A 56468-nucleotide genomic window follows, 5' to 3' on the forward strand; every position below is an offset into this window, starting at 1 on the left:
CGGCCGCGGGGGTGGTGCTGGACGACACCCCGCGCTCCCTGGAGGAGCTCGACCAGCTCCCCCCGAGCTGGCGCGACGATCCGGAGGAGCTGCCCTGGCTCGGGAACGACGCGGGGCTCTACCTCGGCACCGTCATCGTCCGGAACGTGCCGGGTGCCCGCTGGCAGGTGTGGCCGAGCGGCGGGCCGGTGGTGCAGCTGGCCTCCGGCCGGGAGATCCAGGTCGTCGAGGCCGGTCTCGACTGGGCGGTGACGGGCTCGCCGGAGCTCTCCCAGGTGTACGCCGAGGCCGCCGAGTACTGACTCCGCGGTCCGCCCGCCGGCCGGAAGCAGCGGCGGAGCACCACCCTTCCGCAGTAAATACTGCTTTTCCCGTTTCATGCGTGTCGGGCGTGAAGTCCCTTTTCCGGTGGATAGTTTGCGCTGACTCGACCGCTGAGAAATGGGGCAGGGCAGCGTATGGCCGTCGTCGATCCGCTGATCGAACTGCGTGGCGTCAACAAGCACTACGGCACGTTGCACGTCCTCCAGTCCATCGATCTCACCGTCGGCCGCGGGGAGGTGGTCGTCGTCATCGGCCCGTCCGGATCCGGCAAGTCCACCCTCGGCCGGGCGATGAACCGCCTGGAGCGCGTCGAGTCGGGCGAGATCGTCATCGACGGACAGCCCCTCCCCGACGAGGGCAGGGCGCTCGCCCGGCTGCGCGCCGAAGTCGGCATGGTCTTCCAGTCGTTCAACCTCTTCGCGCACAAGACCGTCCTCGCGAACGTCTCCCTCGCCCAGACCAAGGTCCGCAAGCGCGGGAAGGACGAGGCCGACCGGCGTTCGCGCGAACTCCTCGACCGGGTCGGACTCGCCGCGCACGCCGACAAGTACCCGGCCCAGCTCTCCGGCGGCCAGCAGCAGCGCGTGGCCATCGCCCGCGCCCTCGCCATGGACCCCAAGGCGCTCCTCTTCGACGAGCCGACCTCGGCCCTCGACCCCGAGATGATCAACGAGGTCCTGGAGGTCATGCGGCAACTCGCCCAGGAGGGGATGACGATGGTGGTCGTCACTCACGAGATGGGCTTCGCCCGCTCCGCCGCCAACCGGGTCGTCTTCATGGCCGACGGGAGGATCGTCGAGGACCGCGCGCCCGAGGACTTCTTCACCGACCCGCGCAGCGAGCGTGCCAGGGACTTCCTCTCCAAGATCCTCAAGCACTGAGCGGGGTGGAACCATGCAGCGTACGCACCGGACCCCGGCCGTGCTCGCCCTGCTGCTCGCCGTGACGGCCGCGCTCGCCGGCTGCGGCAGGGACGGCAGCCCGCCCGTCAAGGGCCCGCGGCCCGACCGGCTCCCCGTCTACCAGGTGCGGTCGGACTTCACCCTGCCCGACTCCAGCACCTGGAACCGGGCGAAGAAGCGCGGCCGGCTCGTCGTCGGTGCCAAGGAGGACCAGCCCTACATGGGCGAGAAGGACCCGGCCACCGGCCGCTACTCGGGCTTCGACATCGAGATCGCCAGGATGATGGCCGCCTCCCTGGGCTTCGACCCCGCCGGCGTCGAGTTCCGGACGATCGCCTCCGCCAACCGCGAGACCGCTCTGCAGAACGGCCAGATCGACTACTACGTCGGCACCTACACCATCAACGACAACCGCAAGAAGCTCGTCGGCTTCGCCGGGCCCTACTACCAGGCCGGCCAGTCCCTCCTGGTCCGCACCGACGAGAAGGACATCACCGGTCCACAGGACCTCGCGGGCGAACGGGTCTGCTCGGCCGCCGGGTCCACCCCGTACCAGCGGATCGAGAAGGACCACCCGAAGGCCGAACTCGTCGCCTACGACACCTACTCCGCCTGCGTGGACAACCTGCTGACCTACCAGGTCGACGCCGTCACCACCGACGACACGATCCTCATGGGCTACGCCGCCAAGGTCCCCGACGAGCTCAAGGTCGTCGGCAGGCCGTTCTCGAAGGAGCCGTACGGCATCGGCGTCCCGCGCGGCGACGACGCGCTGCGGTTCGCCCTCGACGACGCGCTCGCCGTCCACGAGAAGAACGGCGACTGGAAGAAGGCGTACGACGCCACTCTCGGCCTCTCCGGAGTGCCCGCCCCGAAGCCGCCCGCCATCGACCGCTACCCGGCGAGCTGACCGGAGGAGCCCCCGACATGGACGTCCTGACCGACAACTTCTCGCTCTACGCCAAGGGATTCCTCGGCACCGTCGAACTCGCCGTCTACGCCTCGGCGCTCGCCCTCGTCCTGGGCTTCCTCATGGCCTCGTTCCGCGTCGCGCCCGTCGGCTCCTTCCGGGTCTTCGGCACGGTCTGGGTCGCCGTCCTGCGCAACACCCCGCTGACCCTGCTCTTCTTCGCCGTCATGCTGGGCCTGCCCCGCTTCGGCCTCGTGCTGCCCTTCCAGCTGTTCGCGGTCCTCGCGCTCGGCTGCTACACCTCGGCCTTCGTCTGCGAGGTGCTCCGCTCCGGCATCAACACCGTGCCGCGCGGCCAGGGCGAGGCCGCCCGAAGCCTCGGCATGTCCTTCGCGCAGACCCTCGGCACGGTCGTCCTGCCCCAGGCCTTCCGCACGGTCATCCCGCCGATCGGCTCCACCCTGATCGCCCTCGCCAAGAACTCGGCCATCGCCGGAGCGTTCAGCGTCACCGAACTCCTCGGCACCTACAAGACGTTGAGCGAGCTCGGCTACAGCATCATCTGGACCTTCGTCTGGATCGCCGCCGGATACCTGATCATCACCCTCACCATCAGCGCCCTCTTCCACGTCCTGGAGAAGCGCTGGGGAGTCGCCCGATGACCGAGTCCACCGCCCTCTACGACATCCCGGGACCGCAGGCCAGGCGGCGCCATCTGCTCTACGGCCTCGCGTCCACGGTGGCGATCCTCGCCCTGGCCGGCTGGATCCTGTACCTCCTGTTCGCGAACGACCAGTTCACCTCCACCAAGTGGTCGCCGTTCCTCTACGAGGGCATCCAGGAGCTGCTGCTCGAAGGACTCGCCAACACCCTCAAGGCCTTCGCGTACGCCTCGGTGCTCTCGCTCGCCCTCGGCGCGGTCCTCGCCACCGGCCGGCTCTCCGAGCACCGGGTCCTGCGCTGGATCTCGACCCTTCTCGTCGAGTTCTTCCGCGCCATGCCCGTCCTCGTGATGATCTTCTTCATCTTCGTGGCGCTCAAGGTGCAGGCGCTGCCCGCGCTGGTCGCAGGACTGACCCTCTACAACGGCTCCGTGCTCGCGGAGGTCTTCCGCACCGGCATCCACGCCGTCGCACGCGGGCAGGGCGAGGCCGCGTACGCGCTCGGCATGCGCAAGACACAGGTCATGACGTACGTCCTGGTGCCCCAGGCCGTGCGCGCCATGCTCCCGGCCATCATCAGCCAGCTGGTGGTGGCGCTCAAGGACACCTCGCTCGGATTCCTCATCACCTACGAGGAGTTCCTGCACGCCGGCAAACTGATCGCCTCGAACCTGGACTACGACCTGCCGTTCATCCCGGTCGTCCTGGTCATCTCACCGATCTACATCGGGATGTGCATGCTGCTCTCCTGGTTCGCCACCTGGGTGGCCCGCAGGGAGCGCCGCAACCCGAAGACGAAGGCCGTGGACGTCGCCCCGGCCGACCCCCAGACGCTGCTGCCGGGACCGCAGTAGCGGGCGAGGAGCCGCACCCGCCCGGCAGCAGCCGGTGATCACTCCTTCCGCAGCGGTACCGACACGTACGACGGGTCGGCCGGAGGGGAGGAGAAGGTCAGCTGCGCGCCGGTCGGGTTGTGCTCGATGTAGAGCGGGTCGACGGTGTCGACGACCAGGGCGAGCCGGTGCCCGGCCGGCACGTCGTACGCCGTGGAGAACAGCTCCAGGTCGACGGCGAACGGCTTCCCCGGCGTCCGGCCGTGGAAGGTGTACGGGGCGTTGCTGACCAGTTTGCCGACGCCGAGCGGGCCCACGTCGTAGAGGTAGGCGACGAGGGTGCCGCTCTCCTCGGTGGAGGCGACCGTGGTGTGCACCTTCACCGTGCCGCGCACCCGCTGCGGGGTGTCGTACCGCTCCGACTGCCAGACGCCGGCGAAGGCGCGGGGGAGCAGGGGGACGGAGACGACGGGCGGGGTGCGGAGGAACTGGTCGAGGGCGTTGGTCAGCAGGGTGATGCCGCCGTTGGCCCCGGAGTCCACGTTCGCCCGGACCCGCTGCGTACCGCCGAGGTCGAACTTCCGCTGGTTCGCGTGGAGGGACTTCCAGTCGGCGTAGCCCTCGTAGCCGCCGGTGGAGCGGGACTTGAGCTGGACGGGCTGCTCGCGGTCTATGCCGTTGTCGACGCCCTTGAGGTGGCGGTCGAACCAGCGGTGGGCGCTGGCCCAGGTGTCGTTGGGGAGCCCGAACAGGCCGGTGGCCTCGGCGGTCGCGTGGTCGCCGGGGCGGAACTCCAGCCGCTTGGGGCCGGTGAGCTTCTCGAAGAAGCTCGCGTACTGGTTGGGCGGGAAGATGGTGTCGCCCCAGGCGTTGCCCAGCATGATCGCGGCGCCGTTGGCGTTGATCCGGTCCAGGTGGGTGGCGGGGGACCGGGTGCGGCCCCAGGCGATCATCTCGTCCTCCTTGTCGAGGTTCGACGAGAGGAAGTCGCCCAGGATCTCCTGGAGTTCGGGTCCCGGGCGGCCCGTGAGGTATCCGGCGCCGCCGAGCAGGGCGGCGGCCTGGAGGTGCTGGGTGCGGCCGCTGTAGATGGACTCGATGAGGTCGGCCCAGCCGCTGAGCGCGGCGACGGCCTTGATCCGGGGGTCGTGGGCGGCGGCGAGGAGGCTGATCCCGGCGCCGTACGAGACACCCGCCATACCCACGTGCTCAGGGTCGGCGGGGGTGTTCGCGAGGGCCCAGTCGACCACCTTCGAGGCGTCGGCGACGTCCTTGGGTCCCGCCGTCTCGATCTCGCCGCCGGACTGCCAGAACCCGCGTGAGTTGTAACTCACGACGACGTAACCGGAGTCGGCGAGCTTCTTGGCCTGGGCGAGGTATTCGATCTGGGGCATGGCCCAGCTGGTGGGAAGCACGATCAGGGGATGACGGCCGGAGCCGGCGGGGGCGATGACGTTCGCCTTGAGGACGGTGCCGCCCTCTCCGGCTATGTCGACGAAGCGGATGCCGATGTCGGTGCTCGCTCCGGACTCTCCGGCCTGGGCGGCGGGCGCGAGCCCGAGGGCCGTCCCGGCCACGAGGGCGGCCGAGGCGGCGAGGGCCAGGGATGTGCGCACGGGTCACTCCTCACTGGGGCACTGCGGGGACAGTGCGGGGGTGGTGCGAGCCCCGGCGGTGGGGTGCACCGCTGGGGCGGGGGATGGGGGGCAGTGAAAGTGACCCGACGGTAACCGGAACGGCTTACCCGTGGTAACCGGTCGGTAAGTTACGTGCGGGTAACGATTGCGGAGGTGCTCGGCGGGGCGACGGGGTCCAGGAGCTCCACGGTGCCGCCGCCGCCCTGACATGATGGAGCCGACCGCACCCCTGGACGGCATGGCGGGAGGCACGGTGGGGGACGCGAGCGAGATACCCGACGTGTTCGACCCGCGGATCTACGCGGCCGGCATCCCGCACGACCGCTTCCGCGCCCTGCGCGACCTGGCACCCGTCGCGTGGCAGGAGGAGCCGGAGATCCTCGGCTGGCCCGCCGGGCCCGGGTTCTGGGCCGTCACACGACACGCCGACGTCACCCGGGTGCTCAAGGACGCGGGGACGTACTCCTCGTGCCTCGGCGCCACCCAGATCCGCGACCCCGACCCCGCCGACCTGCCCTTCATCCGGCGCATGATGCTCAACCAGGACCCTCCTGACCACGGACGCCTGCGGCGGCTCGTCAGCAGGGCCTTCACCCCGGGGCGGATCGAACGCTTCGCGGTCACCGCGCGCGAGCGGGCCAGGAGCCTGCTCGACGCGGCCCGCGCGGACGGCGACCGGACGGACCTCGTCCGGACCGTCACCGACGACTACGCGCTGCTCAACCTGACCGACCTGCTCGGCGTGCCCGCCGCCGACCGCGGACTGCTCCACGCCTGGACCGAGCGGGTCATCGCCTACCAGGACCCCGACCAGCCTCCGGTCCTCGACGCCCGGGGCCGACCGGTCAACCCCCGCTCACCCGCCATGCTCGCCGAGATGTTCGCCTACGCCCAGGAACTCGCCGCGCACAAGCGGGCGCATCCCGCCGACGACATCATGACCTCGCTCGCCACCACGGAACTCGCCGACGCCGAAAGGGAGATGTTCTTCTTCCTGCTGACCGTCGCCGGCAACGACACGGTCCGCGCCGCCGCCCCCGGAGGGCTCCTCGCCCTCACCCGGCACCCCGACGAGCAGCGGAGATGGTGGGACGGGGAGGTCGGCGCGGACACGACGGTGGACGAGCTCCTCCGCGTGCACCCGCCCGTGCTCTCCTTCCGGCGCACCGCGACCCGTGACACCGTGCTCGCGGGCCGGGCGATCCGGCGCGGCGACAAGGTCGTCGTCTTCCACGCCTCCGCCAACCATGACGAGCGCGTCTTCCCCGACCCCCGGCGTCTCGACCTGGCGCGCGCCCCGAACGCGCACGTCTCCTTCGGTGACGGCCCGCACGTCTGCCTGGGAGCCCATTTCGCCCGGCTCCAACTCCGCGTGCTCTACGAGGAGGTACGCGCTTCCTGCGCCGGGCTGGAGCTCACCGGACCGCCCCGCCGCCTCGTCTCCAACTTCATCAACGGCGTCACGTCACTGCCGGTGCGACTGCGGGAACCGTCCGGGCCTCACGCGTGACGTCGGCCACCAGCTCCACCACATCGGGGCCGTACGCCTGCGAGTTGACCACCTTCAGGAGCAGCACGAACGAGCCCGAACGGTGGCGGCGCGCCAATTCGACGTGATGGCGGGCGAGATAGCGCGTGGCCGCCTGGTTGGTGATGGCCCGCTGCCCGCAGAAGAGGAACACCGGCCGCCCGCCCTCCCCGGCGGTGAGCCGGGCGAGGATCACGTACTCGCAGACGCCCGCCTCCGAGCGGTAGGACTCCGTGCCGATGGTGAACGCGCCCCGGTCCGGGCTCGGTTCCACCTCGACGTTCACCGTGACGCCCGGCAGCAGGGTCGCCAGATGGGCCGCCATCCGCCGATTGCTGTACGGCCCGCCGACGCAGAACTCCGTACGGTCGCCGAAGCCCTGGTGCGTCTGGTCGTGCGAGAGGATCCGTGCCTGCGCTCCGCAGTCCTTTATCAGCGCGGACAGTTCGAGCAGCGCGAACACGTCGAAGCGGTGCACCGACCTGTCGCCGCCCGATTCCCGGTTCACGACGAGCAGGCACTCGGCGTTCCCGGGGAGGCCGAAGAACGCCTGCTTCCGGCGGAGCCCGCGCCGCCAGAGGTACGTGCGGGTCAGCCAGCCGAGGGAGGCGCTGACACCCGTCGCGAGCACCCCGAGCACGATGTTGCGCAGGTCTTCGTCCATGGGCGCGCATGGTAGCGGGGAAGCGGCATCTTGTTCGAGGCGGTCCTGACGGATCGTGGCGGGGGGCGTTACGCTGCGCGGACGGTCATCGACTGGAGGTAGGGAATGCGTCGCTCCGCCGCTGGGAAGGTCTCCGTTCTCGCCGTCGCGGCGACGGTGCTCTCGATCGGCGCCGCCCCGCCCACGGCCCCGCCGGCCACCCCGCCGCCACCCGTCAAGGAGCCCGTCGCCGTCGGCTACGGCGGCGCCGTCGCCAGTGTCGACGCCGACGCGTCCGCCGCCGGGATCGAGGTGCTCCGCGAGGGCGGCAACGCCGTGGACGCCGCCGTCGCCGTCGCGGCCGCCCTCGGCGTCACCGAGCCCTACTCCGCGGGCATCGGAGGCGGCGGCTACTTCGTCTACTACGACGCGAAGAAGCGCACCGTGCACACCGTCGACGGGCGCGAGACCGCGCCCCGCTCCGCTCGGGCCGACCTCTTCCTGGAGGACGGCAGGCCCATCCCCTTCGACGAGGGCATGACCAGCGGCCTCGGCGTCGGCACCCCCGGCACCCCGGCGACCTGGAAGACCGCCCTCGACGCCTGGGGCAGCAAACGGCTCGACACCCTGCTCGAACCCGCCGAGCGCCTCGCCCGCGAGGGCTTCACCGTCGACCCGACCTTCCGTGCGCAGACCGCCGCGAACGAGGCACGGTTCCGCGACTTCCCCGCCACCTCCGCCCTCTTCCTGCCCGGCGGGCAGCTGCCGGTGGTCGGCTCCGTCCTCAAGAACCCGGACCTGGCCCGTACGTACGACACGCTCGGCCGCCAGGGCGTCGGCGCCCTCTACCGGGGCCCGATCGCCCGGGACATCGTGAACACCGTCCGTACGCCCCCGGTCCGCGAAGGCGCCACCCGGAACGTCCGCGCCGGAGACCTGACGATCCGTGACCTCGGCTCGTACCGTACGGAGTCCCGCCGCCCCACGAAGGTCTCGTACCGGGGGCTCGACGTCTACGGCATGGCCCCCTCCTCCTCCGGCGGGACGAGCGTCGGCGAGGCGCTCAACATCCTGGAGGGCACCGACCTCGCGCGCGCCCCGCAGGCCCGCTACCTCCACCGGTTCATCGAGGCCAGCCGCATCGCCTTCGCCGACCGGGGCCGCTGGGTCGGCGACCCGGCCTTCGAGCGGGTGCCGACGCGCGGGCTGCTCTCCCAGCGGTACGCCGACTCGCGCGCCTGCCTGATCCGCGACGACGCCGTCCTGACCAGCCCCCTGGCGCCCGGCGACCCCCACCACCCGGCGCCGTGCGCGAGCGGCGGTACGGCGGCCCCCACCACGTACGAGGGGGAGAACACCACGCACCTCACGGTGGCCGACACGTGGGGCAACGTCGTCGCGTACACCCTCACCATCGAGTCCACCGGCGGCAGCGGCATCACCGTGCCGGGCCGGGGCTTCCTGCTCAACAACGAGCTGACCGACTTCTCCTTCGCCCCGGCGAACCCGGCCGTGCACGACCCGAACCTGCCCGGCCCCGGCAAGCGGCCGCGCTCCTCGATGTCCCCGACGATCGTCCTCGACCGGAACGACCGGCCCGTCCTCGCCCTCGGCTCCCCCGGCGGCGCGACGATCATCACGACGGTCCTGCAGACCCTCACCGGGGTCGTCGACCGGGGCCTGCCGCTCGTCGAGGCGATCGCCGCGCCGCGTGCCAGCCAGCGCAACCAGACGACCACCGAACTCGAACCCGGCCTGTGGAACAGCCCGGTCAGGGCCGAACTCGAGGCGATCGGGCACGGCTTCCGGCAGAACCCCGAGATCGGCGCGGCGACCGGCGTCCAGCGCCTGCCGGACGGCCGCTGGGTGGCCGCCGCGGAGAAGGTCCGCAGGGGTGGCGGATCGGCGATGGTGATCCGCCCGGCGGGGAGGTAGCCCCGAGGGCCCCCGGCCTCCTGGCGCTGCTCGTCGATCGGCGAGCGGCCCGCTGATCGGCGGCGGCCGGATGCTCGGTGACGGGCCCTAGAGTGCCGTCAGGATGCGCGGGCCCTCGTCCGTGATCGCCACCGTGTGCTCCGCGTGCGCGGCGCGCGAGCCGTCGAGGGTGCGGATCGTCCAGCCGTCGCCCGCCGTGTAGTGGTCGTCCGTACCGCCCCCGATGAGCATCGGCTCGATCGCCAGCACCATTCCGTGGCGCAGTTTCATGCCCCGGCCCGGGCGTCCCTCGTTGGGGACGCCCGGGTCCTCGTGCATCGTGCGGCCGATCCCGTGGCCGCCGAAGCCGTCCGGGACGCCGTATCCGGCGGCGCGGCAGACCCGGCCGATCGCGTGCGCGATGTCGCCGACGCGGTTGCCGACGACGGCCGCCGCGATGCCCGCCGCCAGTGCCTCCTCCGCCGCGGCGATCAGCCGGGTGTCCTCCGGCCGGGCCGGTCCCACCGTGAAACTGATCGCCGAGTCGCCCGCCCAGCCGCCGAGGAGCGCCCCGCAGTCCGCGGAGACCAGATCGCCGGGAGCGAGCCGGGTGTCGTCCGGGACGCCGTGGACGATGGCGTCGTTCACGGAGACGCAGACGACGGCGGGGAACGGCACCGGCGCCCACTCCGGGCGGTAGCCGAGGAAGGGCGAGCCCGCGCCGGCCGCGGCCAGCACCTCCCGGGCGGCGCGGTCCAGTTCGGTCAGCGCGACACCGGGCGCCGCCTTCTCCCGTACGGCCGCGAGGGCGCGCGCCACCACCCGCCCCGACTCGCGCATGGCCGCCAGGTTCTCGTTCGTCTTGATCTCCACCATGCCAATTATTATACCGGTATTAGAATGCGGTCATGGTGCGCACACCCCTGACCCCAGAAGAGCGCGAGCGCGGCGAACGCCTCGGCCTGTTCCTGCGCGAAGCGCGCGGCGACCGGTCCATGGTCGAGATCGCCGCCGCGGCCGGCCTGTCCGCCGAGACCCTCCGCAAGATCGAGACCGGCCGGGCCCCGACCCCGGCGTTCTTCACCGTCGCGGCCCTCGCGAGGGTCCTCGGCCTCTCCATGGACGAACTGGTCGCACGGTGCGCCCTCGCGCCCGCGTGAGCGCGCCGATCGACCCCGGCATAGGCTCCCGGGCATGATGCCCGAAGAGCTGCGACGCGGCCGTTACGTCAGCCTGACCACCTACCGGAAGAACGGCACGGGGGTCGCCACGCCCGTCTGGTACGCGGTGGACGGCGCCGAGCTGTACGTGTGGACCCGCTCCGACTCCTGGAAGGTCAAGCGCCTGCGCAACGACGCGCGCGTGGTGGCCGCCGTCTGCGACGTGCGTGGCAACGTCGCCGAGGGCGCCGAGCGCGTCGAGGGGGAGGGCCGGCTGGTGGACGGCGAGGAGCTGCGCCGGATCCGGGGGCTGCTCTCGCGCAAGTACACCTGGCGGTTCTGGCTCATCGACGTGCCGGCCATGCTCGCCCGGTTCGGGAAGCGCCCGCACACCGGGATCGTCGTGCGCTTCGGGTGATGTGCGCGCCGAAGTACCCGGAGGAAAACGGCCCGTAGTCGTCCCGTAACACGACTGCGGTCCAATGCCCGCGGACCGGTAGGTTCCAGTCGACCGCGGGGCAGGTGCGTGACGCATGACGGCATATCACATTCCGTCCGAACAGGAAGCGTTCGCGCGCTGGCTTGCGGAACTCGCCGACCGCATCCCGCCCGGCGGAGGCTGGTACGCGGTCTTCGCCGACCGCGACCCCGAGGGCCTGCGCGCCTGCTTCGACGGGACGGAGATCCTGCCCTGGGACGTCGTCGAGTCCCTGCTCCAGGACGCGGGCGAACCGACCGACGGGCCGCTCGCCGTCCGGGGCAGGACGCTGTACGTGGCAGCCACCGGCGCCCATGACCGGCGCCCCGGCGCGGCGGCTGCCCTCACCGAGCGCCGGGAGCTCATGGACCGTGAACGCCGGCACGCCGAGTCCCGCGCCCTCGAACTGGACGGGCGGCTCCGGGCGACCCCGGCCCCGCCCCCGGAGGAAGCCGCCCGCCTGGAACACGACCTCGCCTGGACCCGGGACGACCACGCGCGGGCGACGGCCCGCTTCGAGGACCTGACGACCCGCCTGGAACGCCTGGGGGAGCGGGGGCCGACGGGACAGACGCCCTGGGCCCCGCCACCGGCCGCCCCGGCCCCCGCGCGGGCCGGGGCGGTGGGAGCGGCTGGGCCCCGGGACCCGGTGCGAGCCCCGGGTCCCGCACCCGCGTGGCCAGGGGTGGCGGGAGCGGCTGGGCACCGGGGCGCGGAGCCGACCGCGGCCCCCGCGCGCGCGTGGGCCGGGGCGGCCGGAGCGGTTGGACCCCGAGGTCCGGAGCCGACCCCGGCCCCCACACCCGCACCTGGCTCGGTTGCCACGTCAGCCCCAGCGGCCTGGGCCCCGGCCCCCGCGCCTGCCCTGTCCCCCGGGCCTGCCTCAGCCCCGACACCTGCCCCAGCGGCCTGGGCCCCGGCCCCCGCGCCTGCCCTGTCCCACGGGCCTGCCTCAGCCCCGACACCTGCCCCGGCGGCCCCGGCCCCGGCCTCGGCGCCCGCCCCGTCCCCCGGGCCTGCCCCCGCACCCGCACCCGTCCCAGCGGCCTGGATCCCGGTCCCCGCCCCCGCCCCCGCCCCTCGGTCCCCCGCCGCGGCGCCCGCCCCCGGCCCCCCGTCCCGGCCCGCGAAAGTCAAGCGGCGGCCGCGGGGTGCGCGGTACGCGTGGCTGGAGAGCGAGGCCGAGGAGCAGGGGCCGGTGACCGCGCCCGTCCCCGGGTCCGTGCCGCCGGCCGGGGGAGCGGCCCCCCGGGGGGGCGCGGTTCGGCGGTGGTGCCTCGTCCGGCCGGGAGGCCGACGTGGTGCGAGCCCCGGCAGCCCCACCCGCCGATGCCGTCCGCGCCGCGGTCAACGCGGTCTACGCCCTGCAGCGGCTCCGCGCCCAGGGCCGTAGCGGAGAGGCGCACGTCCTGCTCTGCGAGGCGGTCGACGGCCCGCCCGCTCTGCTGCCGGCCCTCGCCGGAGAGCTCCACCGGGCGGGACTCGGCGCCGACTGGTCGATCCTGCTCTGGGAGGCCGCCTCGCTGCCGCCGGACCGTCTCGCGGCGGTCGCCGGAGTGCTCGCCGACGCGGGCAGGGCGGCCGACTGCGAAGAGCTGCTGCGCCAGGGCGTGGCGCGGCCGGTCGAGGAACTGGCGGGCGCGTGCGACGCCCTGCGGGCCGAGGGGCACCACCGCGAGGCCCACGCGCTGCTCACCGCCTTCGTCCGGGTCCGCGCGCCGGAGGACGCGGCCCGGCTGGCGGGCGAGGACCCGCGCGTGCTCGTCCCCCTGCTGCTCGAAGCCGCCCGCGCGGTGTCGGCGGCCCGCGAGCGGGACCTGTCGCACGCGCTGCGCGTGGCGGGGCTCATCGGCACCTGAAGAGGAGCGGCGGCGGGGGCGGTGGAAGCGGGACGCGCACGTGTCGGTCCTTGCCCGTATGTGTCAGTACGTGTCCGACGTGGACCACTCGGGTATGAAACATGATCGACCCGGCCGCTTCGCGGCGGCGGTCTTGCTCCGCGGTGTGACGGGGCTTACGTTCTCCTCCTACGCACCGCGTCTACGTGCGTAGAGGCTCTCTGACGCCGTGCCGAAGGAGCAGCTCATGACCGACGTCGTACGCGCCGCGCTCGTCCAGGCGACCTGGACCGGCGACACCGAATCCATGATCGCCAAACACGAGGAGCACGCCCGGGAGGCGGCCCGGCAGGGCGCCAAGGTGATCGGCTTCCAGGAGGTGTTCAACGCCCCCTACTTCTGCCAGGTCCAGGAGCCCGAGCACTACCGCTGGGCCGAGCCCGTCCCCGACGGCCCGACCGTGCGCCGGATGCGGGACCTCGCCCGGGAGACGGGCATGGTGATCGTGGTGCCCGTCTTCGAGATCGAGGGCGAGGGCTTCTACTACAACACCGCCGCGGTGATCGACGCCGACGGCACGTACCTCGGCAAGTACCGCAAGCACCACATCCCCCAGGTCAAGGGCTTCTGGGAAAAGTACTACTTCCGCCCGGGCAACGCCGGCTGGCCGGTCTTCGACACCGCCGTCGGCAGGGTCGGCGTCTACATCTGCTACGACCGGCACTTCCCCGAGGGCTGGCGCCAACTCGGCCTCAACGGAGCCCAGCTGGTCTACAACCCCTCCGCCACCCACCGCGGCCTCTCCTCCCACCTCTGGCAGCTGGAGCAGCCCGCCGCGGCCGTCGCCAACGAGTACTTCGTCGCGGCCATCAACCGCGTCGGCGTCGAGGAGTACGGCGACAACGACTTCTACGGCACCAGCTACTTCGTCGACCCGCGCGGCCGGTTCGTCGGTGACGTGGCCTCCGACAAGAACGAGGAACTCGTCGTCCGCGACCTGGACTTCGGGCTCATCGAGCAGGTGCGCCGGCAGTGGGCGTTCTACCGGGACCGCCGGCCCGACGCGTACGACGGGCTGGTGCAGCCGTGAGCAGCCTCCACGACCGCCACCGTGCCGTCGCCCCCGAATGGCTCGCCCTCTACTACCGGGACCCCGTCGAGATCACCCACGGCGAAGGCCGCCACGTCTGGGACGCCGACGGACGCCGGTACCTCGACTTCTTCGGCGGCATCCTCACCACGATGACCGCCCACGCCCTGCCCGAGGTCACCAAGGCGGTCTCCGAGCAGGCCGGACGGATCATCCACTCCTCCACCCTCTACCTCAACCGCCCGATGGTGGAACTCGCCGAGCGGGTCGCCGCCCTCTCCGGCATCCCCGACGCCCGCGTCTTCTTCACCACCTCCGGCACCGAGGCCAACGACACGGCGCTCCTCCTCGCCACCGCCTACCGCCGCTCGAACCAGATCCTGGCCATGCGGAACAGCTACCACGGCCGCTCCTTCTCCACCGTCGGCATCACCGGCAACCGCGCCTGGTCGCCGAGCGGCCTCTCCCCGCTGCAGACCCTGTACGTGCACGGCGGCGTCCGCACCCGCGGCCCCTACGCGCAGTACACCGACGAGCGGTTCACCGAGGCGTGCGTCGCCGACCTCGAAGACCTCCTCGGCCACACCCGGGACGTCGCCGCCCTCATCGCCGAACCCGTCCAGGGAGTCGGCGGCTTCACCTCGCCGCCCGACGGTCTGTACGCCGCCTTCCGCCGCGTCCTCGACCGGCACGGCATCCTGTGGATCTCCGACGAGGTGCAGACCGGCTGGGGCCGTACCGGCGACCACTTCTGGGGCTGGCAGGCGCACGGGCAGGCCGGACCGCCCGACATCCTCACCTTCGCCAAGGGCATCGGCAACGGCATGTCCGTCGGAGGGGTCGTCGCCCGCGCCGAGATCATGAACTGTCTCGACGCCAACTCCATCTCCACCTTCGGCGGTTCCCCCGTCACCATGGCCGCCGGACTCGCCAACCTCTCCTACCTCCTGGAGCACGACCTCCAGGGCAACGCGCGCCGGGTCGGTGGTCTGCTCATCGAGCGGGTCAGGGCCGCCTGCGCCGGAGTCCCGACGGTACGGGAGGTCCGCGGCCGAGGTCTCATGATCGGCATCGAACTCACCGAACCGGGCACCGACCGAGCCGCTCCGGACGCGGCCGCCGCCGTCCTGGAGTCCGCCCGCGAGAACGGCCTGCTGATCGGCAAGGGCGGCGGCCACAACACCAGCACCCTGCGCATCGCCCCACCGCTCTCGCTCACCGTGGCGGAGGCCGAGGAAGGCGCGGCGATCCTCGAACAGGCCGTCAGGGCCCGCTAGTTCCCGCCCCTCAAGCTGGGAGAGTCCCGTGAGCACCCGTACCCTCGTCCGGGGCGGCCTCGTCGTCACGGCCGCCGACGAACTCCACGCCGACGTGCTCATCGAGGACGGCCGTGTGGTCGCCCTCGCGGCGCACGGCTCGGACGCGGCGGCCGGCTGGACCGCCGACCGGACCCTCGACGCCACCGACCGCTACGTGCTGCCCGGCGGCGTCGACGCCCACACCCACATGGAACTGCCCTTCGGCGGCACCTCCGCCTCCGACACCTTCGAGACCGGTACCCGCGCCGCCGCCTGGGGCGGCACCACCACCATCGTCGACTTCGCCGTCCAGACCGTGGGCCAGGCGCTGCGCGAAGGACTCGACGCCTGGTACGCCAAGGCCGACGGCGTCTGCGCGATCGACTACGCCTTCCACATGATCCTCTCCGACGTCAACGAGCACACGCTCAAGGAGATGGACCGGCTCGTCCAGGAGGGCATCACCTCCTTCAAGCTCTTCATGGCCTACCCGGGCGTCTTCTACAGCGACGACGGCCGGATCCTGCGCGCCATGCAACGCTCCGCCGAGAACGGCGGGCTGATCATGATGCACGCCGAGAACGGCATCGCCATCGACGTCCTCGTCGAACAGGCCCTGGCGCGCGGTCAGACCGACCCCCGCTACCACGGGGAGGTCCGCAAGGCGCTCCTGGAGGCCGAGGCCACCCACCGGGCGATCCAGCTCGCCCGGGTCGCAGGCGCGCCGCTGTACGTCGTGCACGTGTCGGCGGAGGAGGCCGTCGCCGAGATCACGACCGCCCGTGACAAGGGGCTGCCCGTCTTCGGCGAGACCTGCCCCCAGTACCTCTTCCTCTCCACCGACAACCTCGCGGAGCCCGGTTTCGAGGGCGCGAAGTACGTGTGCAGCACCCCCCTGCGGCCCAGGGAGCACCAGGCGGCGCTCTGGCGCGGGCTGCGCGGCAACGACCTCCAGGTGGTCTCCACCGACCACTGCCCGTTCTGCTTCACGGGCCAGAAGGACCTCGGCCGCGGCGACTTCTCCAAGATCCCCAACGGGCTCCCGGGCGTCGAGAACCGCATGGACCTCCTCCACCAGGCGGTCGTGGACGGGCACATCTCCCGGCGCCGCTGGATCGAGATCGCCTGCGCGACCCCGGCGCGCATGTTCGGGCTGTACCCGAAGAAGGGCACGATCGCCCCCGGCGCGGACGCCGACATCGTCGTCTACGACCCGCACGCCCGCCAGACCCTCTCGGCGTCGACCCACCACATGAACGTGGACTACTCCGCGTACGAGGGGAGGACGGTCACCGGCCGGGTCGAGACGGTCCTCTCGCGCGGCGAACTCGTCATCGACCGGCGGGAGTACGTGGGTCACGGCGGCCACGGCACGTTCGTCCCGCGCTCCACCTGCCAGTACCTCGACTGAACCAGCTGACCGTACCGAACGAACCAGGAGGTCCCGCGTGGACTTCGGACTCGTCCTGCAGACCGACCCTCCGGCCTCGCAGGTCGTCGGCCTGATGCGCCGGGCGGAGCGCAACGGCTTCCGCTACGGCTGGACCTTCGACTCCGCCGTGCTCTGGCAGGAGCCCTTCGTCATCTACAGCCAGATCCTGGAGCACACCACGAAGCTCCACGTGGGCCCCATGGTCACCAACCCGGGCACCCGCACCTGGGAGGTCACGGCCTCCACCTTCGCCACCCTCAACGACATGTACGGCAACCGCACCGTCTGCGGCATCGGCCGAGGCGACTCCGCGATGCGCGTCGCCGGCCGCAAGCCGAACACCCTGGCCCGCCTGGGCGAGGCCATCGACGTCATCCGCGACCTGGCGGAGGGCCGGGAGGCGACGGTGGACGGCAACCCGATCCGCATCCCCTGGATCAGGAACGGGAAGCTCCCCGTCTGGATGGCGGCGTACGGCCCCAGGGCCCTGGCCCTCGCCGGGCAGAAGGCCGACGGGTTCATCCTCCAGCTCGCCGACCCCTTCCTCACCGAGCAGATGGTCAAGGCCGTCCGGCAGGCCGCCGTCGACGCGGGCCGCGACCCGGCATCGATCACCGTGTGTGTCGCAGCCCCCGCGTACGTGGGGGACGACCTGGCCCACGCCCGGGACCAGTGCCGGTGGTTCGGCGGCATGGTCGGCAACCACGTGGCGGACCTGGTCGCCAAGTACGGCGAGCACTCGTCCCTGGTCCCGGAGGAGCTGACGGCGTACATCAAGGACCGCCACGGCTACGACTACAGCCACCACGGCCGCGCCGGGAACCGGTCCACCGACTTCGTCCCCGACGACATCGTCGACCGCTTCTGCCTCCTCGGCCCCGCCGAGGCCCACGTGGAGAAGCTCAGGGTGCTGCGCGACCTGGGCGTCGACCAGTTCGCCGTCTACAACATGCACGACGCCAGGGAGGCGACCATCGACGCCTACGGCACCGACGTCATTCCCGCACTCCGCTGACGCAAGGGCTGAGGACGTGACGCGGCTGCTTGCGTCCACGGTGTGCCGCACACCCCGGACGGTCGGGCCGCGGGCCGGCTCCGGACCAGCGGCGTACGGCCGCAGGCTCTCCCGCCGTCACTTGCGGCCGACGCCCGCGTACATCGCGACGTCCGGAGTCGGCGTCCGCGGGCGCCAGGCGGAGCACGACACGACCCCGGGCTCCAGGAGTTCCAGGCCGTCGAAATAGCGCGCGACGGCGGCAGGGGTGCGCTGGGTGAGCTTCGGGGTGCCGTGCTCGTTCCAGAACGCCACCGCCGCGTCGACATCCGGCATGTCGGGGTGCGTGACCGTGTGGGACAGGACGAGGTGGCTGCCGGGGGCGAGCGCGTCCATGAGCCGGCGGACGATCGTGTACGACTCCTCGTCGTCCTCGACGAAGATGACGACCCCGAGCAGCATCAGCGCGACCGGCTGCGAGAGGTCGAGCGTCTTCGAGGCCGCGGCCAGGATCGTGTCGACGTCCCGCAGATCGGCGTCCAGGTAGTCGGTGCGCCCCTCGGGCGTACCGACCAGCAGGGCACGGGCGTGCGCGAGGACGAGCGGGTCGTTGTCCACGTACACGACACGCGTGTCGGGGGCGATGCGCTGGGCGACCTCATGGGTGTTGTCGGCGCTCGGCAGGCCCGTCCCGACGTCCAGGAACTGCCGGATGCCCTCCTGCTCGGCCAGGTACCGCACCGCCCGCCCCAGGAACAGCCGGTCGGCCTTCGCGTAGTCCCCGATCCCGGGGTGCAGCTCGCGGATCCGGTCGCCGGCCTCCCGGTCGACCGGATAGTTGTCCTTGCCGCCGGTCCAGTAGTTCCATATCCGGGCGGTGTGCGGCCTAGAGGTGTCGATGCGGGATTCGATGTCGGTCACGCCGTCAAGGTATCGCAGCGTCCGACAACTCCCTTCGCGCGCGTACTCGTTGCCGCCCGTTGTTCACGTTGTCCGCCGCTGGAGCATGGATACCCCTGTGAGCTGGGCGGCGCGCCGCCCCAGGCGCGCCATGGAGGTGAAGAAGCGGTCGGGGAGGAACACGGCGTCCGCGATGATCATCGCGCCGGAGAAGAGGGGCAGCCCCATGAGTACGGCGATACCGAGGTGCATGCCGAGCAATGCCGCCAGAACGGGATACTTGAGCCTGCCGAAGAGCACGAACGGGAAGGCGACCTGGAGGAGCACCGTCACGTAGCCGGCCATCGCGATCGCCATCGGAAAGTCGTCCACGAACCGGGAGAGCGCGGGCCAGGGCTGGAACAGTTCGAGGTTCAGCGCGTAGTGGAGAGCGGTGCCGCCGCCCCAGGTTGCCCCCTGGACCTTGTAGAGCCCGGCTGAGCCGTACAGGAAGCAGACCTGTGCGGCGATGACGAACATGCCGCAGTTGTGCACCACCGTGGTCAAGGTGTTTCGGGCGGAACGGAGTTGGTGCGCGGAGAAGCCCTTCGCGAGCTTGGGTGCGGCACCCGTACGAGCCGTCCTGAGCCGGCCCCGGCGAGCGTCCAGGGACCAGCGCCGACCGGAGGCGGTGAGGACGAGGTAGAGGGACATCAGCAGGACCAGGTTGTCACCCCCGTCCGTCATGAAGATCGCTCGGGAGTGGAACGAGACCACGACGACGGCGAAGAGGACGGACATGACGCGGGTCCGCCAGCCCAGCACGAACAGTGCGGACGTCACGAGCGCCAGCACGTAACAGAGCTCGAAGTAGGCCCGGCCGCCGGACAGGGTCAGGATGCTGTTCCAGCCCGTCTGGTCGAAGAGCTGTCGAGCCAGCGCGGGCGTCCAGGGAGAACCGGGGCCCCAGATCTCGTCACGGTGCGGGAACTCGCGGAGGAGGAAGGCCAGGTAGAGCGATCCGTAGCCGATGCGCAGCACCGAGGCGGCGTACAGGGACACCGGCCGCGCGGTGAGAAGTGTCCACAGAGCACAGGCCCGGTCGAGAAGCCATCGGTGGGCGGTGGCGGCGAGCGGCGTCTGCCATTCCGCGGTGCGGTGCGGTGCGGCCGCTGTCGGGGGGAGCTGGGGGGTCTGCTCATTTCCCATCGGGGGTCACCTTCCACCAGGGCAGGAGCCGGTTCTCGGTGGGCACCGGCGGGCGTTCCCCGGCGGACGTGCCGGGTGCGGCGACGGGCAGGGTGACGACCCGGAGCTGAACGAATTCGAAGGCGCCGCCGTCGTTGCGGGCGGCGAGGCGGTCCGCTGCGATGTTCCTCAGATACGTCTGCAGCATCACGGCCCGCTCCGAGCGCGCGGTGTCGTCGCCCCCGTGGGTCTCGACGTACGAGCTCCAGGCGCGACGCAAGAGGTTCTGAGCCGTGTGACTCGGAAACGCATGGTGCTCGACGGCCTCGTTGTCCACGGCGCTCAGGTCGAACCACGGGCTCACCCGTACCGATCCGTCGGCTTCCGTGTGCGCCGTCCTCGCCATGACCTGCCGATTGAAGGAGTCGGGGTCCGGGGCGAAGAGTCGCCAATTCTGTTCGAAGAAGGGGTACACCCATCCGTTGACCTGTGGGCCGTACCGCTTCGATACCGGATTGGAGGGCGCCACGTGAAGGAACACCATGACGACATGGACCAGAGTCGTCACCACACACAGGAGTACGGCGGTGTGCAGAGATGCCCTCAGCGTGCGGGGACCCGCACGGCGCCCGTCCGGCACGGCAGGGCCGTCACGGCGTGGCCGGGGAACCGGGCCCGCATGGGAAACGGGATCGGAATTCTGGATTTCCTCAACGGCCGCTGACCTAATTCCGCTCGACACCGCCCACCCTGTCTTTCTCGTATGTGCTGCTGACGCCCAAGCTCTCTGCGCCTTTCGTCGACGGCGCGCACGGAGCGCGGCGCACGGCGGATCCGGTGAGGATTCCGCCGCGCGCCGTCATCCGATCGGCGTGCTCCGTGCAGGCTGCTGACTAGCCCTCGTGGTCCGCGGGCTTCTCGGCGTAGCCGTAGTGCTCGACCGGCTTGCCACCGTGGTCGCCGTGCTGCGGCTCACCCGGTCCTTCGCCGTGGCCCGGCTTACCGGGTCCTTCGCCGTGGCCCGGCTTACCGGGTCCTTCGTCGTGGCCGTGCTGCGGCTTGCCCGGTCCTTCGCCGTGACCGTTGCCCGGCTTGCCCGGCCCCTCGCCGTGGCCGTGGCCCGGGCCGCCGTGGTCCGGCTTGCCGCCGTGACCGGGTCCCTCGGGCTTCCCGCCGGTCCCGCCGGAGGTGTTTCCGGCGGTGTTGCCCACGGTGTTCCCGCTCGTCGTGTTCCCGGCCGTGTTGCCGGCGACGTTCCCCGAGGTGCCGCCGCCCACCAGGCTGACGCTCGGCCCGCCGATGAGGCTGCCGCCGATCAGGCCCAGCGTCGTGCCGGTGGTCGTGCCTCCGGTCGGTCCGGTCGTCGTGCCGGTCGTCGTGCCGGTCGTCGTTCCGGCGGTCGGTCCGGTCGTCGTACCAGTCGTCGTACCAGTGGTCGTTCCGGTGGTCGTGCCGGTCGTCGTTCCCGCAGTCGTGCCGGTGGTGGTGCCGGTCGTCGTGCCGCCGGTGGCGCATCCGCCGAGGAAGATCCTGTTGGTGTCGAGCGTCACCGCCCCGTTACGGGCCAGTGCCCGGCCCTCGACGCTCGCCCCCTGCTGTACGAAGATCGAGGTCAGGGCCATGATCGTGCCCACGAAGGTGGAGGTGGTGCCGAGAGTCGCCGAACTCCCGATCTGCCAGAAGACGTTGCACGGCGAAGCGCCGTTCGTGAGGAGGATCCGGCTGTTGGAGGCCGTCGTCAGGGCCTCGGGGATCTGGAAGACCCAGACCGCGTTGGGATTTCCCCCGGCGTTCAGGATCAGGTCGCCGGTGAGGCCGACACCGGAGGTGGCCCTGTGAACGCCGGGAAGCAGCTCCTGGCCGCCGCCGATTCCCGCGGCGAGCGGGAAGTCCGGTGCCTGGCCGCTCAGTTGGCCGGCCGCCTGGTTGTACGCCACGATCAGATCGCTTTTCGCCTGGGCGGCGGCGGCGTCCGCGGGGTGCACCGCGCCGAGCACCAGGCCGGGCGGGAACCCGGTGATGGCCGCGTTCGGGTGCGTCCCGAGGTCATGGTCGAGCACCGAGTTGCCGGTGTTGGTGACTCCCTGACCCGCCAGGACGGAATAGCTGGCGGTGGTGCCCAGAGGCACGGGTGTGGCGATGGCCAGCGCCTGCGTGGGTGTGACGGCGACCATCGCCGCGGCAATCGCCGCGGCGATGGTCGAAGTCAGCCCGCCGGACAGAAAGCGGCGCTGAGCCGGTTGAGAGATGTGCAGCTTCATCAAAGGGGCCATTTCTGTGGAGGCCGTGGCACACCGGGTCCTATCGATCGCCCGGGAAGCCTTCTCGCTGATGCCGCATATTACGCAGGAAATTTCTCTCCTTCGGAAAAGGTGAGAACGGGAAGGGGGGATTAATACAAACACATTGAACGGCGTCCGGTGGCATGACAATATGCGGCGCCAAGGCGCCGGATGATCCGAGACACCGCCGGATGAGTGGATCTCGCTTAGCTCAGATGAAAGAGCGCCGCACACGTGTCCATGAATCCGACTCCGATGTGAACACGGATGTACGGCCGGTCGGGTCACGTCAGGAACACTGCGGGACGGGCGTGGCGCGCGTTCCGTCGGCGAGTTCCTCCCTGTCGCCCTCGGCGCTCAGGACGTGTAGAACTTGACGGCGTCGGTGACGAGGTGCCGACTGTGGTCCGGCGTGAGGGCCCGTGCCCGCAGGTGGGTGTGGACCGCGCTGTACTGCCGCACGTCGGACGGTCTCTCCAGACAGAGGTCACTGGTGAACTTCTGCAGATACACCACGGGCTCGCGGCCGCCGGGGAACCGTAGGAGGGAGAACGGGCCTGTCATGCCCGGGTGAGCCCCTGCGGTGTGGGGGAGGACCTGCACGAGGATGTGCGGCTCGGTGCTCAGTGCGTGCAGGTGCTCGAGTTGCTCGCGCATGATCTCCCGGCTGCCGACGACACGGCGCAGAGCGGACTCGTCCAGGACCGCTTCCACGCGAAGGCCGGAGGTGGGGTCGTAGATCCGGTGCTGACGACGGAGGCGTACCTTCAGCCGCGCGGCGGCCTGGCCGACCGTGACCAGGGGGATCGTTTCCTCGATGACCGCGGCCGCGTACGCGGGGGTCTGCAGAAGGGCGGGGATCACCATGGAGTCGTAGGTGTGGACGGAGTCGGCGTGCGTCTCCAGGTCGATGTAGATGCTGTGGGGGATGTCGCCGTAGGCGTGCCACCAGCCCTGTCGGCTCGAGTGCAGGGCCAGCTCCCTCAGGGAGTCCACGACGTGCTCGTCGGTGATGCCGTAGAGCGCGCACAGGTCGCGGAGATCGCGGGGGCTGACGGCACGGCGGCCGGTCTCCATGTGGCTGACCTTGGCCTGGGAGATCAGGAGTCGTGACGCCACCTGAGTACCGGTCAGGCCGCTCTCCTTGCGGAGCCGGCGCAGCTCCGTTCCCAGTCGCCGTCCTGTGACGGTGGGGTTGTTGTTCGCCGCCACGGGCGGTGTACCTCCGGCTCAAACCACTGCATGCCCCACCAGGTTGACATGGGGCGCCAGCTGTTGATCACGCGCCGTGCCGCCGTTGCCGCCCGGTGGGGAAACGGATTGTGACGATGTAATTTGCCGTGCGGCCGCACGGCGACCATGTCGTCGCCCGCCTCCCCGCGAATCCCGTACGTGCGGCCCGGCCCCACCGGCCTCGGGTGCCACCAGCCGGCTCTCGGGTTGCACGTCGCGAGGGGCCGGACAGGCCTGGTCCGGGCGTCGTCGGGGGGCCTTGTGAACGAGTGGTAACTTCGGTGGCGAGAGTCGGCATCCGTGCCATCCGCGCCATCGCGGCGTCCTTGCCGACGCCGGACGAACCCGAGGGGGGAAGGCGTGAGAAGGATGACCGCTCGGCCTGCCAACGCACACCAGGCGCGCCTGCTGCGCCTGTTGCGGGACGAGGGCAGGAGCTCCCGGGCCCAGCTGGGCGACCGTATGGAGCTGTCGCGCTCCCGGCTCGCGGTCGAGCTCGACCGCCTCCTGGAGACCGGCCTGGTGGTCGGCGACGGCTTCGCGGCCTCCCGGGGCGGCCGCCGTTCCCACGGGATCCGGCTGTCCCCGACCCTCCGTTTCCTCGGCGTCGACATCGGCGCGACCTCCGTCGACGTCGCCGTCACCGACGCGGAGCTGGAGGTGCTGGCGCACCTCACCGAGGAGACCGACGTGCGCCGGGGGCCCGTCGCCGTCTTCGAACAGGTCCTGGCGATGGCGGGGAAGCTCCGGGACTCCGGGGTCGCGGAGGCCTTCGACGGCGCGGGCGTCGGCCTGCCCGGTCCCGTCAGGTTCCCCGACGGCGTGCCGGTCTCCCCGCCGATCATGCCCGGCTGGGACGGGTTCCCGGTCAGGGAGGCGCTCAGCCAGGACCTCGGCTGCCCGGTCATGGTCGACAACGACGTGAACCTCATGGCACTGGGGGAACGGTACGCCGGCGTCGCCCGGAGCGCCCGCGACTTCCTCTACGTGAAGCTGGGCACCGGAATCGGCTGCGGCATCGTCGTCGACGGCCGCCTCCACCACGGCGCGTCGGGCTGCGCGGGCGACATCGGACACATCCAGATCGACCCGCTGGGCCGGTTCTGCGCCTGCGGCAACCGGGGCTGCCTCGAAGCCCACTTCAGCGGCTCCGCCCTCGCGGCGGACGCGGAGGAGGCGGCGCGCTCGGGCCGCTCCGCGGAGCTGGCCCGACGGCTGGAGGAGGCCGGGCGCCTGACCGCGGCCGACGTGTCCGCCGCGGCCGCGGCGGGCGACGCCACCTCCCTCGAACTCGTCCGGGTCGGCGGCGCACGCGTCGGCCAGGTCGTCGCCGGTCTCGTGAGCTTCTTCAACCCGGGCATGGTCGTGATCGGCGGGGGCGTGACGGGGCTCGGACACTCCCTTCTCGCCAGCGTCCGCTCGGAGGTGTACCGAAGGTCGCTGCCTCTGGCCACGGGCAACCTGCCGATCGTCCTGGGGGAGTTGGGCCAGACGGCGGGCGTCGTGGGCGCCTCCTGCATGATCAGCGACCACCTCTTCTCCCCGGCCTGACGGCCGACCGCCCGCCGACGGCCCCGCGCCCGTCCGGGCCGTGGCGGAGACCGACTCGCGCCGTCTCGTCGAGCGCGACGACGTCGACCTCGTAGTGCGTCGCCCCCCCCGGGGCCCGTGACTCAGCCGTGCGGGGTGTCGGGCGGCCAGGTCGCGGCGGTGGCGCCGTCCTCAGGACGGGCGGGGCAGCCGGCCCGTCGTCCGCTCGATCCAGGGGAGGTAGGACCCGACGCGGGTGTTCACGGCCGGGGTGTCGGTGGCGCACTCCCTGCCGTACGTACGAGACCGACGACGTACGGCCGCCCCGCGACGGCGCGGACCAGGGGGCCGCCGGAGTCGTACTGGCAGGTGTCGCGGCCGGGGGCGTAGGTGCAGATCTGGGTGGGGGCGAGGTGTGCCATGCCCCGGCTCGCGCAGGCCGGGTTGCTCATGGTGGCGAGGGTGACGGTCCGCAGGACGTCGGAGGTGCGGCCGCCGAACGAGGTGGTGCCCCAGCCCGGCACCTCGACCTGGGCGCGGTCGAAGGAGCCCTGGGCGTACGCGGCGGGCAGGGCGACCGGCCGGACGTCACGGTTGAGGGCGACCGGCTCGGCGAGCCGGACGAGGGCGATGTCGTTCCGCTGGGTGGCCGGGTCGTACTCCGGGTGCGGCAGGAACCGTTCGGGAGCCGCCAGGACCGCGTGCGGGCTCTCGGCCCCGGTCGTGAGGTCGTGGTCGCCGAGGAGGACGCCCACGCGTGACGGGCTGCTGTACGAGCCCGTCAGGCAGTGCGCGGCCGTGAGGACGTACCGGTCGCCGATCAGCGCCCCGCCGCACATGACCCGGCGCTCCACCACGTCCACGAGCCCCGCCATGAAGGGGTACTGGTGGGGCCTCGCCTCCTGCCCGCCGACGACCGCCTGCGCGGGCGGCGCGACGCCGAGCGGGCACACCGCCAGCACCGCGCCCGCGACCGTCGCGATGAGCTGCCTCACCCGTCCCACCGGATCTCCGCACTGTCGACGCCGTGTCTCCGGGCCGCCTGTGGTGCGGAGACGTTTCCGCACGTCCGTCACGGCCCGCGCGTGGGCATCAACGACCCGGGCCGGACACGGTCACCCGATCGCGGGGCCGGACAGGTGTCCGACACCGTGATCCGCTGTCGGCGTCCGGAGCCCAGCCGGGCACGCGCGCGGCCGCCCGTGCGCGCGTAGTGCAGGCCCCGGTGAGTGGCCCGCTGCCGCGCGGAGGGCACCGGGACCGTCCGCCGCGTCAGCACCAGCCGGCGCCCGTGGGCGCTCTCCACCCGCGGGCCCGGGCCTCAACCGGCGCCTCCACGCGCACGCGGTCACCCTGCGCGGACGCCCACGAGCCGCTCGGGGGGCCGTGGCACGAGGGGCCCGGGGGCCCGCCCGGCACGTAAGGGGTGAACACGGCCGAAAGGTGCTCGCCGGGAGAACGGCGGGTGACACCTGCGGCGATCCCGTTGTCAGCGCCGCGTGCTTAGCTGGAGGCATGACGGAAGACTTCATCGAACACGTCCTCGGCGGCCGTACGACCGAGGTGGAGGAGGCGGTCCGCAAGGCGGCCGCCGTCGAGATCATGCCGCGCTTCCGGCAGCTCGCCGCCCACGACATCGTCGAGAAGAACGGGCCGCACGACCTGGTCACCGTCGCCGACCGGGCCGCCGAGACCCATCTCACCGCGTCCCTGACCGCCCTGCTGCCCGGCTCGGTGGTCGTCGGCGAGGAGGCCGTCCACGCCGACCCCACGGTCTACGAGGCGCTGCGCGGCGACGCACCCGTCTGGATCGTCGACCCCGTCGACGGCACCCGCCAGTTCGTCCACGGCGACCCCGCCTTCTGCACCCTCGTCGCCCTCGCCCGGCACGGCGAGCTGCTCGCCTCCTGGACCTTCGCGCCCGCCCTCGACGAGCTCGCCGTCGCCGTACGCGGCCGCGGAGCCACCCTCAACGGCCGTCCCCTGCACTCCGGTTCACCCGAGCCCGGAGCGGTGCTCCGGGTCGCCGCCTCGCACCCCGACTACACCACCCCGGAGCAGAAGCGCGCCCTGCTCGGCCTGGACACCGAGGGCGTCGCGCCCCGCCCCTGCGGCTCCGCCGGCCTCGAGTACCTGGCCGTGGCGCGCGGCACGCTCGACGCCACCGCCTTCTCCTGGGAGTACGCCTGGGACCACGCGGCCGGACTGCTCCTGGTGACCGAGGCCGGCGGCGCCCACACGACCGTCGCAGGAGAGCCGTTCCACATCACCGGAGGGAACGCGCTGCCCTTCACGGCGGCCAGGGACACGGCCACCGCCGACCGAGTCCGGGCCCTCCTGAGGGGTCGTTAAGAGTCCCCGGGCCACAGGAATATCCTGAGGTCCCTGGCCATCGGCTGACGAAGGAGTCCAAGGTGTCGAAGGTGACGTCGATGCTCGATGCCGTCGTCGTGGGCGCGGGGCCCAACGGACTGACCGCCGCCGTCGAGCTGGCCCGCCGCGGCTTCTCCGTTGCCGTCTTCGAGGCCCGATCCACCGTCGGCGGCGGCGCGAGGACCGAGGAGCTCACCCTCCCCGGCTTCCGGCACGACCCCTGCTCCGCCGTGCACCCGCTGGGGGCGGGCTCGCCGGTCTTCAACTCCATGCCACTGGCCCGTTACGGACTCGACTGGCTCCATCCCGAACTGCCCATGGCCCACCCCTGGGACGACGGCACCGCCGCCGTCCTCGCCCGCTCCGTCGCGGAGACCGCCGCCTCCTTCGGCCCGCGCGACGCGGGGGCGTACCGCAGGCTCGTCGCACCCTTCCACGGCAGGTGGGACACCCTCGCCCGGGACTTCATGCAGCTGCCGTTGACCGCGCTGCCCCGCGACCCGGTCACCCTCGCCCGCTTCGGCCTCGCCGGGCTTCCGCCCTCGACCTGGCTGATGCGCCGCTTCCGGGACGAGAAGGCCCGCGCTCTCTTCGCCGGGCTCGTCGGTCATGTCATGGCCCCGCTCGGCGGCTTCGCCACCGGCGCCGTCGGCCTGGTCTTCGCGCTGGCCGCACACGCCGGCGGCTGGCCCCTGCCCCGGGGCGGCTCCCAGGCCATCTCCGACGCCCTCACCGCCTACCTGAGGGACCTCGGCGGCGCCGTCCACACCGACTTCGAGGTCAAGCGTCTCGACGACCTGCCGCCCGCCCGTGCCTACGTCTTCGACACCTCCCCGACGGCGCTCGCCAGGATCGCCGGCTTCGGCGGCCACTACGACCACTACCGGTACGGCGCCGCGGCCTTCAAGATCGACTACGCCCTGGACGGGCCCGTGCCCTGGACCGCGGAGGAGCCCCGGCGGGCCGGCACCGTCCAGATCGGCCCCACCGCCGGAGAGATCGGCACCGCCCTGCGCCAGGCCTCGTCCGGCACCGCCCCCGACGCCCCCTTCCTCATCACCGCCCAGCCCAGCCTCGTCGACCCGTCCCGCGCCCCCGAGGGCAAGCACGTGTTCTGGGCGTACGGGCACGTGCCGAACGGCTGGCGGGGCGACCTCACCGAGGCCGTCGAGCGTCAGATCGAGCGCTTCGCCCCCGGCTTCCGCGACCGCGTCCTCGCCCGTGCCACCGCCGGACCGCCTCGACTCGCCGCCGAGAACGCCAACTACGTCGGCGGCGACATCGCCTGCGGAGCCGCCCGCGGCCTCCAGCTCCTGCTGCGTCCCACGCTCTCGCTCCGCCCCTACGCCACCCCGCACCCGGCGGTCTTCCTCTGCTCCTCCGCCACCCCGCCCGGTCCCGGAGTGCACGGCATGTCCGGCCACAACGCGGCGAAGGCCGTATGGCGGCGGCTGCGAAAATAGACTGACCCCCATGGCCAAGTACTTCGACGTCCACCCCGACAACCCGCAGCCCCGCACCATCAACGCGGTGGCCGACTCCATCCGGAACGGGGCGCTCGTCGCGTACCCGACCGACTCCTGCTACGCGCTCGGAAGCCGCCTCGGCAGCCGTGACGGCATCAGCCGCATCCGGACCATCCGCGACCTCGACGACCGGCACCACTTCACGCTCATGTGCCAGAACTTCGCCCAGCTGGGCCAGCTCGTGCACATCGACAACGACGTCTTCCGCGCGGTGAAGGCGGCCACCCCCGGCGCGTACACCTTCATCCTGCCGGCGACGAAGGAGGTGCCGCGGCAGCTGCTCCACCCCAAGAAGAAGACCGTCGGCGTCCGCATCCCCGACCACGTCGTCACCCAGGCACTCCTCGCCGAGCTCGGCGAGCCGCTGCTCTCCAGCACCCTGCTGCTGCCCGACGAGGCGGAGCCCCTCACGCAGGGCTGGGAGATCAAGGAGCGGCTCGACCACCAGGTGGACGCCGTGCTCGACTCCGGCGAATGCGGGACCGAACCCACCACGGTCGTCGACTTCTCCAGCGGCGAACCCGAGATCGTCCGCCGCGGGGCGGGGGACACGTCCCGGTTCGAGTAGGGGAGCGGCGCGGTCCACCCGGTCCCGGGCGGCCCTTTCCGGGCCGGGCGGCGGCGTCGTACGGTCGGGCGACCCGTTCGCGATCACCCACGGAGGATCCGGCCGCATGATCGTCATCGCCCACGTCAGCGACATCCACGTCGACGGCGAGCCGCGCGGCACGGACCGAACCCGCGCCGTCCTGCGGTACCTGGAGGAGCTGCCGTACGACCTGGCCGCCGTGATCGTCACCGGGGACGTCGCCGACCACGGCACCCCGGACGAGTACGCCGAGGCGCGGCGGCTGCTGAACTCCCGTCACCCGCTGCTCGTCTGCCCCGGCAATCACGACGACCGCGCCGCCTTCCGGAAGGCCCTCCTGGACGAGCACGCGGGAGCGCGCCCGGGCGTCCCCGTCAACCAGGTGCTCCGGGGCGAGGGTTTCGCCGTCGCCCTCTGCGACTCGTCCGTCCCCGGCGAGCACCGGGGCCTCCTGGAGGACGAGACGCTGGAGTGGCTCGACGGCGTCCTCACCGACACCCCGCACGACGTACCCGTCCTGGTCGCCTTCCATCACCCGCCCGTGCCGCTGCACACCCCGTACGTGGACGAGATCCGGCAGTTCGGTGAGGAGCGGCTCGCCGTGCTCGCCGGCCGCCACCCCCACCTCACGGCCTTCCTCGCGGGGCACGCGCACACCGCCGCCGCCACGACCTTCGCCGGCCGCCCGCTGCTCGTCGCCCCCGGGGTCGTCTCCACCCTCCGGCTCCCCTGGGAGAACCCCGGCCCGGACAGCCCTCACGTCCACCTCGACCTGCCGCCCGCCCTCGCCTTCCACGTCCTCGGCCACGACGGCAGGCTGACCACCCACTACCGGACGATCACCGGCTGAGGCGGCCCGGGACGGCCATGTCGTTTTCTCGCCAGCCCGGGGCCCGCCCGTGCCCGATCCTGGAACCATGCACACCGACACCGAGCGCTGCGTACGGGCCGTCCAGTCGAAGGACGCCCGCTTCGACGGCGTGTTCTTCACCGCCGTCCGCACCACCCGGATCTACTGCCGCCCCAGCTGCCCGGTCGTCCCGCCCAAACCCCAGAACATGGAGTTCCACGCCAGCGCCGCCTCCTGCCAGCGCGCCGGCTTCCGGGCGTGCAAGCGGTGCCGTCCCGACACCAGCCCCGGCTCGCCCGAGTGGAACGTCCGCGCCGACGCCGTCGCCCGCGCCGTGCGGCTCATCCAGGACGGTGTCGTCGACCGGGAGGGCGTTCCCGGCCTCGCCCGCCGGCTCGGTTGGTCCACCCGCCAGATCGAGCGCCAGCTCCTCGCAGAACTGGGCGCGGGCCCCCTCGCCCTCGCCCGCGCGCAGCGCGCCCAGACCGCCCGGGTCCTCATCGAGACCACCCCGATGCCCCTCGGCGAGATCGCCTTCGCGGCCGGCTTCTCCTCCATCCGCACCTTCAACGACACCGTCCGCGAGGTCTTCGCCCTCACTCCCGGCGAACTCCGCGCGCGCGCCGCCCGTCCGGCCCCCGACCGGACCCCCACCCCCGGGGTGATCAGCCTCCGGCTCCCGTTCCGCGCGCCCCTGGAACCCTCCAACCTCTTCGGCCACCTCGCCGCGACCGCCGTGCCCGGGGTGGAGGAGTGGCGCGACGGCGCCTACCGGCGGACGCTGACCCTCCCGTACGGACACGGCATCGTCGCCCTCGCCCCGCGCGCCGACCACATCGCCTGCCGCCTCTCCCTCACCGACCCCCGCGACCTCACCCACGCCATCAGCCGCTGCCGGCGCCTCCTCGACCTCGACGCCGACCCCGTCGCCGTCGACGACCGGCTGCGGGCCGACCCGCTGCTCGCGCCGCTCGTCGACGCGGCGCCCGGCCGCCGGGTGCCCGGCACCGTCGACCCCGCCGAGTTCGCCGTACGTGCCGTCCTCGGCCAGCAGGTTTCCACCGCCGCCGCCCGCACCCACGCCGCCCGCCTCGCAACCGCGTACGGCACACCCGTCGACGACCCCGAGGGCGGCCTCACCCACCTCTTCCCCGGCCCCGAGGCCCTCGCCGCGCTCGACCCCGAGACCCTCGCCCTACCCCGCAGCCGCCGCACCACCCTCCTCACCCTGACCCGCGCCCTCGCGGACGGCTCGCTCACCCTGGGACCCGCAGACGACCGCGAGGAGACCCGCGCCCGGCTGCTCGCCCTGCCCGGATTCGGCCCATGGACCACCGAGATCATCGCCATGCGCGCACTCGGCGACCCCGACGCCTTCCTCCCCGGGGACCTCGGCGTCCGCCGAGCCGCCGCAGGACTCGGCCTGCCGGGCACCCCGGCCGCGCTCACCGGCCGCGCCGCCCACTGGCGCCCGTGGCGCGCCTACGCCGTCCAGTACCTGTGGGCGACCGACGACCACCCGATCAACGACCTGCCCAGCGAAGGACACTGAACCGCCATGGCCCCCACCGTCCGGCACACCGTCGTGGACAGCCCGTACGAACCGCTGACCCTCGTCGCCGTCGACGGCGTCCTCAGCCGCGTCCATATGACCGGCCAGCGCCACCGCCCGGCCGAGGAGACCTTCGGCGAGCCCGACCCCCGCCCGTTCGGCGAGGCCGTCCGCCAGCTCGACGCCTACTTCGCCGGTGAACTCACCCGGTTCGACCTGCCGTTGAACCTGATCGGCACGCCGTTCCAGGTGCGGGTCTGGCAGCGGCTGCTCCTCATCCCGTACGGGGAGACCCGGACGTACGGGGCACTCGCCGAGGAGCTGGGCAACACCGGCGCCTCCCGCGCCGTGGGCCTCGCCAACGGCAAGAACCCCGTCAGCATCATCGTCCCCTGCCACCGGGTGATCGGCACCGGCGGCGGCCTCACCGGCTACGGCGGCGGACTCGACCGCAAACAGCGGCTGCTCGCCTTCGAATCGGGCACCGCGGAACCGGGGACGCTCTTCTGATGGAGGTGTTAGGTTCCCGCCATGGCCAAGGTGAACATCGCGCTCGACGCGGAACTCGTCGTGGAAGTCATGGTCCTGGCCGGTATCGGCAACCCCCAGGACGCCGTCGAGGCGGTGGTGCGCGACTACATCGCCCGCGGACACCGCACCGAGGCGCGAGCCGTCAGCCGGGACGAGGCCGGGCGCACCGGCGAGATGGTGCCGCCGGAGCCCCCGCAGGGCTGAGCACCGGGTGTGATCGAGCTGCGTTTGATCGATCGATTCCGGGCTCGAGGGCCCGTCATCGTGCGACATATCCCTCTATCCGGGGGTGGCCTCCCGTCGGGCGGTCCGGATAGGGTCGGCCTCGGCGCGACTGCACGTTCGAAAGCAAGGGATGCAAGGTGACGGACGGGGCAGCAACTCAGGTCGCTCGCGTACTCGTGGCGGCTGACAAGTTCAAGGGTTCGCTCACGGCCGTACAGGTCGCGGAGCGGGTCACGGCAGGACTGCGACGGGTCGTCCCGGAGCTCGCGGTGGAGACGCTGCCCGTCGCGGACGGCGGCGACGGCACCGTCGCGGCAGCCGTCGCGGCCGGATTCGAGCGCCGCGAGGTCCAGGTGACGGGGCCGCTCGGCGAGCCGGTCACCGCGGCCTTCGCCCTGCGCGGCACCACCGCGGTCGTCGAGATGGCCGAGGCCTCCGGCCTCCAGCTCCTCCCGTCCGGCGTGTTCGCCCCCCTCACCGCGACCACCTACGGTTCCGGCGAGCTGCTCCGCGCCGCCCTCGACGCCGGCGCGACCACCCTCGTCTTCGGCGTCGGCGGCAGCGCCACCACCGACGGCGGAGCCGGCATGCTGGCCGCGCTCGGTGCCCGCTTCCTCGACGCGTCCGGCGCGCCCGTCGGTCCCGGCGGCGCGGCCCTCGCCGACCTGGCCACGGCCGACCTCACCGGGCTCGACGCCCGCTTCGCCTCGGTCGACCTGATCCTCGCGAGTGACGTCGACAACCCGCTCACCGGGCCCAAGGGCGCCCCCGCCGTCTACGGACCGCAGAAGGGCGCCACCCCGGACGACGTCCGCACCCTGGACGCGGCCCTCGCCCACTTCGCCACCGTCCTGGAGAAGGCCGTCGGCCCCAAGGCCGCCGAAGCGGCCCTCGCCCCCGGCGCGGGCGGCGCGGGCGGCATCGGCTACGGCGCGCTCATCCTCGGCGCGAGCTTCCGCCCCGGCATCGAGCTGATGCTGGAGGTCCTCGGCTTCGCCCCCGCCCTGGAGCGCGCCACCCTCGTCATCACCGGCGAGGGCTCCCTCGACGAGCAGACCCTCCACGGCAAGGCCCCTGCGGGCGTCGCCGCGGCGGCCCGCGCCGCCGGCAAGGAGGTCGTCGCGGTCTGCGGCCGCCTGGCCCTGCCCCCCGAGGCCCTGGGCAAGGCGGGCATCCGCCGCGCGTACCCGCTCACGGCGCTGGAACCGGACCCGGCCGAGTCCATGGCGAACGCGGGGCCGCTCCTGGAAGACGTGGCGGCGTCGATCGCCCGCGACTTCCTGACTTAGGCACACACCGGGCGTGCCTGCCGCCGCCCCCCGGATGCGGAACCCCCGCCCCCGTGATGGGCGATCGTCCCGCTGGGGGTGAGGGTCCCCCCCCGGACGGAGTCCGGGGAAGGGTGGGCACAACGGAACAGGGCCCCTCGCCGGGCCCGGGCTCCTGCGCCTGGACCAGCACCGCGTGTGTGCCGCGCTTGGTGGTGCGGGTCCAGGCACAGGAGCGGACGCGCCCGCCAGGGCGCCGTCCCGTGTGCCCACCCGTCCCGCCCCAGCGGGACGACTGCCCATACCAGGGGCGCAACAGGCCCCCTTCACCCCGGCGCCGTCAAGCGGAACGCGTCCAGTGCCAGCGTCATCTCCGTCAGGTCCCGCGGCCGCGACAGTGACCGTGACGTCAGTTGCTCCAGCCGCCGCAGGCGGTTGAAGACCGTGTTCCGGTGGCAGTACAGGCGTCCCGCCGCCCGTCCCGCCGACCCCTCGCAGTCCAGCCACGCGTCCAGCGTCTCCAGGAGCACCGCCCGGTCCGCCGGGTCCAACTCGAGCAGCCCGCCCAGGACGTCCGTGACCAGCAGGCTCGCCATCTCCGGCTGGCCCACCACCAGCGCACCCGCCATCCGCCGGTCGAGCCGCACGATCTGCCGGCTGCCCGGCGGGCAGGTCCGCAGCGCCAGCTCCGCGAGCCGCCGCGCCCGGCCCAGCTCGGTGAGGCCCACCACCACCGGACTGATCCCGCCCGGCCCCGGGCACCGCCCGTCGAGGAGCTCCGACAGCGCGTCCAGACCGGTGTCCCCGGCCAGCGCCACCACACCGAGCTCGCAGTCCGCGCCCATCCGCCACAGGAACCGCACGCCCTCGCCCTGCACCTGCCGGTGGAACGGCTCCCGCTCCTCCCGCCGGTCGTAGCGCAGCACCACCACCGCGTACCGCCCCTGCTCCGGCAGGTCGAGCCCCGCCGCCGCGCGCGCCACCAGCTCGGGCGACCGCTGGCCCTGGAGCAGCGCGTCCAGGAGCGCCTGGAGCTGCTCGTCCGTCCGGCGCCGCAGCTCCAGCTCCCTCGACCGGTACGCCTCCGACGCCGTGTCCGCCTGCGCGTCCACCGCCGACCACACCGTCGTCGCCGACTGCATGAGCGCCGCCAGCTGCGCCGTGTCCGTTCCCGCGCCCTCGATCAGCGCGTCCCACACCAGGTGCCCGGCGTGCCGGTAGGCGTGCACGACCAGTTCCAGCGGCATGCCCTGCGCGGCCCGCCGGCGGCCCATCTCCTCCGCGTGCTCCAGGTCCCGCCGGGGCGAGTTCCGCGGCGCCGAGATCATCTCGATCCCGATCCGCATCGCCTCCTGGGCCTCCTGCCAGTGCTGGTCGTACGGAATGATCCGCCCGTAGGCGGGCTCGTAGGCGTGAAGTTCCCTCAGATGCTCGTCCACCAGCTCCGGCACCCGCTCCAGAAGCGCCGTGCACGCCTGAGCGAGCACCTTCCAGTCGTCGCCGGTCCGCCGTCTGCGCCGTCCCATGCCGGGAGGATCCACCGCCCGGGCCCCTCCGCACACCCCTGACGCGCACTGTTGTGCGCATGCACAGTGGCCCGCCGTCCCCGCTGGTCACCGGCAGCGTTTCGGCCGCGGAACGTGGACGCGCGGTCGGGCGCGGTGTTGGGGTGAGCGCCACTGAACGGCCGAGTAACAAAGGCGGCCGGGGAAAGAGGAACCATGGGAGGTACCGCACCCGCTCTCGAGGTGACGGACCTGACGGCGGGATACGGACCGGTACGTGCGTTGCGGCGGGTGTCGCTGACCGTGCCGGCGGGCGAGGTCGTCACCGTCCTGGGAGGGAACGGAGCCGGCAAGTCCACGCTGTTGCGGGCGGTCTCGCGCACCCTGCGGTTCCACGGCGGCGCCGTGGTCTCCGGCACGGTGAGCCGCGACGGCAGGCCGCTCGACGGGCTGCCGCCCGACCGGGTCGTCGCGGCCGGCGTCTCCCAGGTGCCCGAGGGCCGCCAGGTCTTCGCCCGGATGACCGTCGAGGACAACCTGAAGGCCGGCGCACTCGGCGGGCGCGGCGACCGGGCGGCGAAGTCCGCCGCCCTGCACCGGGTCCACGAGCTGTTCCCCGTCCTCGCCGAGCGCGCCCGCCAGCAGGCCGGGCTGCTCTCCGGCGGCGAGCAGCAGATGCTGGCCGTCGGCCGCGCCCTGATGGCCACGCCCGACCTGCTCCTCCTGGACGAGCCGTCCCTCGGCCTCGCCCCGCTGATGGCCGCCCGGATCGCGGACGCGATCCGCGAGATCAACGCCCAGGGCACGGCGGTGCTCCTCGTCGAGCAGAACGCGGCGCTCGCGCTGCGGCTCGCGTCCCGCGCGTACGTCCTGGAGGTCGGTGAGGTCACCCTGTCCGGTCCCGCCGCCGAACTCGCCGCCTCCGACGAGGTACGCCGCCGCTATCTGGGCGTGGTCGACGAGGACGCGGCGGCCGACGCGGCCCGCGCCCGCGCCACGCACCCGGTCCTGTCCCGCTGGGAGGAAACCAGATGACCGACGCACCAGCGCCTCCCGAGGCCGCTCCGGGCGTCCCCGCCCTCGTCGTCGAGGGCCTCACCGTCCGCTTCGCCGGGTTGACCGCCCTCGACGGCGTCGGGTTCACCGTCAGGCCCGGCACCGTGCACGCCCTCATCGGGCCGAACGGCGCCGGAAAGTCCACCTGTTTCAACGTGCTCTCGGGCGTCTACCGGGCCACCGAGGGCTCCGTCCGCCTCGGCGCGCACGAGCTGACCGAGCTGCCCCCGCACCGCATCGCGGACCTCGGCGTCGGCCGCATCTTCCAGAACCTGGCCCTGCCGCCCCGCGCCACCGTCGAGGACAGCCTGATGCTCGGCCGCCACCGCCTGACCCGCACCGGCTTCGTCGCCGCCGGGCTCCGGCTTCCCTCCGCCGCCCGAGAGGAGGCGCGGCACCGGGCCAGGGTCCGGGAGATCGCCGCCTTCGTCGGGCTGGAGAAGCAGCTCGCCCAGCCCGCCGGCTCCCTCCCGTACGGGCAGCAGAAGCTCGCCGAACTCGCCCGCGCCCTCTGCATGGAGCCGAAACTGCTCCTGCTCGACGAGCCCGTCGCCGGCATGACCGCCGACGAGCGGGTCCGTACCGCCTCGGTCATCGCGGGCGTCCGCGACAGCCTCGGCATCTCGGTCCTCCTCGTCGAGCACGACATGGGTCTGGTGATGCGGCTCGCCGACTCCGTCACCGTCCTCGACTTCGGCCGCCGCATCGCGGACGGGGCACCCGCCGCCGTCCAGAACGACCCGGCGGTCGTCCGCGCCTACCTCGGAGAGGAGTCCGCCGCGTGAGCACCTTCGCCGAGTTCCTGATCAACGGCATCTCACTGGGCTCGATCTACGCCCTCATCGCCCTCGGCTTCGTGGTCATCTTCCGCGCCACCGAGGTCGTCAACTTCGCCCACGCGTCCCTCCTGCTGGCCGGCGGCTACGTCACCGCCGTGCTGCACGAGGAGATCGGCTTCTGGCCCGCCCTGCTCGCGGGCATCGCGGGCGCGGCGGTGGTCGGAGCGGCCGTCGAGTTCCTCGTCATGCGCCGGCACCGGGGCGGTGACCACAGCGTCCTCGCGATCGTCACCATCGGCGTCGACATCCTGCTCGCCACCGAGCTGACCCGCAGGATCGGCACCGACATCCTGTCCCTCGGCGACCCCTGGGGCGACGCCGTCGTCACCGTCGGTCCGGTCACGATCGCGGAGACCCGGATCGCCGCCCTGCTCGCCGCGGCCCTCCTCATCACCGCGTTCCTGCTCGCCTTCCGGTACACCTCGTGGGGCGTCGCGATGCGGGCCGCCGCCGAGAACCAGGAGACCGCCGCCCTCATGGGCATCCGGCTCGGCCGGGTGTCGCTCGGCGCCTGGGCCGTCGCCGGAGGTCTGGCCGCCGTCGCCGCGCTCTTCCTCACCGTCTTCCCGACGCCGGGCCTGGAGCGGGCCACGTCGTTCGCCGCGTTGAAGGCCTTCCCCGCCGCCATCCTCGGCGGCCTCGACTCCACCACGGGCGCTCTCGTCGGCGGTCTCCTCGTCGGCGTCACCGAGTCCCTCGCCACCGGCTACCAGAGCGACCTGGCGTTCCTCGGCCGGGGGATCGGCGACCTGGCCCCCTATCTCGTCATGGTCGCGGTGCTCCTGATCCGCCCGGCCGGACTCTTCGGTACGAAGGAGCTGGCCCGTGTCTGAGACCCTCGCCCGGAGCGGCCTCCGGGTCCGTACCCCCGCGGTGTACGGGTGGGCCGCCGCCGGCCTCGTCCTCGCCGTCCTCCCGTTCTACCTGGACCGCTTCTGGCTCCAGGCGGGCCTGTTCGCGATGGCCGCCGCCCTCGGCGCGATCGGCATCAACCTGCTGACGGGCGCCACCGGACAGCTCTCCATGGGGCACGCCTTCTTCCTCGCCGTCGGCGCCTACGGATACTGCGCCTTCGCCGGGGACGGCACCGACGGACTCGCCGGGCTCGGACTGCCCGGCTGGCTCGCCGCCGTCCTCGCGGTCGCCCTCTCGGGCGTGGCGGGCGGGGTGTTCAGCCCCATCGCGGGCCGGCTGCGGGGCGCGTACCTCGGCATCGCCACCCTCGCGCTGATCTTCATCGGACAGCACGTCCTGTTCAACGCGCATGACCTCACCGGCGGTTACAACGGTCGCGCGGTCCCGCCGCTCTCCCTCTTCGGGCTGACCTTCGACGACAGCGAACTCCTCGTCGCCCAGGTGCCGTTCGGCGCGGTGGAGAAGCTCTGGTACCTCGGTCTCGTCCTGCTCCTCGCCGGCGTGGTCTTCGCCCGCGGTGTGCTGCGGGGCCGCCCGGGACGCGCGATGAACGCCATCCGGGACCACCGGATCGCGGCCGGTGTGATGGGCATCCCGGTGGCCCGCTACCGGTCCTCCGTCTTCGTCCTGTCCTCCATGTACGCGGGCCTGGCGGGCGTCCTGCTCGCCCTGGTCTTCCAGCGCACGGTGCCGGAGTACTTCGGCATGGCGCTCTCGCTCGAGTACCTGGCCATGATCGTCATCGGCGGTCTCGGCTCGGTCGCCGGCGCGGTGGCCGGAGGCGTCTTCGTCTCCCTGCTGCCGCAGCTCCTCAACCGGTACAGCGACGCCCTCCCGCTGGTCTCCGCCCCCGGGACGGGCGGCATCGCGCCGGGGGAGGCCTCCCGCTACCTGTACGGCGCCGCCGTCGTCGCGGTGGTGCTGTTCCTGCCCGGAGGCCTGGCCCGGCTCGCGGCCCGGAGGCCCGGCAGGGCCAAGAAGCCCAGCAACCCCATGAACCCCACACACCCCACTCCACCCGACACCTCTTCCACCGAACCCTCAGGGGAGGCACGATGACCCACCGACGACAGGCCGTGCGGGGCCTGGCCGCCGCGCTCGCCGCACTGGTCGCCCTCACCGCCGCCGGCTGCAGCTCGAAGGCCAAGACCGACGACGCCAAGCAGACCGACGCGGGTGGGGTGAAGACCGGCGAGGGCGTCACCGACAAGACGATCTCGCTCGGCGCGCTCACCGACATGACCGGCGTGTACGCCACTCTCGGCAAGAGCGTCACCCAGGCCCAGCAGCTGTACGTCAAGCAGACCAACGCCGCCGGCGGGATCTGCGGCCGGCAGCTGGAGCTCACGGTCCGCGACCACGGCTACGACCCGCAGAAGGCGCTCGCCGCCTACACCGAGCTGGAGCCGAAGGTCGTCGGCTACCCCCAGTTCATCGGCTCCCCGTTCGTCGCCGCCGTCAAGACCCGGGTCGACGGTCAGGACAAGGGCCTCGTCCTCCCGCAGGCCTGGTCGGCCTCGCTGCTCGGCTCCCCGTACATCCGCGTCCTGGGCTCGACGTACGACGTCGAGACCATCAACGCCGTCGACTTCCTGACGAAGGAGAAGGGACTCAAGTCGGGCGACAAGCTCGGACACGTCTACTTCGAGGGCGACTACGGCGAGAACGCCCTCAAGGGCTCGAAGTACGCGGCCGGGAAGGCGGGCCTCACCGTCGTCGAGCAGAAGATCAAGCCCACCGACAACGACATGTCGGCGCAGGTCGCCGCGTTGAAGCAGGCCGGGGTCAAGGCCATCGTCATCAGCGCCGGCCCGCGCCAGGCCGCCTCCCTCGTCGGCGTCGCCGCCGCCACCGGCCTGCGGGTTCCGGTCGTCGGCAACAACTCGGCCTTCGCCCCGCAGCTCCTCGGCACCCAGGCGGGACCCGCCCTGGAGAAGATGTACTGGTTCGCCTCTCCGAGCCTTCCCATCGGCGCGGACACCCCGACCGCGAAGAAGCTGGTCACCGACTACAAGGCCGCCTACCCCGGCGACGCCCTCGACAACGGCATCGTGGCCGGCTGGACCGCGGCGAGCGTCTTCGGCGAGGCTCTGAAGAAGGCCTGCGCGAGCAAGGACCTCACCCGCGACGGCGTCGGCAAGGCGCTCCTCACGATGACGTCCCACGACGCCGGCTTCGGACTGAGCCACAACCTCGGCGACCCGAAGGCCCCGTCGGCCCGCGAGTCCGTCATCATCCAGCCCGACAAGACCGTCCCCGGGGGCATGCGCACGGTCCGTCCGCCCTTCGTCTCGGACGCGGCGAAGGCCTACACCCCCTGACCGACCCGCTCGACCCGTGGGCCGGGTTTCACACGCGGGAAACAACGCGATGTGAAGCTCGGCCCATGCACGTGACGATCGAGGAGAACCACTCCCACCCGCGCCTCCCTGACCTGCTGGCCGCCTACCACCTGCTCAACGAGGCCGAGAAGGGGACGCCGGTGACGACGGTCGCCGGGCTCCCGGCGGCATACCGGGCGGAGGTGGAGGACCCCGCCGCCGCCTTCGCCGCCGACACGGTCCTGCTCGCCACCCCGCCCGGCGAGGACCTCCCGGCCGGCTGCGTCGTCCTCAAGGCCCCGGACGACGGTCAGGCACCCGAGATCAAGCGGCTCTGGGTCGCGCCCGCGGCCCGCCGCAAGGGGATCGCGCGGGCCCTGCTGACCGAGGCCCTGCGCCGGGCGGCGGCCTCGCGGGCCGCTGCCGTACGCCTCACCGTCTGGAACTGGCGGGAGGAGCCGCTGGCGCTCTACCGGCGCCTCGGCTTCGAGCCCGTCGCCTCCTGGGACGAGCGCCCGGACCTGGTCTGCCTGGAGAAGCCGCTCGACGTCGTCGAGCGCCTCACCCCCGACGCGGTACGGGCCCACGCCTCCGGCGGTCTCGCCGCGCTGCTCGTCGACGCCGTGGTCGGCGGGGCCTCCGTCGGCTTCCTGGCACCCCTGGAGACCGCCGAGGCGGCCGCCTGGTGGGCCGGGGCGGCCGACGGGGCGGAGGAGGGCGTACGGGACGTCTGGGCCGCTCACGGCCCCGACGGGCAGCTGACCGGTGCCGTCACCCTCGTCCGCGCGGGCGCCGCCAACGGTCGGCACCGCGGCGAGATCGCCCGGCTCCTCGTGCACCGCGCCGCCCGGGGCCGCGGCCTCGGGTACCGGCTGCTCGCCACGGCCGAGGCCCACGCCGCCGCCACGGGCCTCACCCTGCTCGTCCTGGACACCCGGACCGGCAGTCCGGCCGAGCGCCTCTACCGGGGAGCGGGCTGGACGGCCGCCGGCACGATCCCCGACTTCGCGGCCGACCCGACCGGCGTCCCGCGCGCCACGACGCTCTTCTACAAGCGGCTCGGATGACCCCGGGTACGAGGAAGGGCCCCGGAGGCGGCATCGCCTCCGGGGCCCTTCCCCACGTCGTCGTCACGGCAGCTGCGCCGCCCGAGCCTCCCGGCTCTCACGCCGGTTGCCGCGGAAGGTGTTCACCCGACGGGCCGTCGCGAAGAGGGGGATCACGGCGCCCATCACGACCTGCAGCGCGCAGCCGGTCTGGAGCAGGAACGCCCCGCCCGGCGCGTCGAACGCCCAGGCCGCCAGCATGCCCATCGCGCCGACGATCCAGCTGAGCATCGCCACCGCGAGGACACCCCGCGGCTTGGGGTACTCGACCCGGCTCACCATCAGCCAGGCCACACCGATGATCGCGAGCAGCGTCGGGATGAACGGCAGCTCCAGGAGCACGATCGAGACCACCGTCAGCGCGCCGAAGGGGCTCGGCATGCCCTGGAACATGCCGTCCTTCATGGTCACGCAGGAGAATCTCGCCAGCCGCAGCACCACCGCGAGCAGCACCACGATCGCGGCCACCGCCGAGACCTTCTGCTGCGCGTCGTCCGCGACCATGCCGTACACGAGTACGAAGTAGGCCGGGGCGAGACCGAAGCTGATCAGGTCCGACAGGTTGTCGAGCTCGGCGCCCATCGGGGACGAGCGCAGCTTGCGGGCCACGATGCCGTCGAAGAGGTCGAAGATCGCCGCGCACAGCATCAGGATCACCGCGGTGGCGGCGCTGTTGCGCGCCATGCCGGACTCGGTGCTGCCGGTGAGGTGCGGGATGAGGATGCCCGTGGTGGTGAAGTACACCGCCATGAATCCACAGGTGGCGTTACCGAGCGTGAGGGCGTCCGCTATGGACAGCCTCATCGACAGCGGCATCTCCTCGGCGTCCTCGGCCTCCGCGTCGGTGCCCGCGCCCCAGTCGCCGGCGTGTGTGTCGGGATCAATCACGGTCAATGCGAGTCACCCCCGCCGTGGTGGCCTGCCCGACCTCGACGGCGACCTCGACACCCTCGGGGAGGTAGATGTCGACGCGCGAGCCGAAGCGGATCAGACCGATGCGGTCACCCTGCTCGACCTTCGTCCCCTGCGGGATGTACGGCACGATGCGCCGGGCGACGGCACCCGCGATCTGCACCATCTCGATGTCGCCGAGCTCGGTGTCGAAGTGCCAGACAACGCGCTCGTTGTTCTCGCTCTCCTTGTTGAACGCCGGGACGAACCCACCGGGAACGTGCTCCACGGACGTCACGGTGCCGGCCAGCGGCGCCCGGTTGACGTGGACGTTCAGCGGGCTCATGAAGATGGCGACCCGGGTCCGTCCGTCCTTCCACGGCATGATGCTCTGCACCACACCGTCGGCGGGGGAGATGACCCGGCCCTGAGCGATCTCACGCTCGGGGTCGCGGAAGAACCACAGCATGCCGGCCGCGAGAGCGGTTGTCGGCACGGCGATGGCCGCGGCCCGCCTCGACGTGCGCGCGCGCACGAGGCTGAGCGCCGCGGTGGCGACGGTCGGCAGAAGCCACGGCGATGCTCCGCGCGCGAGGCGTACGCCCGAGAGGCTGTCGCGGTGTGCAGAGGTTTGGCTGTGGGGCATGGATGACCTTCGTAGCGGATGATGCCGCACTGGCAAGGGGGACGGCGGCTTTCCCGCGATGCTAGCGGTTGCGGGGCGCAACTGGGTAAGCCAGGAACCGAGTCGACGGCCGGAAGACGAACACAGGGTGTGATCTTCTTCGCGGCCGAATCGACTCAAAGCCGACATTCACCCCTGGATTCGGTACTCCTCGAGGAGTCGGCGACCAATGATCATTTTCTGGATCTCGGCGGTACCTTCACCGATGAGCAGCATCGGCGCCTCGCGGTAGAGGCGCTCGATCTCGTACTCCTTCGAGAACCCGTACCCGCCGTGGATGCGGAAGGCGTCTTCCACGACCTCCTTGCAGTACTCGGAGGCGAGGTACTTCGCCATCCCTGCTTCAAGGTCGTTTCGTTCCCCGGAGTCCTTTTTGCGTGCTGCGTTCACCATCATGGCATGGGCGGCCTCGACCTTGGTAGCCATTTCGGCCAGCTTGAACTGGATCGCCTGGTGCTGGGCGATCGGCTTTCCGAAGGTGTGACGCTGCTGGGCGTACGAGACACCCAGCTCGAAGGCACGCTGAGCGACGCCGCAGCCACGCGCCGCCACATTCACGCGGCCGACCTCGACACCGTCCATCATTTGGTAAAACCCTCGGCCGGTGGTCCCGCCGAGTACCCGATTGGCCGGAATGCGTAGTCCGTCCATGATGAGCTCGGTGGTGTCGACGCCCTTGTAACCCATCTTGTCGATCTTCCCGGGGATGGTGAGGCCGGGGCGGACCTCTCCGAAGCCCGGCTCCTTCTCCACGAGGAAGGTCGTCATCGACTTGTGGGGGGCGGTGCCCTCCGGGTGTCCTTCGTCACTTCGGACGAGAACGGCGACCAGTGTGGACGTTCCGCCGTTCGTCAGCCACATCTTCTGACCGCTGAGGACGTACTCGTCACCGTCCTTGACCGCCTTGGACGTGATGGCCGACACGTCCGAGCCGAGGGCGGGCTCCGACATCGAGAACGCGCCACGCGTCTCGCCGGCCGCCATCCGCGGAAGGAAGTGGTCCTTCTGCTCCTGGGTGCCGTGCTGCTTCAGCATGTACGCCACGATGAAGTGGGTGTTGATGATGCCGGAGACCGACATCCAGCCGCGGGCGATCTCCTCCACGCACAGCGCGTAGGTGAGCAGCGACTCACCCAGACCCCCGTACTCCTCGGGAATCATCAGACCGAAGACACCGAGCTCCTTGAGCCCGTCGACGATCTGCTGCGGGTACTCGTCGCGGTGCTCCAGCTCCGTCGCGACCGGGATGATCTCCTTGTCGACGAAGTCCCGGACAGTGGCGAGGATCTCCTGCTGGACGTCGGTCAGACCGGGGGTCTGGGCGAGGCGCGCCATGGCTACTTCCCCTGTTCCTTCAGCTCCGGGCGGCCGGGCTGCTCGCCGCCGCGCGCTTCGATGTACTCGGCGGTCGGGACCATCACCTTGCGGCGGAAGACGCAGACGAGGGTGCCGTCCTGCTTGTAGCCCTTGGTCTCGACGTAGACGATGCCGCGGTCGGTCTTCGACTTCGACGGGGTCTTGTCGAGGACCGTGGTCTCGCCGTAGAGGGTGTCGCCGTGGAAGGTCGGCGCCACGTGCCGCAGCGACTCGATCTCCAGGTTGGCGATGGCCTTCCCGGAGACGTCCGGGACGGACATGCCGAGCAGCAGCGAGTAGATGTAGTTGCCGACGACCACGTTCCGCTTGAAGTCGGTCGTGTTCTCCGCGAAGTTCACGTCCATGTGCAGCGGATGGTGGTTCATCGTCAGCAGGCAGAAGAGGTGGTCGTCGTACTCGGTGACCGTCTTCCCGGGCCAGTGCTTGTAGACGGCGCCGATCTCGAACTCTTCGTAGGTGCGGCCGAACTGCATGCTTCTCAGGCCTCCGGGATCTCGAACTTGCTGGTGCGCTGCATGCCGGCGGCGCGGCCCTTGCCGGAGATGACCAGGGCCATCTTGCGGGAGGCCTCGTCGATCATCTCGTCGCCGAGCATCGCGGAGCCCTTCTTCCCGCCGGCCTCGGACGTGTAGTAGTCGTACGCGTCGAGGATCAGCTCTGCGTGGTCGTAGTCCTCCTGCGAGGGCGAGAAGATCTCGTTCGCGGCGGCGACCTGGTCCGGGTGCAGCACCCACTTGCCGTCGAAACCGAGGGCCGCGGCGCGCCGGGCGACCGCCTTGTAGCCCTCCTGGTTCCGGATCTGGAGGTAGGGGCCGTCGATCGCCTGGAGGCTGTTGGCGCGGGCGGCCATCAGGATGCTCATCAGGATGTGGTGGTACGCGTCCGCCGGGTAGCCGGGCGGCTGCTCGCCCACGACCAGCGACTTCATGTTGATGGACGCCATGAAGTCGGCCGGGCCGAAGATGATCGTCTCGACGCGCTGGGAGGCCTGCGCGATCGCGTTGACGTTGTTCAGGCCCTGGGCGTTCTCGATCTGTGCCTCGATGCCGATCTTGCCGACCTCGAAGCCCATCGTCTTCTCGATCTGCGTCAGCAGCAGGTCGAGCGCGACGACCTGCTGGGCGTCCTGGACCTTCGGCAGCATGATGCAGTCGAGGTTCTGGCCGGCGCCCTCGACGACCGTGACGACGTCACGGTACGTCCAGTGGGTCGTCCAGTCGTTGACCCGTACGACCCGGGTCTTGCCGGTCCAGTCGCCCTCGTTGAGGAACTTCACGATGGTGTGCCGGGCCTCGGGCTTGGCCAGCGGGGCGCACGCGTCCTCCAGGTCCAGGAAGACCTGGTCGGCGGCGAGGCCCTGGGCCTTCTCCAGGAAGCGCGGGTTGGAGCCGGGGACCGCCAGGCAGGAGCGGCGGGGGCGGAGCCGGTTCACCGGGGAGAGGCTGCTGGTCATGCGGGGACCTCCGTACTTTCGAGGGGGCTGAGCTTGTTGGCTGTGCGGATCTCGTCGACGATACGGCCGATGATCTCCGTGATACCGAAGTCCTTCGGTGTGAAGACGGCGGCCACACCCGCCCGCTTCAGTTCTGCGGCGTCGGCGTTCGGGATGATCCCGCCGACGATGACCGGGACATCGGTGGCGCCCGCCTCGCGGAGGCGCTCCAGGACGTCCGGGACCAGTTCGGCGTGCGAGCCGGAGAGGATCGACAGACCGACACAGTGCACATCTTCGGCGAGGGCCGCGTTCACGATCTGCTCGGGGGTCAGCCGGATGCCCTGGTAGACCACCTCGAACCCGGCGTCACGCGCGCGTACGGCGATCTGTTCGGCCCCGTTGGAGTGTCCGTCCAGGCCCGGCTTGCCGACGAGCAGCCGCAGTCGCCCGCAGCCGAGCTCCTCGGCGGTCCGCGCCACCTTCTCCCGTACGAGGGCCAGGGGTGTGCCCGCCTCGGCCGTCACCGCGACCGGGGCGGAGGACACGCCCGTCGGGGCACGGAACTCGCCGAAGACGTCCCGCAGCGCCCAGGACCACTCCCCGGTCGTGACGCCCGCACGCGCGCACTCCAGGGTGGCGGCGAAGAGGTTGCCGTCGCCGGCCGCCGTCGCCTTCAGCTGCGCCAGGGATTCCTGGGCGCGGGTCTCGTCGCGGTTGTCGCGCCACTCGTGGAGGGCCGCGACGACCCGCGCCTCGTTCGCCGGGTCCACCGTCATGATGGCGGTGTCCAGGTCGGCGGTGAGGGGGTTCTCCTCGGTCGACTGGAAGATGTTGACGCCGATGATCTTCTCGTCGCCGGCCTCGATCCGCGCCCGCCGCTCGGCGTGCGAGGAGACCAGCTGCGACTTGAGGTAGCCGGACTCGACGGCGGCCATCGCGCCGCCCATCTCCTGGATCCGCTCGATCTCGGCCAGGCACTCCTCGGTGAGCGAGTCGACCTTGGCCTCGATCACGTGCGAGCCCTCGAAGATGTCCTCGTACTCCAGGAGGTCGGACTCGTGGGCGAGGACCTGCTGGATGCGGAGCGACCACTGCTGGTCCCAGGGCCGGGGCAGGCCGAGGGCCTCGTTCCAGGCGGGCAGCTGCACGGCACGCGCGCGGGCGTCCTTGGAGAGGGTGACGGCCAGCATCTCCAGGACGATCCGCTGGACGTTGTTCTCCGGCTGGGCCTCGGTGAGACCGAGCGAGTTGACCTGCACGCCGTAGCGGAACCGGCGCTGCTTCTCGTTCTCGATGCCGTACCGCTCGCGGGTGACCTTGTCCCAGATGCGGCCGAAGGCGCGCATCTTGCACATCTCCTCGATGAAGCGGACGCCCGCGTTCACGAAGAACGAGATGCGGGCGACCACCTCGCCGAAGCGGTCCGCCGGGACCTGCCCGGAGTCCCGGACCGCGTCGAGCACCGCGATCGCGGTGGACATCGCGTACGAGATCTCCTGGACCGGGGTGGCTCCCGCCTCCTGCAGGTGGTAACTGCAGATGTTGATCGGGTTCCACTTCGGGATGTTGTTCACCGTGTAGGTGATCATGTCCGTCGTGAGGCGGAGGGAGGGGCCGGGCGGGAAGACGTGCGTCCCGCGCGACAGGTACTCCTTCACGATGTCGTTCTGGGTGGTGCCCTGGAGCCGGGTGACGTCCGCGCCCTGCTCCTCGGCGACCACCTGGTAGAGCGCCAGGAGCCACATCGCCGTGGCGTTGATGGTCATCGAGGTGTTCATCTGGTCCAGGGGGATGTCCTGGAACAGCCGGCGCATGTCACCGAGGTGCGAGACGGGGACCCCGACCCGGCCGACCTCGCCGCGGGCGAGGATGTGGTCGGGGTCGTACCCGGTCTGCGTCGGGAGGTCGAACGCGACCGAGAGGCCGGTCTGACCCTTGGCGAGGTTGCGCCGGTACAGCTCGTTGGACGCCTCGGCGGTCGAGTGACCGGCGTACGTCCGCATGAGCCACGGCCGGTCCTTCTGGCGCTCAGTCATCTATGCTCCCGGGCTCAGATGTTGCGGAAGCGGTTGATGGCGTCGATGTGCTTCTCGCGCATCTCCGGGTCGCGCACGCCGAGACCCTCCTGCGGGGCGAGCGCGAGGACGCCGACCTTGCCCTGGTGCAGGTTGCGGTGGACGTCGTAGGCGGCCTGGCCGGTGTCCTCCAGGGAGTAGACCTTCGACAGGGTCGGGTGGATCTTGCCCTTCGCGATCAGCCGGTTGGCCTCCCAGGCCTCGCGGTAGTTGGCGAAGTGCGAACCGATGATGCGCTTGAGCGACATCCACAGGTAGCGGTTGTCGTACTCGTGCATGTAGCCCGAGGTCGAGGCGCAGGTGGTGATGGTGCCGCCCTTGCGGGTGACGTACACGCTCGCGCCGAAGGTCTCGCGGCCGGGGTGCTCGAAGACGATGTCGATGTCCTCGCCGCCGGTGAGCTCGCGGATGCGCTTGCCGAAGCGCTTCCACTCCTTCGGGTCCTGGGTGTGCTCGTCCTTCCAGAACTTGTAGCCCTCGGCGTTGCGGTCGATGACCGCCTCGGCGCCCATCGAGCGGCAGATGTCGGCCTTCTCGGGGGAGGAGACGACACAGATCGGGTTGGCGCCGCCGGCCAGGGCGAACTGGGTGGCGTACGAGCCGAGACCGCCGCTCGCGCCCCAGATCAGGACGTTGTCGCCCTGCTTCATGCCGGCGCCGTTGCGGGAGACCAGCTGGCGGTACGCGGTGGAGTTGACGAGGCCGGGGGAGGCCGCCTCCTCCCAGCTCAGGTGGTCGGGCTTCGGCATCAGCTGGTTCGACTTGACCAGGGCGATCTCCGCCAGGCCGCCGAAGTTGGTCTCGAAGCCCCAGATGCGCTGCTCGGGGTCGAGCATCGTGTCGTTGTGGCCGTCCGAGGACTCCAGCTCGACCGAGAGGCAGTGGGCGACGACCTCGTCGCCGGGCTTCCACGAGTTCACGCCGGGGCCGGTGCGCAGCACGACGCCCGCGAGGTCGGAGCCGATGACGTGGTACGGCAGGTCGTGGCGCTTGCTGAGGTCGCTCAGCCGGCCGTAGCGCTCCAGGAAGCCGAAGGTCGACACCGGCTCGAAGATCGAGGTCCAGACCGAGTTGTAGTTCACCGAGCTGGCCATGACGGCGACGAGGGCCTCACCCGGGCCGAGCTCCGGCAGCGGCACGTCGTCGAGGTGCAGCGACTTGCGCGGGTCCTTGTCGCGGCTGGCGAGCCCGGCGAACATCTCCGTCTCGTCCTTGTGGACGGTGACCGCCCGGTACGACTCGGGGAGCGAGATGTTCGCGAAGTCGGCGGACGTGGAGTCCGGGGACTGGATCGCGTCCAGGATGTCCTTCACGGGGATGCCTCCGGCGGTGCGGCGTCCGAGGGGGACGCGCTGAGGGTTACGTCTTGGGTGCTGCTGTGGAGGTGTGCCGTCGGTTCGGCGGGTGGAGCGGTGGCGGCGCCTGTGGGCGCGAGGGGTGCCTGTGACGCAGGCGTCCGGGCGCACAATCACGATCGCTTGTGGGGACAGCCGGCGCACGAGGAGACCTCGGCGCGCCGGCCGCCCGGACACCATCAACGTATGGCACGCCGTGTCACGTGACAAGGCACTGCGTGCCAACAATTTCACTCATATGCAATCCGCCGGTCACATGTGAGCGATGATCGATCGAACGGGGGGTGAAAAGGGACGAAGGCCGCCCCCGGGGTGGGGCGGCCCTCGGCGTGGAGGTGGGTCGGGAGGTCAGCGGGTGCGCAGAGCCCGCTGGATCGTGCGCATGACCTCGTCCAGGGGTGCGTCCGTACGGGCCACGGCGACCACCACGTCGCCCTCCGAGGAGGCCATGGCGACGGGGGCCGGGGGAGCCGGTTGCGCGGAGGTGGTGGGCCGCGCGCCTATGCCCGAGCCGAAGGTCTCCCGGACGATGGCGAAGGCGTGGTCCAGCTGGGACTCCACGTCCCCCTGGCCGCCCGCCCGCAGCCAGCGGCGCAGGACGTGGTTGTGGGCGGTGACGACCGCCGAGGCGGCCACCTCCGCCAGCAGCGGGTCGTCGTTGCCGTCGTGGTGGTCGCGCTCGTCGAAGTGCCCGAGGAGATAACGGGTGAACAGACGCTCGTAGCGGGCCACCGAGGCGATCTCCCGCTCCCGCAGCGTCGGCACCTCACGGGTGAGGCGGTACCGCTCCACGGACACCGCGGGGGACCCCGCGTACATCTTCATGACTTCCTTGATGCCCCGGCACACCGTGTCGAGCGGGTGCTCGTGCGGCGGTGCCGCGTTCAGCACCGCCTCCGCCCGCACCAGCGTGTCGTCGTGGTCGGGGAAGATCGCCTCTTCCTTGGAGCGGAAGTGGCGGAAGAAGGTCCGCCGCGCGACCCCGGCCGTGGCCGCGATCTCGTCGACCGTCGTGGCCTCGTACCCCTTGGTCGCGAACAGCTCCATCGCGGCGGCGGCCAGTTCCCGGCGCATCTTGAGCCGCTGCGCGGCGGCACGAGTGCCGGCCGCGCTCTCCGGAACGTCGGACAGGGAGGTGGCACGGGGTGTCTTCGCGGCCTTGGGCATGGTCCGAACGTACTGCATCGGAGGGAGAGTGTGCCCAGGTGGGGGCGGGGGGCCACCCGGGACACCGACGGTGCCCGGGGGGCTCAGCAGACCGCCCCAGCCGGCCGTTCCGGGATCAGCGTCGGGCATATTCGCGGAAGCCGCGCCCCGTCTTGCGGCCCAGGCAGCCCGCCGCCACCAGGTGCTCCAGGAGCGGAGCCGGGGCGAGACCCGGGTCGCGGAACTCGCGGTGCAGCACCTGCTCGATCGCCAGCGACACGTCCAGGCCGACCACGTCGAGGAGCTCGAACGGCCCCATCGGGTAGCCGCCGCCCAGCTTCATCGCCGCGTCGATGTCGTCCAGGGTCGCGTAGTGGTCCTGGACCATCTTGATCGCGTTGTTCAGGTACGGGAAGAGCAGCGCGTTCACGATGAAACCGGCCCGGTCGCCGCAGTCCACCGGGTGCTTGCGGATCCTCGTCGTGACCTCGCGCACCGTCGCGTGGACGTCGTCGCCGGTCAGGACCGTACGGACGATCTCGACCAGCTTCATCGCCGGCGCCGGGTTGAAGAAGTGCATCCCGATGACGTCCTGCGGGCGGGAGGTCGCACGGGCGCAGGCAACGACCGGCAGCGAGGAGGTCGTGGTGGCCAGCACCGCGCCCGGCTTGCAGATCTTGTCGAGCCGCGCGAACAGCTCCTGCTTGACCGCCAGGTCCTCGGCGACCGCCTCGACGGCCAGGTCGACCTCGGCGAAGGCGTCCAGCGTGCCCGCCGCCGTGATCAGGGCCAGCGTCGTGTCACGGGCCTCGGCCGTCATCCTGCCCTTGTCGACCGAACGGGCCAGCGACTTGGCGATCCGGGCCTTGGCCGTGTCCGCCTTCTCCTGGGAGCGGGCGGCGAGCACGACCCCGTACCCGGCCTTGGCGAAGACCTCGGCGATGCCGGAGGCCATGGTGCCCGAGCCGGCGACGCCCACCGAGCGGACCTCACGTCCGGCGGCGGCCTCCGCGGAGCCGAGCGGGGTCAGCGCGTCCCGCACCACCTCGCCGGAGCCCGGAGCCTCGTACGTGTAGAAACCGCGGCCCGCCTTGCGACCCGTCAGTCCGGCCTCGCTGAGCTGCTTGAGGATCGGAGCGGGGGCGTGCAGCCGGTCGTGCGAGTCCGCGTACATGGCCTCGAGGACCGTACGTGCGGTGTCGACGCCGATCAGGTCGAGCAGCGCCAGCGGACCCATCGGCAGACCGCAGCCGAGCCGCATGGCCGCGTCGATGTCCTCGCGGGAAGCGTACTTGGCCTCGTACATGGCGGCGGCCTGGTTCAGGTAGCCGAAGAGCAGCCCGTCCGCGATGAAACCGGCCCGGTCGCCGACCGCCACCGGTTCCTTGCCGAGGTCATGGGCCAGTCGGGTGACGGCGTCGACGGCCCGCGGGTCGGTCAGCACGGAGGAGACCACCTCGACCAGCTTCATGGCCTGGACCGGGGTGAAGAAGTGCAGGCCGAGGACCCGCTCGGGGTGCGCCGAGTCGGCGGCGAGCCGGGTGACGGAGAGCGCGTTGGTGCCGGTGGCCAGGACGGCGTCGGGCCGCACGATGCCGTCCAGGGCCCGGAAGACCTCCTGCTTCGCCTCGTACGACTCGGGCACGACCTCGATCACCAGGTCCGCGTCGGCGGCCGCGTGGAGGTCGGAGTAGGTACGGAAGCGGGCCAGGACGTCCTGCCGCTCCTCCTCGGTGATCCGCTCGCGGGCCACCGCGCGGGCGGTGGAGGCCTCCAGGGCGGCGACGGCCTGGGCGGCGGCGGTGTCGCTGATGTCGATGCCGATGACCTCGCGGCCGGCGCGCGCCAGGACATCGGCTATACCGGTGCCCATGGTGCCGAGACCGACGACGGCGATGGTGGAGAGAGGGGTGTCCATCAGGGGACTCCTGAGAGGAAGAGTGACGACTGAGGGCAGTACGTACGAGAGCGATGCGATACGCGCGGAAGGTGCCGCTGAATTGCACGAGGAGAAGTCGTGCGGGAGAAGGCCCGAGGAAAAGGGGCGGTGCCCGGTGAAAGGGGGCCGACGGACTCTGTCCCGGAGCCACGTCGAAACTGCCGAACCGACGAAACGCTCACAACGGCTGCGTCACCAGGCCGAAGTGAGAAGCGCGGGTGGTGTCCCGCTCACCTGAGACTAACTGGCGGGTAACGAGCGCGCCAGTCCCGCGAAGTCGAGGAAAATGTGATCTGGATCGCGGATAGGCTCGGATTCATGGAATACGCGGAGGATCCGGAATTCTGCTCGATGATCGATCGATTGCGGGAAGAGATCGAGAATGACTCCGGAGAGATCCCGACGGCATTCGAACACCTTCTGCGAACGGCGGACCCCGAGGAGCTGCACGGCGTCCTCACCGCACCCGCGCAGCCGCTCTGGGCCCACGAGATCGCCGCCTACGTCCTCGGCGTCGCCGGGGACCCCCGCGCCTTCGAGGCGCTGGTGCTCCTCCTCAACCACCGCGACCCCGAGCGCTGCGTCACCGCGGCCCACGCCCTGACCCGGCTCGGTGACCCGCGCACCGCCCGCGCCGCAGCCGCACTCGCCACCAACGAACTCCGGGTCGCCTACGCGCTGCTGCCGGTCCGGCTGCTCGCCGAACTCCGGGCCCCCGAGTCCGTCCCGGCCCTGATCACCGTCCTCGAACGGCGCCTTCCCGCCGACGACCCCCACTGGCGGGTCGGCCTCGCCTGCGTCGAGGCCCTCGGCGCCCTCGGTGACCCCCGGGCCCGCCCCGCCCTGGAGGCCGCGCTCCCGCACCCCCGCCTCGGCGCGGCGGCCGAGCGGTCCCTGAGCCGGCTCGCCCCGGCGGCCGAGTAGACCGACGGGCGGGCAGGCGGGCGGCGGGTCAGCGGATCAGCCGGAGCCCCGCCCCGGCGCCACCGACGGCGTCGAGCTCCGGCGCCCGCTCCCGCGTCTGCTCCGGCCCACGCTCCGGCCGCTTCTCCGGCACCAGGGCGAACGCCTCGATCTCCAGGAGCAGTTCCGGCCGGACGAGCGCCGACACCTGCACCGCCGAACTCGCCGGCAGAGGCGCCCCCGCGAAGTACGCGTCCCGCGCCTCCCGCACCGCGGGCAGGTGGGCGACGTCCGTGACGAAGTACGTGAGCTTCACGACGTCCTCGAACCCGGCGCCCGCCGCTGCGAGGCAACGGTCCAGGTTCGCGAAGACCTGGCGGGCCTGCGCCACCGCGTCCCCCTCCCCGACCACCGCGCCGGAGGCGTCCAGGGCGCACTGGCCGGATATCGCGACGAAGCGGCCCGTCCCCCAGACGACATGGCTGTACTGCGGGCTGGCGGCGACGCCGTCGGGCGCGGGGACGTGGGTGAGGTGGCTCGTCATGTCGGACATCCTCGCGCACGCCACTGACAGTGCCCGCCTCCCCCTCGGGGGCGCGGGCACGGTCGAGCGGATGCACGGACTGCGTCAGCGGACGTGTCCGAGGAGCCCGTGCAGGGTGGCGCCGGTGGACTCGGCGCGCGGGGCACCGGCCCGGCTGCCCGACCTCTGCCCGTTCTTCGTCCCGGCCGCCGTCCCGGTCTTCGCTGCGGAACCGGTCTCCTTCTTCGACCCGGTCTTCGCCCCGGCCGGGGCGACCAGGGCCGGTTCCGGCTCCGGGAGCGTCGCGCAGACCGCGTCCACCTCGGCGTCTCCCTCACCGCGCGGGACCCTGCCCGTGGCGAGGTAGGCGGCCAGGTGCTCGTCCATGCAGTCGTTGCCGCCGAGCGTCACCCCGTGGTTCCCGCCGCCCTCCTCGACGACCAGGCTGGAGCCGCGGATCAGCCGGTGCAGGGCGACCCCGCCCTCGTACGGCGTGGCCGCGTCGTCCGTCGCCTGGAGGATGAGGACCGGCGGCACCTGGTCATTGGTCACGTCCGGCGGACTGAGCGACTCCACCGGCCAGAACGCGCACGGCGCGTTGTACCAGGCGTTGTTCCAGGTGGAGAAGGGCGCCTTGGCGTGCACGTCCCAGTTGTCCTTGCGCCAGACGCTCCAGTCCCGGGGCCAGGCCGCGTCCCGGCACTGCACGCTCGTATAGACCGAGTAGCCGTTGTCGGCGGCCGCGTCGGCCTCCCCGTACCGCTCGTACGCCTCCGTCAGCGGCGCCGCGTCCGCGTCGTTGACGTAGGCGGAGAAGGCGGTCGCGAGGCGCGGCCAGTAGCCGTTGTAGTACCCGCCGGGCAGGAAGGTGTCCTCCAGCTCGCCGGGGCCGACCTTGCCGCCGGCCGGCACCTCGCGCAGCGCGTCGCGCATCCGGTACCAGGCCGCCTCGACCGCCGCCGGGTCGGAACCCAGCTTGTACACGGCGTCCTGCCGCGCCACCCAGGCCATGAAGTCCTTGTGACGGGTGTCGAAGGCGTAGTCCTGCGCGATGTTGTCCTCGTACCAGACGCCGTGCGGGTTGACGACGGAGTCGAGCGCCATGCGTCGCACCCGGTCCGGGTGGAGCCGCGCGTACACGGCGCCGAGGTACGTCCCGTACGAGTAGCCGAGGTAGTTGATCTTCGGGGCGTCGAGTGCGCGCCGGATGACGTCCAGGTCCCGTGCGGTGCTGACGGTGTCGATGTACGGCAGCACGTCCGCGTACTTCTCGCCGCAGGCGTCGGCGAAGTCCTGCGCCCGCTCGACCGCGGCCCGCTCGCTGTCGGCGCCGCGCGGCACCGAGTCCGGGCGCACCGGCGCGAAGTGGCCGGGCCTGCAGTTCAGCGCGGGCTCGCTCTTGCCGACCCCGCGCGGGTCGAAGCCGATGACGTCGTACTCGGCGGCCACCTCAGGGGGCAGCGCCGCCGCCACGTACCCGGCCATGGTCCGGCCGCTGCCGCCGGGCCCGCCGGGGTTCACGATCAGCGGCCCCTGGAAGGTCTTCGCAGTGTGCGGGACCCGGGTGAGGGCGAGGGTGACGGTCCGGCCGGCCGGGTCGTCGTGGTTGAGGGGCACCTTCAGGGTGGCGCACTGGAGCTTGGGGTACGCCTGCGTGGCGCAGCCGGTCCAGGCGAGCGGAGGGAGCGGGCGGGGGGCCGGTTCACCGGCGCCCGCGGGGGCGGCGGGCAGGACGGTGACCGTCCCGGCGACCAGCGCTCCCGCGGCGATCAGCATTCCTGCGCGTGGGGTCATAGGGCGTTTGTGTCCCGAACGGGCCGCTTCGGGACCTGTTTCACCGAGAGTTGACCCGAACGGAGGGCGATCCGACGGCGTGTCAGGTGACCGGTCGGATGATCGGAGGAGGTGGCGGGAGGGTGACTGGGGTCAGAGGAGAGTGAGCTGCTCCGGGGCGGCCGCCGTGTCCGCGTCCTCCGGGACGGGTATCCGGCGTGCCGCTCCCCGGTGCGCGGGTCCGATCCCGAACTCGGCCGCGAGTTCGTGCACCTGACGGGTGATCCGGCGCTGGTACCAGGTCGGCGCGTAGGCCCCGTCCGCGTACATCCGCTCGTACCGCCCCACCAGGCCGGGGTGGTGGCGCCGCAGCCACTGCATGAACCACTCGCGGGCGCCCGGCCGCAGATGCAGCACGAGCGGGGTGACCGAGCTCGCCCCCGCCTCGGCTATCGCCCGGACCGTGTCGCGCAGCTGCTCGGGCCGGTCGCCGAGGAAGGGGACCACGGGGGCCATCAGGACCCCGCAGTCGATGCCGTGCTCGCCCAGGGTGCGGACCACGTCGAGGCGGCGCTGCGGGGAGGGGGTGCCCGGTTCGATCGTGCGCCAGAGCTCCTGGTCGGTGAAGCCGACGGAGACGGAGATGCCGACCTCGGTGACCCGGGCCGCCTGGGTGAGGAGGTCCAGGTCGCGCAGGATCAGCGTGCCCTTGGTGAGGATCGAGAACGGGTTCGCGCGGTCCCGCAGGGCCGTGAGGATGCCCGGCATCAGGCGGTAGCGGCCTTCCGCCCGCTGGTAGCAGTCCACGTTGGTGCCCATCGCGATGTGCGCGCCCTGCCAGCGGGCGGACGCGAGCTGGCGGGTCAGCAGCTCCGGGGCGTTGATCTTGACGACGATCTGGGAGTCGAAGCCGAGTCCGGTGTCGAGGTCGAGATAGCTGTGGGTCTTGCGGGCG

51 protein-coding genes and 1 pseudogene (2 of these 52 cut by a window edge) are annotated in these 56468 nt (G+C 71.9%); 30 read left to right on the forward strand and 22 right to left on the reverse strand.

Features of this window, described 5'->3' with window-relative positions:
• The 5 genes from ACFWV2_RS03600 to ACFWV2_RS03620 form a co-directional block, all read left to right on the forward strand.
• Window positions 1-302, forward strand: the 3' portion of a protein-coding gene (locus ACFWV2_RS03600) for a DUF6278 family protein (protein WP_384401049.1). 142 nt of this gene lie to the left of the window's left edge; 302 of the gene's 444 nt are visible here — the last part of the coding sequence; its start codon lies off the left edge, out of view; it ends in the stop codon at window positions 300-302.
• A gap of 156 nt (window positions 303-458) precedes the next feature.
• The gene (locus ACFWV2_RS03605; protein ID WP_384401052.1) at window positions 459-1205 is read left to right on the forward strand and encodes an amino acid ABC transporter ATP-binding protein; all 747 of its coding nucleotides are present in this window, start codon (window positions 459-461) and stop codon (window positions 1203-1205) included.
• A 13-nt stretch (window positions 1206-1218) separates the two neighbouring features.
• On the forward strand, window positions 1219-2136 hold the full coding sequence (locus ACFWV2_RS03610) for a glutamate ABC transporter substrate-binding protein (RefSeq protein WP_384401055.1): 918 nt from the start codon (window positions 1219-1221) through the stop codon (window positions 2134-2136).
• Between the two features lie 17 nt (window positions 2137-2153).
• Window positions 2154-2798, forward strand: coding sequence for an amino acid ABC transporter permease (locus tag ACFWV2_RS03615; protein WP_384401058.1), 645 nt, complete (start codon window positions 2154-2156; stop codon window positions 2796-2798).
• Window positions 2795-3652, forward strand: a complete 858-nt coding sequence (locus ACFWV2_RS03620; protein WP_384401061.1) for an amino acid ABC transporter permease — start codon at window positions 2795-2797, stop codon at window positions 3650-3652. The genes ACFWV2_RS03615 and ACFWV2_RS03620 overlap by 4 nt, the downstream gene beginning before the upstream one ends.
• A 38-nt stretch (window positions 3653-3690) precedes the next feature.
• Here the strand turns inward: ACFWV2_RS03620 and ACFWV2_RS03625 are convergent, their stop codons facing one another.
• Entirely contained in the window at window positions 3691-5247 is a 1557-nt protein-coding gene (locus ACFWV2_RS03625) for a CocE/NonD family hydrolase (RefSeq protein WP_384401063.1), read from the reverse strand.
• Window positions 5248-5506: 259 nt separating this feature from the next.
• Between ACFWV2_RS03625 and ACFWV2_RS03630 the strand changes: the two genes are divergently transcribed.
• On the forward strand, window positions 5507-6778 hold the full coding sequence (locus ACFWV2_RS03630; RefSeq protein ID WP_384401480.1) for a cytochrome P450: 1272 nt from the start codon (window positions 5507-5509) through the stop codon (window positions 6776-6778).
• Here ACFWV2_RS03630 and ACFWV2_RS03635 read toward each other — a convergent pair.
• Window positions 6729-7460 carry a hypothetical protein gene (locus ACFWV2_RS03635; protein ID WP_384401066.1) on the reverse strand — a complete coding sequence of 244 codons (732 nt, stop codon included), beginning with the start codon at window positions 7458-7460 and terminating at the stop codon, window positions 6729-6731. The genes ACFWV2_RS03630 and ACFWV2_RS03635 overlap by 50 nt on opposite strands.
• Before the next feature lie 105 nt (window positions 7461-7565).
• Here ACFWV2_RS03635 and ggt point away from each other — a divergent pair, with 105 nt between their 5' ends.
• Window positions 7566-9374, forward strand: coding sequence for a gamma-glutamyltransferase (gene ggt / locus ACFWV2_RS03640; protein ID WP_384401069.1), 1809 nt, complete (start codon window positions 7566-7568; stop codon window positions 9372-9374).
• A gap of 87 nt (window positions 9375-9461) precedes the next feature.
• On the opposite strand, the gene map is transcribed toward ggt, so the two are convergent.
• Window positions 9462-10229 carry a type I methionyl aminopeptidase gene (gene map, locus ACFWV2_RS03645; RefSeq protein WP_384401072.1) on the reverse strand — a complete coding sequence of 256 codons (768 nt, stop codon included), beginning with the start codon at window positions 10227-10229 and terminating at the stop codon, window positions 9462-9464.
• 32 nt (window positions 10230-10261) lie between these two features.
• Here map and ACFWV2_RS03650 point away from each other — a divergent pair, with 32 nt between their 5' ends.
• From ACFWV2_RS03650 to ACFWV2_RS03680, 7 genes are all read left to right on the forward strand, one after another.
• Window positions 10262-10513, forward strand: coding sequence for a helix-turn-helix domain-containing protein (locus ACFWV2_RS03650; RefSeq protein WP_384401075.1), 252 nt, complete (start codon window positions 10262-10264; stop codon window positions 10511-10513).
• Between the two features lie 34 nt (window positions 10514-10547).
• Window positions 10548-10931, forward strand: coding sequence for a PPOX class F420-dependent oxidoreductase (locus tag ACFWV2_RS03655; RefSeq protein WP_384401078.1), 384 nt, complete (start codon window positions 10548-10550; stop codon window positions 10929-10931).
• A gap of 1358 nt (window positions 10932-12289) precedes the next feature.
• A complete protein-coding gene (locus tag ACFWV2_RS03660; protein ID WP_384401081.1) occupies window positions 12290-12850 on the forward strand; it encodes a hypothetical protein in 561 nt (186 codons plus the stop codon).
• A gap of 226 nt (window positions 12851-13076) precedes the next feature.
• Entirely contained in the window at window positions 13077-13919 is an 843-nt protein-coding gene (locus tag ACFWV2_RS03665; protein ID WP_384401084.1) for a nitrilase-related carbon-nitrogen hydrolase, read from the forward strand.
• Complete coding sequence (locus tag ACFWV2_RS03670) at window positions 13916-15196, forward strand: aspartate aminotransferase family protein (protein WP_384401087.1); 1281 nt, start codon at window positions 13916-13918, stop codon at window positions 15194-15196. The genes ACFWV2_RS03665 and ACFWV2_RS03670 overlap by 4 nt, the downstream gene beginning before the upstream one ends.
• Window positions 15197-15224: 28 nt before the next feature.
• Window positions 15225-16628: a dihydropyrimidinase gene (hydA, locus tag ACFWV2_RS03675; protein ID WP_384401091.1), complete on the forward strand. Its 1404-nt coding sequence runs from the start codon at window positions 15225-15227 to the stop codon at window positions 16626-16628.
• A 37-nt stretch (window positions 16629-16665) separates the two neighbouring features.
• A complete protein-coding gene (locus ACFWV2_RS03680; RefSeq protein WP_384401094.1) occupies window positions 16666-17664 on the forward strand; it encodes a TIGR03842 family LLM class F420-dependent oxidoreductase in 999 nt (332 codons plus the stop codon).
• A gap of 117 nt (window positions 17665-17781) precedes the next feature.
• On the opposite strand, the gene ACFWV2_RS03685 is transcribed toward ACFWV2_RS03680, so the two are convergent.
• The 5 genes from ACFWV2_RS03685 to ACFWV2_RS03705 form a co-directional block, all read right to left on the reverse strand.
• On the reverse strand, window positions 17782-18564 hold the full coding sequence (locus ACFWV2_RS03685; RefSeq protein ID WP_384401097.1) for an SAM-dependent methyltransferase: 783 nt from the start codon (window positions 18562-18564) through the stop codon (window positions 17782-17784).
• Between the two features lie 63 nt (window positions 18565-18627).
• Window positions 18628-19731 (reverse strand): HTTM domain-containing protein, encoded by a 1104-nt coding sequence (locus tag ACFWV2_RS03690; protein WP_384401100.1) that lies wholly within the window; start codon window positions 19729-19731, stop codon window positions 18628-18630.
• Complete coding sequence (locus ACFWV2_RS03695) at window positions 19721-20281, reverse strand: DUF5819 family protein (protein WP_384401103.1); 561 nt, start codon at window positions 20279-20281, stop codon at window positions 19721-19723. The genes ACFWV2_RS03690 and ACFWV2_RS03695 overlap by 11 nt, the downstream gene beginning before the upstream one ends.
• Window positions 20282-20603: 322 nt before the next feature.
• A complete protein-coding gene (locus tag ACFWV2_RS03700) occupies window positions 20604-21971 on the reverse strand; it encodes an ice-binding family protein (RefSeq protein ID WP_384401106.1) in 1368 nt (455 codons plus the stop codon).
• A gap of 378 nt (window positions 21972-22349) precedes the next feature.
• A complete protein-coding gene (locus ACFWV2_RS03705) occupies window positions 22350-23204 on the reverse strand; it encodes a helix-turn-helix domain-containing protein (RefSeq protein ID WP_384401109.1) in 855 nt (284 codons plus the stop codon).
• 390 nt (window positions 23205-23594) lie between these two features.
• On the opposite strand from ACFWV2_RS03705, the gene ACFWV2_RS03710 reads away from it, so the two are divergent.
• Window positions 23595-24776 carry an ROK family protein gene (locus ACFWV2_RS03710; protein ID WP_384401112.1) on the forward strand — a complete coding sequence of 394 codons (1182 nt, stop codon included), beginning with the start codon at window positions 23595-23597 and terminating at the stop codon, window positions 24774-24776.
• A 239-nt stretch (window positions 24777-25015) separates the two neighbouring features.
• Here ACFWV2_RS03710 and ACFWV2_RS03715 read toward each other — a convergent pair whose 3' ends face one another.
• On the reverse strand, window positions 25016-25750 hold the full coding sequence (locus tag ACFWV2_RS03715) for a serine protease (protein WP_384401114.1): 735 nt from the start codon (window positions 25748-25750) through the stop codon (window positions 25016-25018).
• A gap of 520 nt (window positions 25751-26270) precedes the next feature.
• On the opposite strand from ACFWV2_RS03715, the gene ACFWV2_RS03720 reads away from it, so the two are divergent.
• From ACFWV2_RS03720 to ACFWV2_RS03755, 8 genes are all read left to right on the forward strand, one after another.
• Complete coding sequence (locus ACFWV2_RS03720) at window positions 26271-27107, forward strand: inositol monophosphatase family protein (protein ID WP_384401117.1); 837 nt, start codon at window positions 26271-26273, stop codon at window positions 27105-27107.
• Between the two features lie 71 nt (window positions 27108-27178).
• Window positions 27179-28591, forward strand: coding sequence for a phytoene desaturase family protein (locus ACFWV2_RS03725; protein WP_384401483.1), 1413 nt, complete (start codon window positions 27179-27181; stop codon window positions 28589-28591).
• Between the two features lie 10 nt (window positions 28592-28601).
• Window positions 28602-29222: an L-threonylcarbamoyladenylate synthase gene (locus tag ACFWV2_RS03730; protein ID WP_384401120.1), complete on the forward strand. Its 621-nt coding sequence runs from the start codon at window positions 28602-28604 to the stop codon at window positions 29220-29222.
• A gap of 106 nt (window positions 29223-29328) precedes the next feature.
• Window positions 29329-30093, forward strand: coding sequence for a metallophosphoesterase (locus tag ACFWV2_RS03735; RefSeq protein ID WP_384401123.1), 765 nt, complete (start codon window positions 29329-29331; stop codon window positions 30091-30093).
• Window positions 30094-30160: 67 nt separating this feature from the next.
• Window positions 30161-31645: an AlkA N-terminal domain-containing protein gene (locus tag ACFWV2_RS03740; RefSeq protein ID WP_384401126.1), complete on the forward strand. Its 1485-nt coding sequence runs from the start codon at window positions 30161-30163 to the stop codon at window positions 31643-31645.
• 6 nt (window positions 31646-31651) lie between these two features.
• On the forward strand, window positions 31652-32155 hold the full coding sequence (locus ACFWV2_RS03745; RefSeq protein ID WP_384401129.1) for a methylated-DNA--[protein]-cysteine S-methyltransferase: 504 nt from the start codon (window positions 31652-31654) through the stop codon (window positions 32153-32155).
• A 21-nt stretch (window positions 32156-32176) separates the two neighbouring features.
• Entirely contained in the window at window positions 32177-32380 is a 204-nt protein-coding gene (locus ACFWV2_RS03750; protein ID WP_360786800.1) for a type II toxin-antitoxin system VapB family antitoxin, read from the forward strand.
• Between the two features lie 158 nt (window positions 32381-32538).
• On the forward strand, window positions 32539-33690 hold the full coding sequence (locus tag ACFWV2_RS03755; protein ID WP_384401134.1) for a glycerate kinase: 1152 nt from the start codon (window positions 32539-32541) through the stop codon (window positions 33688-33690).
• 305 nt (window positions 33691-33995) lie between these two features.
• Here ACFWV2_RS03755 and ACFWV2_RS03760 read toward each other — a convergent pair whose 3' ends face one another.
• The gene (locus ACFWV2_RS03760) at window positions 33996-35195 is read right to left on the reverse strand and encodes a PucR family transcriptional regulator (RefSeq protein WP_384401137.1); all 1200 of its coding nucleotides are present in this window, start codon (window positions 35193-35195) and stop codon (window positions 33996-33998) included.
• 195 nt (window positions 35196-35390) lie between these two features.
• Between ACFWV2_RS03760 and ACFWV2_RS03765 the strand changes: the two genes are divergently transcribed.
• The 6 genes from ACFWV2_RS03765 to ACFWV2_RS03790 all read left to right on the forward strand — a co-directional run bounded on the left by ACFWV2_RS03765 (window position 35391) and on the right by ACFWV2_RS03790 (window position 41372).
• Window positions 35391-36209: an ABC transporter ATP-binding protein gene (locus ACFWV2_RS03765; RefSeq protein ID WP_384401140.1), complete on the forward strand. Its 819-nt coding sequence runs from the start codon at window positions 35391-35393 to the stop codon at window positions 36207-36209.
• Window positions 36206-37015, forward strand: a complete 810-nt coding sequence (locus ACFWV2_RS03770) for an ABC transporter ATP-binding protein (protein ID WP_360786812.1) — start codon at window positions 36206-36208, stop codon at window positions 37013-37015. Before ACFWV2_RS03765 ends, ACFWV2_RS03770 begins: the two co-directional genes overlap by 4 nt.
• Window positions 37012-37902: a branched-chain amino acid ABC transporter permease gene (locus ACFWV2_RS03775; protein WP_384401145.1), complete on the forward strand. Its 891-nt coding sequence runs from the start codon at window positions 37012-37014 to the stop codon at window positions 37900-37902. The genes ACFWV2_RS03770 and ACFWV2_RS03775 overlap by 4 nt, the downstream gene beginning before the upstream one ends.
• Window positions 37895-39043, forward strand: coding sequence for a branched-chain amino acid ABC transporter permease (locus tag ACFWV2_RS03780; protein ID WP_384401148.1), 1149 nt, complete (start codon window positions 37895-37897; stop codon window positions 39041-39043). The genes ACFWV2_RS03775 and ACFWV2_RS03780 overlap by 8 nt, the downstream gene beginning before the upstream one ends.
• A complete protein-coding gene (locus ACFWV2_RS03785; protein ID WP_384401151.1) occupies window positions 39040-40305 on the forward strand; it encodes an ABC transporter substrate-binding protein in 1266 nt (421 codons plus the stop codon). The genes ACFWV2_RS03780 and ACFWV2_RS03785 overlap by 4 nt, the downstream gene beginning before the upstream one ends.
• Before the next feature lie 65 nt (window positions 40306-40370).
• Window positions 40371-41372, forward strand: a complete 1002-nt coding sequence (locus ACFWV2_RS03790; RefSeq protein ID WP_384401154.1) for a GNAT family N-acetyltransferase — start codon at window positions 40371-40373, stop codon at window positions 41370-41372.
• A 63-nt stretch (window positions 41373-41435) separates the two neighbouring features.
• Here the strand turns inward: ACFWV2_RS03790 and pssA are convergent, their stop codons facing one another.
• From pssA to ACFWV2_RS03835, 9 genes are all read right to left on the reverse strand, one after another.
• A complete protein-coding gene (pssA, locus tag ACFWV2_RS03795) occupies window positions 41436-42299 on the reverse strand; it encodes a CDP-diacylglycerol--serine O-phosphatidyltransferase (protein ID WP_384401486.1) in 864 nt (287 codons plus the stop codon).
• On the reverse strand, window positions 42292-42948 hold the full coding sequence (locus ACFWV2_RS03800) for a phosphatidylserine decarboxylase (protein ID WP_384401157.1): 657 nt from the start codon (window positions 42946-42948) through the stop codon (window positions 42292-42294). The genes pssA and ACFWV2_RS03800 overlap by 8 nt, the downstream gene beginning before the upstream one ends.
• A gap of 168 nt (window positions 42949-43116) precedes the next feature.
• Window positions 43117-44322: an acyl-CoA dehydrogenase family protein gene (locus ACFWV2_RS03805; RefSeq protein WP_384401160.1), complete on the reverse strand. Its 1206-nt coding sequence runs from the start codon at window positions 44320-44322 to the stop codon at window positions 43117-43119.
• Between the two features lie 2 nt (window positions 44323-44324).
• Window positions 44325-44837 (reverse strand): MaoC family dehydratase, encoded by a 513-nt coding sequence (locus ACFWV2_RS03810; RefSeq protein WP_360786822.1) that lies wholly within the window; start codon window positions 44835-44837, stop codon window positions 44325-44327.
• A 5-nt stretch (window positions 44838-44842) separates the two neighbouring features.
• Window positions 44843-45817 (reverse strand): HpcH/HpaI aldolase/citrate lyase family protein, encoded by a 975-nt coding sequence (locus ACFWV2_RS03815; protein WP_384401164.1) that lies wholly within the window; start codon window positions 45815-45817, stop codon window positions 44843-44845.
• On the reverse strand, window positions 45814-47835 hold the full coding sequence (locus tag ACFWV2_RS03820) for a protein meaA (protein ID WP_384401167.1): 2022 nt from the start codon (window positions 47833-47835) through the stop codon (window positions 45814-45816). The genes ACFWV2_RS03815 and ACFWV2_RS03820 overlap by 4 nt, the downstream gene beginning before the upstream one ends.
• 14 nt (window positions 47836-47849) lie before the next feature.
• The gene (gene ccrA / locus ACFWV2_RS03825; protein ID WP_384401170.1) at window positions 47850-49187 is read right to left on the reverse strand and encodes a crotonyl-CoA carboxylase/reductase; all 1338 of its coding nucleotides are present in this window, start codon (window positions 49185-49187) and stop codon (window positions 47850-47852) included.
• Window positions 49188-49577: 390 nt separating this feature from the next.
• Window positions 49578-50414 carry a TetR family transcriptional regulator gene (locus ACFWV2_RS03830; RefSeq protein ID WP_384401173.1) on the reverse strand — a complete coding sequence of 279 codons (837 nt, stop codon included), beginning with the start codon at window positions 50412-50414 and terminating at the stop codon, window positions 49578-49580.
• Between the two features lie 97 nt (window positions 50415-50511).
• A complete protein-coding gene (locus ACFWV2_RS03835; protein ID WP_384401175.1) occupies window positions 50512-52293 on the reverse strand; it encodes a 3-hydroxyacyl-CoA dehydrogenase family protein in 1782 nt (593 codons plus the stop codon).
• 339 nt (window positions 52294-52632) lie between these two features.
• Here ACFWV2_RS03835 and ACFWV2_RS03840 point away from each other — a divergent pair, with 339 nt between their 5' ends.
• Window positions 52633-53238, forward strand: coding sequence for a HEAT repeat domain-containing protein (locus ACFWV2_RS03840; protein ID WP_384401178.1), 606 nt, complete (start codon window positions 52633-52635; stop codon window positions 53236-53238).
• 124 nt (window positions 53239-53362) lie between these two features.
• Here the strand turns inward: ACFWV2_RS03840 and ACFWV2_RS03845 are convergent.
• The 3 genes and pseudogenes from ACFWV2_RS03845 to ACFWV2_RS03855 form a co-directional block, all read right to left on the reverse strand.
• Window positions 53363-53761 (reverse strand): annotated as a pseudogene (locus ACFWV2_RS03845) (RidA family protein); the annotation flags it as partial.
• A gap of 84 nt (window positions 53762-53845) precedes the next feature.
• Window positions 53846-55534, reverse strand: a complete 1689-nt coding sequence (locus ACFWV2_RS03850; protein WP_384401181.1) for an alpha/beta hydrolase — start codon at window positions 55532-55534, stop codon at window positions 53846-53848.
• Window positions 55535-55666: 132 nt separating this feature from the next.
• On the reverse strand, window positions 55667-56468 hold the 3' portion of the coding sequence (locus ACFWV2_RS03855; protein ID WP_384401184.1) for an Rv2578c family radical SAM protein. The gene runs 230 nt beyond the window's last position; 802 of the gene's 1032 nt are visible here — the last part of the coding sequence; its start codon lies beyond the right edge, outside the window — the gene reads right to left on this strand; it ends in the stop codon at window positions 55667-55669.

Source organism: Streptomyces sp. NPDC058671 (assembly GCF_042716475.1).
GTDB lineage: Bacteria > Actinomycetota > Actinomycetes > Streptomycetales > Streptomycetaceae > Streptomyces.

What these genes read in the sequence shown, in the direction of transcription:
- ACFWV2_RS03655 (WP_384401078.1), top strand. Translation starts at nt 10,548, where the DNA reads ATGATGCCCGAAGAGCTGCGACGCGGCCGTTACGTCAGCCTGACCACC.
- ACFWV2_RS03710 (WP_384401112.1), top strand. Translation starts at nt 23,595, where the DNA reads ATGACCGCTCGGCCTGCCAACGCACACCAGGCGCGCCTGCTGCGCCTG.
- ACFWV2_RS03665 (WP_384401084.1), top strand. Translation starts at nt 13,077, where the DNA reads ATGACCGACGTCGTACGCGCCGCGCTCGTCCAGGCGACCTGGACCGGC.
- ACFWV2_RS03810 (WP_360786822.1), bottom strand. Translation starts at nt 44,837, where the DNA reads ATGCAGTTCGGCCGCACCTACGAAGAGTTCGAGATCGGCGCCGTCTAC.
- ACFWV2_RS03690 (WP_384401100.1), bottom strand. Translation starts at nt 19,731, where the DNA reads ATGGGAAATGAGCAGACCCCCCAGCTCCCCCCGACAGCGGCCGCACCG.
- ACFWV2_RS03850 (WP_384401181.1), bottom strand. Translation starts at nt 55,534, where the DNA reads ATGACCCCACGCGCAGGAATGCTGATCGCCGCGGGAGCGCTGGTCGCC.
- ACFWV2_RS03800 (WP_384401157.1), bottom strand. Translation starts at nt 42,948, where the DNA reads ATGCCCCACAGCCAAACCTCTGCACACCGCGACAGCCTCTCGGGCGTA.
- ACFWV2_RS03740 (WP_384401126.1), top strand. Translation starts at nt 30,161, where the DNA reads ATGCACACCGACACCGAGCGCTGCGTACGGGCCGTCCAGTCGAAGGAC.
- ACFWV2_RS03620 (WP_384401061.1), top strand. Translation starts at nt 2,795, where the DNA reads ATGACCGAGTCCACCGCCCTCTACGACATCCCGGGACCGCAGGCCAGG.
- ACFWV2_RS03735 (WP_384401123.1), top strand. Translation starts at nt 29,329, where the DNA reads ATGATCGTCATCGCCCACGTCAGCGACATCCACGTCGACGGCGAGCCG.
- ACFWV2_RS03745 (WP_384401129.1), top strand. Translation starts at nt 31,652, where the DNA reads ATGGCCCCCACCGTCCGGCACACCGTCGTGGACAGCCCGTACGAACCG.
- ACFWV2_RS03830 (WP_384401173.1), bottom strand. Translation starts at nt 50,414, where the DNA reads ATGCAGTACGTTCGGACCATGCCCAAGGCCGCGAAGACACCCCGTGCC.
- ACFWV2_RS03770 (WP_360786812.1), top strand. Translation starts at nt 36,206, where the DNA reads ATGACCGACGCACCAGCGCCTCCCGAGGCCGCTCCGGGCGTCCCCGCC.
- ACFWV2_RS03610 (WP_384401055.1), top strand. Translation starts at nt 1,219, where the DNA reads ATGCAGCGTACGCACCGGACCCCGGCCGTGCTCGCCCTGCTGCTCGCC.
- ACFWV2_RS03805 (WP_384401160.1), bottom strand. Translation starts at nt 44,322, where the DNA reads ATGGCGCGCCTCGCCCAGACCCCCGGTCTGACCGACGTCCAGCAGGAG.
- ACFWV2_RS03605 (WP_384401052.1), top strand. Translation starts at nt 459, where the DNA reads ATGGCCGTCGTCGATCCGCTGATCGAACTGCGTGGCGTCAACAAGCAC.
- ACFWV2_RS03760 (WP_384401137.1), bottom strand. Translation starts at nt 35,195, where the DNA reads ATGGGACGGCGCAGACGGCGGACCGGCGACGACTGGAAGGTGCTCGCT.
- ACFWV2_RS03750 (WP_360786800.1), top strand. Translation starts at nt 32,177, where the DNA reads ATGGCCAAGGTGAACATCGCGCTCGACGCGGAACTCGTCGTGGAAGTC.
- ACFWV2_RS03840 (WP_384401178.1), top strand. Translation starts at nt 52,633, where the DNA reads ATGGAATACGCGGAGGATCCGGAATTCTGCTCGATGATCGATCGATTG.
- ACFWV2_RS03650 (WP_384401075.1), top strand. Translation starts at nt 10,262, where the DNA reads ATGGTGCGCACACCCCTGACCCCAGAAGAGCGCGAGCGCGGCGAACGC.
- ACFWV2_RS03785 (WP_384401151.1), top strand. Translation starts at nt 39,040, where the DNA reads ATGACCCACCGACGACAGGCCGTGCGGGGCCTGGCCGCCGCGCTCGCC.
- ACFWV2_RS03630 (WP_384401480.1), top strand. Translation starts at nt 5,507, where the DNA reads ATGGCGGGAGGCACGGTGGGGGACGCGAGCGAGATACCCGACGTGTTC.
- ACFWV2_RS03835 (WP_384401175.1), bottom strand. Translation starts at nt 52,293, where the DNA reads ATGGACACCCCTCTCTCCACCATCGCCGTCGTCGGTCTCGGCACCATG.
- ACFWV2_RS03820 (WP_384401167.1), bottom strand. Translation starts at nt 47,835, where the DNA reads ATGACTGAGCGCCAGAAGGACCGGCCGTGGCTCATGCGGACGTACGCC.
- ACFWV2_RS03720 (WP_384401117.1), top strand. Translation starts at nt 26,271, where the DNA reads ATGACGGAAGACTTCATCGAACACGTCCTCGGCGGCCGTACGACCGAG.
- ACFWV2_RS03765 (WP_384401140.1), top strand. Translation starts at nt 35,391, where the DNA reads ATGGGAGGTACCGCACCCGCTCTCGAGGTGACGGACCTGACGGCGGGA.
- ACFWV2_RS03615 (WP_384401058.1), top strand. Translation starts at nt 2,154, where the DNA reads ATGGACGTCCTGACCGACAACTTCTCGCTCTACGCCAAGGGATTCCTC.
- map (WP_384401072.1), bottom strand. Translation starts at nt 10,229, where the DNA reads ATGGTGGAGATCAAGACGAACGAGAACCTGGCGGCCATGCGCGAGTCG.
- ACFWV2_RS03790 (WP_384401154.1), top strand. Translation starts at nt 40,371, where the DNA reads ATGCACGTGACGATCGAGGAGAACCACTCCCACCCGCGCCTCCCTGAC.
- ACFWV2_RS03635 (WP_384401066.1), bottom strand. Translation starts at nt 7,460, where the DNA reads ATGGACGAAGACCTGCGCAACATCGTGCTCGGGGTGCTCGCGACGGGT.
- ACFWV2_RS03700 (WP_384401106.1), bottom strand. Translation starts at nt 21,971, where the DNA reads ATGAAGCTGCACATCTCTCAACCGGCTCAGCGCCGCTTTCTGTCCGGC.
- ACFWV2_RS03730 (WP_384401120.1), top strand. Translation starts at nt 28,602, where the DNA reads ATGGCCAAGTACTTCGACGTCCACCCCGACAACCCGCAGCCCCGCACC.
- ACFWV2_RS03815 (WP_384401164.1), bottom strand. Translation starts at nt 45,817, where the DNA reads ATGACCAGCAGCCTCTCCCCGGTGAACCGGCTCCGCCCCCGCCGCTCC.
- ggt (WP_384401069.1), top strand. Translation starts at nt 7,566, where the DNA reads ATGCGTCGCTCCGCCGCTGGGAAGGTCTCCGTTCTCGCCGTCGCGGCG.